Source organism: Burkholderia sp. Ac-20384 (assembly GCF_017104605.1).
Lineage (GTDB): Bacteria > Pseudomonadota > Gammaproteobacteria > Burkholderiales > Burkholderiaceae > Burkholderia > Burkholderia lata.
In genome coordinates, this window is record NZ_JAAGPE010000038.1 from 1 (window position 1) to 51,127 (window position 51,127).

50 protein-coding genes, 2 tRNA genes and 1 pseudogene are annotated in these 51,127 nt (G+C 66.6%); 27 read left to right on the forward strand and 26 right to left on the reverse strand.

Features of this window, described 5'->3' with window-relative positions; genetic code table 11:
• The first annotated feature begins 116 nt into the window (after nt 1-116).
• Nucleotides 117-551 carry a DUF1841 family protein gene (locus G3O00_RS10250; RefSeq protein ID WP_027786805.1) on the forward strand — a complete coding sequence of 145 codons (435 nt, stop codon included), beginning with the start codon at nt 117-119 and terminating at the stop codon, nt 549-551.
• Between the two features lie 99 nt (nt 552-650).
• Here G3O00_RS10250 and G3O00_RS10255 read toward each other — a convergent pair whose 3' ends face one another.
• Nucleotides 651-1,010, reverse strand: coding sequence for a cytochrome c (locus tag G3O00_RS10255; RefSeq protein WP_011352792.1), 360 nt, complete (start codon nt 1,008-1,010; stop codon nt 651-653).
• A gap of 40 nt (nt 1,011-1,050) precedes the next feature.
• Entirely contained in the window at nt 1,051-1,410 is a 360-nt protein-coding gene (locus G3O00_RS10260) for a c-type cytochrome (protein ID WP_011352793.1), read from the reverse strand.
• Nucleotides 1,411-1,655: 245 nt separating this feature from the next.
• Here G3O00_RS10260 and G3O00_RS10265 point away from each other — a divergent pair, with 245 nt between their 5' ends.
• From G3O00_RS10265 to G3O00_RS10285, 5 genes are all read left to right on the forward strand, one after another.
• Nucleotides 1,656-2,498, forward strand: a complete 843-nt coding sequence (locus G3O00_RS10265) for a MoxR family ATPase (protein WP_011352794.1) — start codon at nt 1,656-1,658, stop codon at nt 2,496-2,498.
• A 27-nt stretch (nt 2,499-2,525) separates the two neighbouring features.
• Nucleotides 2,526-3,701 (forward strand): VWA domain-containing protein, encoded by a 1,176-nt coding sequence (locus tag G3O00_RS10270; protein WP_174931745.1) that lies wholly within the window; start codon nt 2,526-2,528, stop codon nt 3,699-3,701.
• Nucleotides 3,702-3,755: 54 nt separating this feature from the next.
• Nucleotides 3,756-4,967 carry a benzoate/H(+) symporter BenE family transporter gene (locus G3O00_RS10275; protein WP_174942770.1) on the forward strand — a complete coding sequence of 404 codons (1,212 nt, stop codon included), beginning with the start codon at nt 3,756-3,758 and terminating at the stop codon, nt 4,965-4,967.
• A gap of 168 nt (nt 4,968-5,135) precedes the next feature.
• The gene (gene tal, locus G3O00_RS10280) at nt 5,136-6,089 is read left to right on the forward strand and encodes a transaldolase (RefSeq protein ID WP_174931743.1); all 954 of its coding nucleotides are present in this window, start codon (nt 5,136-5,138) and stop codon (nt 6,087-6,089) included.
• 243 nt (nt 6,090-6,332) lie between these two features.
• Nucleotides 6,333-6,788 (forward strand): VOC family protein, encoded by a 456-nt coding sequence (locus G3O00_RS10285; protein WP_011352798.1) that lies wholly within the window; start codon nt 6,333-6,335, stop codon nt 6,786-6,788.
• Between the two features lie 55 nt (nt 6,789-6,843).
• Here G3O00_RS10285 and G3O00_RS10290 read toward each other — a convergent pair whose 3' ends face one another.
• The 4 genes from G3O00_RS10290 to G3O00_RS10305 form a co-directional block, all read right to left on the reverse strand.
• Nucleotides 6,844-7,383, reverse strand: coding sequence for a hypothetical protein (locus tag G3O00_RS10290; protein ID WP_206142893.1), 540 nt, complete (start codon nt 7,381-7,383; stop codon nt 6,844-6,846).
• Between the two features lie 431 nt (nt 7,384-7,814).
• On the reverse strand, nt 7,815-9,365 hold the full coding sequence (locus G3O00_RS10295) for a sodium:solute symporter family protein (protein ID WP_206142894.1): 1,551 nt from the start codon (nt 9,363-9,365) through the stop codon (nt 7,815-7,817).
• Nucleotides 9,362-9,604 (reverse strand): DUF3311 domain-containing protein, encoded by a 243-nt coding sequence (locus G3O00_RS10300; protein ID WP_011352801.1) that lies wholly within the window; start codon nt 9,602-9,604, stop codon nt 9,362-9,364. The genes G3O00_RS10295 and G3O00_RS10300 overlap by 4 nt, the downstream gene beginning before the upstream one ends.
• Nucleotides 9,605-9,802: 198 nt before the next feature.
• On the reverse strand, nt 9,803-10,720 hold the full coding sequence (locus G3O00_RS10305; RefSeq protein WP_206142895.1) for a spermidine synthase: 918 nt from the start codon (nt 10,718-10,720) through the stop codon (nt 9,803-9,805).
• Nucleotides 10,721-10,891: 171 nt separating this feature from the next.
• On the opposite strand from G3O00_RS10305, the pseudogene G3O00_RS10310 reads away from it, so the two are divergent.
• Both G3O00_RS10310 and G3O00_RS10315 read left to right on the forward strand, forming a co-directional pair.
• Nucleotides 10,892-11,978: pseudogene (locus G3O00_RS10310) on the forward strand (porin).
• A 284-nt stretch (nt 11,979-12,262) separates the two neighbouring features.
• Nucleotides 12,263-12,517, forward strand: a complete 255-nt coding sequence (locus G3O00_RS10315) for a hypothetical protein (protein ID WP_174931740.1) — start codon at nt 12,263-12,265, stop codon at nt 12,515-12,517.
• 19 nt (nt 12,518-12,536) lie between these two features.
• Here the strand turns inward: G3O00_RS10315 and G3O00_RS10320 are convergent, their stop codons facing one another.
• The 4 genes from G3O00_RS10320 to G3O00_RS10335 all read right to left on the reverse strand — a co-directional run bounded on the left by G3O00_RS10320 (nt 12,537) and on the right by G3O00_RS10335 (nt 17,135).
• Nucleotides 12,537-13,013, reverse strand: a complete 477-nt coding sequence (locus G3O00_RS10320) for a DNA-deoxyinosine glycosylase (protein ID WP_206142896.1) — start codon at nt 13,011-13,013, stop codon at nt 12,537-12,539.
• On the reverse strand, nt 13,013-13,609 hold the full coding sequence (locus tag G3O00_RS10325; RefSeq protein ID WP_011352805.1) for a chorismate lyase: 597 nt from the start codon (nt 13,607-13,609) through the stop codon (nt 13,013-13,015). The genes G3O00_RS10320 and G3O00_RS10325 overlap by 1 nt, the downstream gene beginning before the upstream one ends.
• Before the next feature lie 8 nt (nt 13,610-13,617).
• Nucleotides 13,618-15,516 carry a molecular chaperone HtpG gene (gene htpG, locus G3O00_RS10330; RefSeq protein WP_174931737.1) on the reverse strand — a complete coding sequence of 633 codons (1,899 nt, stop codon included), beginning with the start codon at nt 15,514-15,516 and terminating at the stop codon, nt 13,618-13,620.
• Nucleotides 15,517-15,674: 158 nt separating this feature from the next.
• Nucleotides 15,675-17,135, reverse strand: a complete 1,461-nt coding sequence (locus tag G3O00_RS10335) for a PLP-dependent aminotransferase family protein (RefSeq protein WP_011352807.1) — start codon at nt 17,133-17,135, stop codon at nt 15,675-15,677.
• Between the two features lie 230 nt (nt 17,136-17,365).
• On the opposite strand from G3O00_RS10335, the gene G3O00_RS10340 reads away from it, so the two are divergent.
• The 7 genes from G3O00_RS10340 to G3O00_RS10370 all read left to right on the forward strand — a co-directional run bounded on the left by G3O00_RS10340 (nt 17,366) and on the right by G3O00_RS10370 (nt 25,716).
• Entirely contained in the window at nt 17,366-18,058 is a 693-nt protein-coding gene (locus G3O00_RS10340; RefSeq protein ID WP_174931735.1) for a VOC family protein, read from the forward strand.
• Between the two features lie 56 nt (nt 18,059-18,114).
• Nucleotides 18,115-19,023: a DMT family transporter gene (locus tag G3O00_RS10345; RefSeq protein ID WP_011352809.1), complete on the forward strand. Its 909-nt coding sequence runs from the start codon at nt 18,115-18,117 to the stop codon at nt 19,021-19,023.
• A gap of 152 nt (nt 19,024-19,175) precedes the next feature.
• Nucleotides 19,176-20,357, forward strand: coding sequence for a PLP-dependent aminotransferase family protein (locus G3O00_RS10350; protein ID WP_011352810.1), 1,182 nt, complete (start codon nt 19,176-19,178; stop codon nt 20,355-20,357).
• 42 nt (nt 20,358-20,399) lie between these two features.
• Nucleotides 20,400-20,858, forward strand: a complete 459-nt coding sequence (locus G3O00_RS10355; protein ID WP_011352811.1) for a RidA family protein — start codon at nt 20,400-20,402, stop codon at nt 20,856-20,858.
• 13 nt (nt 20,859-20,871) lie between these two features.
• Nucleotides 20,872-21,753: a PhzF family phenazine biosynthesis protein gene (locus G3O00_RS10360; protein WP_206142897.1), complete on the forward strand. Its 882-nt coding sequence runs from the start codon at nt 20,872-20,874 to the stop codon at nt 21,751-21,753.
• A gap of 218 nt (nt 21,754-21,971) precedes the next feature.
• Entirely contained in the window at nt 21,972-24,311 is a 2,340-nt protein-coding gene (locus tag G3O00_RS10365) for an EAL domain-containing protein (RefSeq protein WP_174931731.1), read from the forward strand.
• A gap of 196 nt (nt 24,312-24,507) precedes the next feature.
• Complete coding sequence (locus G3O00_RS10370) at nt 24,508-25,716, forward strand: chromate transporter (protein ID WP_174931730.1); 1,209 nt, start codon at nt 24,508-24,510, stop codon at nt 25,714-25,716.
• A 66-nt stretch (nt 25,717-25,782) separates the two neighbouring features.
• On the opposite strand, the gene G3O00_RS10375 is transcribed toward G3O00_RS10370, so the two are convergent.
• On the reverse strand, nt 25,783-26,229 hold the full coding sequence (locus tag G3O00_RS10375; RefSeq protein ID WP_206142898.1) for a multidrug/biocide efflux PACE transporter: 447 nt from the start codon (nt 26,227-26,229) through the stop codon (nt 25,783-25,785).
• 113 nt (nt 26,230-26,342) lie between these two features.
• Between G3O00_RS10375 and G3O00_RS10380 the strand changes: the two genes are divergently transcribed.
• A complete protein-coding gene (locus G3O00_RS10380) occupies nt 26,343-27,227 on the forward strand; it encodes a LysR family transcriptional regulator (RefSeq protein ID WP_011352816.1) in 885 nt (294 codons plus the stop codon).
• Between the two features lie 62 nt (nt 27,228-27,289).
• Here G3O00_RS10380 and G3O00_RS10385 read toward each other — a convergent pair whose 3' ends face one another.
• The 5 genes from G3O00_RS10385 to G3O00_RS10405 all read right to left on the reverse strand — a co-directional run bounded on the left by G3O00_RS10385 (nt 27,290) and on the right by G3O00_RS10405 (nt 35,278).
• Nucleotides 27,290-27,748, reverse strand: a complete 459-nt coding sequence (locus G3O00_RS10385; protein ID WP_011352817.1) for a CopD family protein — start codon at nt 27,746-27,748, stop codon at nt 27,290-27,292.
• 250 nt (nt 27,749-27,998) lie between these two features.
• Nucleotides 27,999-30,320 carry a DNA topoisomerase IV subunit A gene (gene parC, locus G3O00_RS10390; RefSeq protein WP_011352818.1) on the reverse strand — a complete coding sequence of 774 codons (2,322 nt, stop codon included), beginning with the start codon at nt 30,318-30,320 and terminating at the stop codon, nt 27,999-28,001.
• A gap of 69 nt (nt 30,321-30,389) precedes the next feature.
• Entirely contained in the window at nt 30,390-32,372 is a 1,983-nt protein-coding gene (locus G3O00_RS10395) for a DNA topoisomerase IV subunit B (protein ID WP_011352819.1), read from the reverse strand.
• Nucleotides 32,373-32,611: 239 nt separating this feature from the next.
• Entirely contained in the window at nt 32,612-34,597 is a 1,986-nt protein-coding gene (locus tag G3O00_RS10400) for an ATP-binding cassette domain-containing protein (protein WP_206142899.1), read from the reverse strand.
• Between the two features lie 276 nt (nt 34,598-34,873).
• Complete coding sequence (locus G3O00_RS10405) at nt 34,874-35,278, reverse strand: DUF4399 domain-containing protein (RefSeq protein WP_011352821.1); 405 nt, start codon at nt 35,276-35,278, stop codon at nt 34,874-34,876.
• A 199-nt stretch (nt 35,279-35,477) separates the two neighbouring features.
• Here G3O00_RS10405 and G3O00_RS10410 point away from each other — a divergent pair, with 199 nt between their 5' ends.
• From G3O00_RS10410 to G3O00_RS10425, 4 genes are all read left to right on the forward strand, one after another.
• On the forward strand, nt 35,478-35,660 hold the full coding sequence (locus tag G3O00_RS10410; RefSeq protein WP_011352822.1) for a rubredoxin: 183 nt from the start codon (nt 35,478-35,480) through the stop codon (nt 35,658-35,660).
• 156 nt (nt 35,661-35,816) lie between these two features.
• Nucleotides 35,817-35,891 (forward strand) — tRNA-Arg (locus tag G3O00_RS10415).
• 206 nt (nt 35,892-36,097) lie between these two features.
• A tRNA-Met gene (locus tag G3O00_RS10420) sits at nt 36,098-36,174 on the forward strand.
• 212 nt (nt 36,175-36,386) lie between these two features.
• Nucleotides 36,387-36,719, forward strand: coding sequence for a hypothetical protein (locus G3O00_RS10425; protein ID WP_206142900.1), 333 nt, complete (start codon nt 36,387-36,389; stop codon nt 36,717-36,719).
• Between the two features lie 62 nt (nt 36,720-36,781).
• On the opposite strand, the gene G3O00_RS10430 is transcribed toward G3O00_RS10425, so the two are convergent.
• On the reverse strand, nt 36,782-37,522 hold the full coding sequence (locus G3O00_RS10430; protein WP_206142901.1) for an SDR family NAD(P)-dependent oxidoreductase: 741 nt from the start codon (nt 37,520-37,522) through the stop codon (nt 36,782-36,784).
• Nucleotides 37,523-37,637: 115 nt separating this feature from the next.
• Between G3O00_RS10430 and G3O00_RS10435 the strand changes: the two genes are divergently transcribed.
• The gene (locus G3O00_RS10435; protein WP_206142902.1) at nt 37,638-38,252 is read left to right on the forward strand and encodes a TetR/AcrR family transcriptional regulator; all 615 of its coding nucleotides are present in this window, start codon (nt 37,638-37,640) and stop codon (nt 38,250-38,252) included.
• 29 nt (nt 38,253-38,281) lie between these two features.
• Here G3O00_RS10435 and eco read toward each other — a convergent pair whose 3' ends face one another.
• The gene (gene eco, locus G3O00_RS10440; protein ID WP_206142903.1) at nt 38,282-38,782 is read right to left on the reverse strand and encodes a serine protease inhibitor ecotin; all 501 of its coding nucleotides are present in this window, start codon (nt 38,780-38,782) and stop codon (nt 38,282-38,284) included.
• 144 nt (nt 38,783-38,926) lie between these two features.
• On the opposite strand from eco, the gene G3O00_RS10445 reads away from it, so the two are divergent.
• A complete protein-coding gene (locus tag G3O00_RS10445) occupies nt 38,927-39,244 on the forward strand; it encodes a hypothetical protein (protein WP_011352834.1) in 318 nt (105 codons plus the stop codon).
• Nucleotides 39,245-39,424: 180 nt separating this feature from the next.
• Here the strand turns inward: G3O00_RS10445 and G3O00_RS10450 are convergent, their stop codons facing one another.
• Nucleotides 39,425-39,826 carry a hypothetical protein gene (locus tag G3O00_RS10450; protein WP_206142904.1) on the reverse strand — a complete coding sequence of 134 codons (402 nt, stop codon included), beginning with the start codon at nt 39,824-39,826 and terminating at the stop codon, nt 39,425-39,427.
• A gap of 117 nt (nt 39,827-39,943) precedes the next feature.
• Here G3O00_RS10450 and G3O00_RS10455 point away from each other — a divergent pair, with 117 nt between their 5' ends.
• Together G3O00_RS10455 and G3O00_RS10460 are read left to right on the forward strand one after the other, a co-directional pair.
• Nucleotides 39,944-40,324: a DUF5594 family protein gene (locus tag G3O00_RS10455; RefSeq protein WP_011352836.1), complete on the forward strand. Its 381-nt coding sequence runs from the start codon at nt 39,944-39,946 to the stop codon at nt 40,322-40,324.
• A gap of 159 nt (nt 40,325-40,483) precedes the next feature.
• On the forward strand, nt 40,484-41,851 hold the full coding sequence (locus tag G3O00_RS10460; protein WP_206142905.1) for an MFS transporter: 1,368 nt from the start codon (nt 40,484-40,486) through the stop codon (nt 41,849-41,851).
• Nucleotides 41,852-41,882: 31 nt separating this feature from the next.
• Here the strand turns inward: G3O00_RS10460 and G3O00_RS10465 are convergent, their stop codons facing one another.
• The 3 genes from G3O00_RS10465 to G3O00_RS10475 all read right to left on the reverse strand — a co-directional run bounded on the left by G3O00_RS10465 (nt 41,883) and on the right by G3O00_RS10475 (nt 44,232).
• Entirely contained in the window at nt 41,883-42,479 is a 597-nt protein-coding gene (locus tag G3O00_RS10465) for an AAA family ATPase (RefSeq protein WP_206142906.1), read from the reverse strand.
• Nucleotides 42,472-43,893: an alpha,alpha-trehalose-phosphate synthase (UDP-forming) gene (gene otsA, locus G3O00_RS10470; RefSeq protein ID WP_206142907.1), complete on the reverse strand. Its 1,422-nt coding sequence runs from the start codon at nt 43,891-43,893 to the stop codon at nt 42,472-42,474. Before otsA ends, G3O00_RS10465 begins: the two co-directional genes overlap by 8 nt.
• A 141-nt stretch (nt 43,894-44,034) precedes the next feature.
• Complete coding sequence (locus G3O00_RS10475; RefSeq protein ID WP_041492923.1) at nt 44,035-44,232, reverse strand: hypothetical protein; 198 nt, start codon at nt 44,230-44,232, stop codon at nt 44,035-44,037.
• A gap of 288 nt (nt 44,233-44,520) precedes the next feature.
• On the opposite strand from G3O00_RS10475, the gene G3O00_RS10480 reads away from it, so the two are divergent.
• Nucleotides 44,521-45,072: a hypothetical protein gene (locus tag G3O00_RS10480; RefSeq protein WP_174931708.1), complete on the forward strand. Its 552-nt coding sequence runs from the start codon at nt 44,521-44,523 to the stop codon at nt 45,070-45,072.
• Nucleotides 45,069-45,563, forward strand: a complete 495-nt coding sequence (locus G3O00_RS10485; RefSeq protein WP_011352842.1) for a hypothetical protein — start codon at nt 45,069-45,071, stop codon at nt 45,561-45,563. Before G3O00_RS10480 ends, G3O00_RS10485 begins: the two co-directional genes overlap by 4 nt.
• 150 nt (nt 45,564-45,713) lie before the next feature.
• Here the strand turns inward: G3O00_RS10485 and G3O00_RS10490 are convergent, their stop codons facing one another.
• The 3 genes from G3O00_RS10490 to G3O00_RS10500 form a co-directional block, all read right to left on the reverse strand.
• A complete protein-coding gene (locus G3O00_RS10490) occupies nt 45,714-46,184 on the reverse strand; it encodes a hypothetical protein (protein ID WP_206142908.1) in 471 nt (156 codons plus the stop codon).
• Nucleotides 46,185-46,475: 291 nt separating this feature from the next.
• Nucleotides 46,476-47,813, reverse strand: coding sequence for a nitrate/sulfonate/bicarbonate ABC transporter ATP-binding protein (locus G3O00_RS10495; RefSeq protein ID WP_011352844.1), 1,338 nt, complete (start codon nt 47,811-47,813; stop codon nt 46,476-46,478).
• Between the two features lie 22 nt (nt 47,814-47,835).
• Complete coding sequence (locus G3O00_RS10500) at nt 47,836-49,593, reverse strand: ABC transporter permease subunit (RefSeq protein ID WP_011352845.1); 1,758 nt, start codon at nt 49,591-49,593, stop codon at nt 47,836-47,838.
• 509 nt (nt 49,594-50,102) lie between these two features.
• Between G3O00_RS10500 and G3O00_RS10505 the strand changes: the two genes are divergently transcribed.
• A complete protein-coding gene (locus tag G3O00_RS10505; protein ID WP_011352846.1) occupies nt 50,103-50,366 on the forward strand; it encodes a hypothetical protein in 264 nt (87 codons plus the stop codon).
• 42 nt (nt 50,367-50,408) lie between these two features.
• On the opposite strand, the gene G3O00_RS10510 is transcribed toward G3O00_RS10505, so the two are convergent.
• The coding region (locus G3O00_RS10510) for an ATP-binding protein (RefSeq protein WP_241025076.1) at nt 50,409-51,127 on the reverse strand (719 nt) is incomplete at its 5' end.

Below are 51,127 nucleotides of genomic sequence, written 5' to 3' on the forward strand. Positions count from 1 at the left end.
GCCATCGCCACGGGCACCGCGCGACCCGCTCCCGCCCGGCGCCAGCGCCGTCCGCCGACCCGGCGTACAATGCGCGACGCGGCATCACGCCGTCCGAATCACGACGTTTCCCCACCATGTTCAATCCAAGCCGCGACGAAGTGCGTCGCTTTTTCACCGAGACCTGGCGCAAGCAGCGCGCGGGCGAGATCCTGACGCCGCTGGAAGCGATGGCAGCCGACTGGATCGTCGAGCATCCCGAATACCACGACGAACTCGCCGACGCCGATGGCGCGACCGCGCGCGAGTACACGCCCGAGGAAGGCCGCACGAACCCGTTCCTGCACCTGTCGATGCATCTCGCGATCAGCGAGCAGCTGTCGATCGACCAGCCGCCCGGCATCCGCGCCGCGCATGACAAGCTCGCGGCCAAGCTCGACTCGACCCACGACGCGCAGCACGTGATCATGGAATGCCTCGGCGAGACGATCTGGGAAGCCCAGCGCACGAACACGCCGCCCGATACCGACGCATACCTGCAACGCATCCTGCGCCGCGCATCGCGCGACTGAGCGCCGCGGCACCGGCCCCCGGGCGCCTGAGCGCAGGCAAAAAAATACCCCGCCTCGGCGGGGTATTTTTGCTGCGAAGGCCCGTCGGGCCCGTCGCGCTTACTTCTTGAACACGAGATCGGTTTCTTTCAGCGACTCGATGTAGGCCGCGATGTCCTTCATGTCGCTGACCGACAGGCTCTGCACCTGCGCCTGCATGATCGCGTTGTTGCGACCGAGCAGCGGATTCGTCAGGCCCATCTGGTACTGGCGCATCGCCCACACGAGGTAGTCGGCATGCTGGCCGGCGAGGCGCGGATATTCGGCGTTGATCGGCTTGTTCATCTGCGCGCCGTGGCAGGCGGCGCAGTTGTGCGACTCGACCAGCTCCTTGCCCTTCGTGGTGTCCGCCGCGTGCGCGGTACCGATCGCGAGGCCGGCCGCCAGTGCAACCGCCGCCGTCTTGAATGCGTTGTTCATGAATGCTCCTGTCCCGCCGGTCAGATCGGCGGCGCGCGCTTTACTTGTAGGGATTGTCCTTCGTGTCGGCCTTCTGCACGGCGTAGTACGCCGCCAGATCCGCGATGTCCTGGTCCGTCAGCGAACCGGCGATCGCATTCATCGACGGGAAGTGACGATCCTTCTTGCGGTAGGCCTTCAGCGCGTTCTCGAGGTATTGCTGGTTCTGGCCGCCGAGGACAGGCACCCGGTAGACCTCCGGGTACGCCGCGCGGTAGTCCTGGATGCCGTGGCAACCGATGCACATGGCGGCCTTGCTCGCCCCGTCCTTCGGGTTGCCGACCACACCGGCCGCCTGCGCGCTGCCCGCGAGCGCCACGAGCGCTGCGACAACGACGTGTTTGCCGACGAATTTGTTCATAGCTCTTGTAACCTAGCTTGAGGGGAAACTGGCGCCAAAGCGGCAACGGCCCGCGCCGTTATGCTTATCAGGTCGCCACGCAGGCCAAAAAAAACGGCCAGATTGTACCGCGTCGGTGGGGAATGCGTCCACAAGGCGCCCCCGTTCGCCCCGCCACAGCCCTGCAACGATACGCGGGCGTGGCCCAACCGGACAGCCCTTCTGACTTATACTGGGTTTTTTCCCCGATTGAGAAGAGCGCCGCCATGCGTTTCGAAGGGTCCTCGCACTACGTCGCCACCGACGATCTGAAGCTCGCGGTCAATGCCGCACTGACGCTGCAACGCCCGCTGCTGATCAAGGGCGAGCCCGGCACCGGCAAGACCATGCTCGCCGAGGAAGTGGCGGCCGCGCTCGACATGCCGCTGCTGCAGTGGCACATCAAGTCGACCACGAAGGCGCAGCAGGGCCTGTACGAATACGACGCCGTGTCGCGGCTGCGCGATTCGCAGCTCGGTGACGAGCGCGTGAAGGACATCTCGAACTACATCGTCAAGGGCGTGCTGTGGCAGGCGTTCGATGCCGAGCACCCGAGCGTGCTGCTGATCGACGAGATCGACAAGGCCGACATCGAATTCCCGAACGACCTGCTGCGCGAGCTCGACCGGATGGAATTCCACGTGTACGAAACGCGGGAAACGGTCCGCGCGAAGCACCGCCCGCTCGTCATCATCACGTCGAACAACGAGAAGGAGCTGCCCGACGCGTTCCTGCGCCGCTGCTTCTTCCACTACATCCAGTTCCCCGACCCGGCGACGATGCAGAAGATCGTCGCGGTCCATTTCCCGGACATCCGCGAGGAGCTGCTGCGCGCGGCCCTCGAGAGTTTCTTCGAATTGCGCGGCGTGTCGGGCCTGAAGAAGAAGCCGTCGACGTCCGAGCTGCTCGACTGGCTGAAGCTGCTGCTGGCCGAGAACATTCCGGCCGACCAGTTGCGCGGCGTGGACGCGAAGCAGATCGTGCCGCCGCTCGCGGGCGCGCTGCTGAAGAACGAGCAGGACCTGAGCCTGCTCGAACGCCTCGTCTACATGAACCGGCACAACCGGTAATCCTCTCTCACCCGCGAAGGCCCGGCCATGCTGCTCAATTTCTTCTACGCGCTGCGCGCAGCCAAGCTGCCCGTCTCGGTGAAGGAATACCTGACGCTGCTCGAATCGCTGAAGGCCGGGCTGATCTCGCCGTCGATCGACGCGTTCTACTTCCTCGCGCGGATGACGCTCGTCAAGGACGAGCAGTACTTCGACAAGTTCGACCAGGCGTTCGGCGCGTATTTCCACGGCGTGTCCGCCCTGCCGTCCGAAGCATTCGACATTCCGCTCGACTGGCTCGAAAAGCGCCTCGAGCGCGAGCTGTCGCCTGAGGAGAAGGCGCAGATCGACGCGATGGGCGGGCTCGACAAGCTGATGGAGCGCCTGAAGGAACTGCTCGACGAGCAGAAGGAACGCCACGAAGGCGGCAACAAGTGGATCGGCACCGGCGGCACGTCGCCGTTCGGGCACGGCGGCTACAACCCGGAAGGCGTGCGCATCGGCGGCCCGTCGAACGGCAACCGCACCGCGGTGAAGGTGTGGGAAGCACGCGCGTATCGCGACTACGACGATTCCGTCGAGATCGGCACCCGCAACATCAAGGTCGCGCTGCGACGGCTGCGCCGCTTCGCGCGCGAAGGCGCCGCCGAGGAGCTCGACCTGCCCGGCACGATTCGCAGCACCGCCGCGAACGCGGGCTGGCTCGACCTGCGGATGGTGCCCGAGCGCCACAACAACGTGAAGGTGCTGATGCTGCTCGACGTCGGCGGCTCGATGGACGACCACATCAAGCGCACCGAAGAGCTGTTCTCGGCCGCGAAGGCCGAATTCAAGCACCTGGAATTCTTCTACTTCCACAACTGCGTGTACGACCACCTGTGGAAGAACAACCGCCGCCGCCACTCGGAACGCTCCGCGACGTGGGACGTGCTGCACAAGTTCACGCCCGACTACAAGCTGATCTTCGTCGGCGATGCAACGATGAGCCCGTACGAAGTGCTGCAGCCCGGCGGCTCGGTCGAATACAACAACCCGGAAGCCGGCGCCGTGTGGCTGCGCCGGCTCGCCGACCAGTTCCCCCATCATGCGTGGCTGAACCCGGAGCCCGAGCGGCTATGGGAATACCGGCAATCGGTCGCGGTGATCCGCGACCTGCTCGGCCATCGCATGTATCCGCTCACGCTCGCAGGCCTTGAAACCGCGATGCGCGCACTCAGCAAGTAACGACACCCACCCAGACACGAAGGCCGCGTCCGAACGGCCTCCCCCGGAGATAGCATGAACCCCTCGCCCACCGCGAGCGCCAGCCGCGCCGGCGGCCGCCGCTTTTTCGCCGATACCTCCGTGTCGGCACTCGTCGCCGGCTTCGTCGCGATGATGACGGGCTACACGAGCTCGCTCGTGCTGATGTTCCAGGCCGGCCGCGCCGCCCACCTCACCGATGCGCAGATCTCGTCGTGGATCTGGGCGCTGTCGATCGGCATGGCGCTGACGACGATCGGCCTGTCGCTGCGCTTTCGCGCGCCCGTCGTCGTCGCGTGGTCGACGCCCGGCGCCGCGCTGCTGATCGCATCGCTGCCCGGCGTGCCCTACCCCGAGGCGATCGGTGCATTCGTCGTCTGCGCGGTGCTGCTGACGGCCGTCGGCGTGAGCGGGTTGTTCGACACGCTGATGCGCAAGATTCCGGCCGGCATCGCCGCCGCCCTGCTCGCGGGCATCCTGTTCGAGATCGGCATCGAGATCTTCCGCGCCGCGCAGTTCCAGACGGCGCTCGTGCTCGCAATGTTCTTCACGTACCTGATCGTCAAGCGGCTCGCGCCGCGTTACGCGATCGTGACGACGCTGATCGTCGGCACGGCGGTCGCCGGCGGTCTCGGCCTGCTCGACTTCAGCGGCTTTCACGTCGCGTTCGCGAAGCCCGTGTTCACGATGCCGGCGTTCTCGATTGCGTCGATCGTCAGCATCGGCATTCCGCTATTCGTCGTCGCGATGGCGTCGCAGAACGTGCCGGGCATCGCGGTGCTGCGCGCGGACGGTTATCAGACCCCGTCGTCGCCGCTGATCGCGACCACCGGCCTCGCGTCGCTGCTGCTCGCGCCGTTCGGCTCGCACGGCGTCAACCTCGCGGCGATCACGGCCGCGATCTGCACGGGCCCGGAAGCGCACGAGGATCATGCGAAGCGCTATACGGCCGCCGTGTGGTGCGGCACGTTCTACCTGATCGCGGGGATCTTCGGCGCGACGATCGCCGCGCTGTTCGCGGCGCTGCCGAAGGCGCTCGTCGTGTCGGTCGCCGCGCTCGCGCTGTTCGGCTCGATCATGAGCGGCCTCGCGAACGCGATGCAGGACGTGAAGCAGCGTGAAGCCGCGCTCGTCACGTTCATGGTCACCGCGTCGGGCCTCACGCTGCTGTCGATCGGCTCGGCATTCTGGGGGCTCGTCGCGGGGATCGTCACGCAGGTGATCCTGAACGCGCGCCGCCCCGCGTGATGCGGCACGGCGCCCGCCGCTGCGGCCATCGGACACGCCGGAACGTGCCCGACACGAATCGGGCCTAGAATAGCGGATCGGAGGCGGTGCCCGGCGCCGCCTCGCTTCGCCGCCGCGTTCGCGCGGCCCGTGAGAACCCGGCGCCTTGCGCCCTTCTTCCGAATCGCCATGACTACCGCACTCGACCAGCTGAAGCAGTACACGACCGTCGTCGCCGACACGGGCGATTTCCAGCAGCTTGCACAATACCAGCCGCAGGACGCGACCACGAACCCGTCGCTGATCCTGAAGGCCGTCCAGAAGGATGCGTACAAGCCGATCCTCGAGAAAACCGTCCGCGATCATCGCAACGAAAGCACCGATTTCATCATCGACCGCCTGCTGATCGCATTCGGCACCGAGATCCTGAAGCTAATCCCGGGCCGCGTGTCGACCGAGGTCGACGCGCGCCTGTCGTTCGACACGCCGCGCTCGATCGACAAGGGCCGCGAACTCATCAAGCTCTACGAAGCAGCCGGCATTGGCCGCGAGCGCATCCTGATCAAGCTCGCATCGACGTGGGAAGGCATCCGCGCGGCCGAAGTGCTGCAGAAGGAAGGGATCAAGTGCAACATGACCCTGCTTTTCTCGCTCGTGCAGGCCGCCGCATGCGCGGAAGCCGGCGCGCAGCTGATCTCGCCGTTCGTCGGCCGCATCTACGACTGGTACAAGAAGCAGGCCGGCGCCGAGTGGAATGAAGAGAAGGACGGTGGCGCGAACGATCCGGGCGTGCAGTCGGTGCGCCGCATCTACACGTACTACAAGACGTTCGGCTACCACACCGAAGTGATGGGCGCGAGCTTCCGCACGACCAGCCAGATCACCGAACTCGCCGGCTGCGACCTGCTGACGATCAGTCCCGATTTGCTGCAGAAGCTGCAGGACAGCAACGACACCGTCACGCGCAAGCTGTCGCCGGACGCGCTGCAGGACAAGCCCGCCGCGCGCGTCGCGATCGACGAGGCCGCGTTCCGCTTCCAGCTGAACGACGACGCGATGGCGACCGAAAAGCTCGCCGAAGGCATCCGCGTATTCGCCGCCGATGCGGTGAAGCTCGAGAAGCTGATCGACTCGCTGCGCTAAGCCACGACACGCGTCAGCGGCTGTCAGCAACACTGGCAACAGCCGTCAGCACGCACGCCGCACACGGCCGCGAACGTCATGTTCGCGGCCGTTTTTATTTTTCATTCCATCGTCAAGCACGCGCACTACAATCCACGTCACGGGTGCGTCGGCCGCCTCCCGAGGCCCCCTTTCCCAGTCTGTCTTGCACGACGCCGAACCCGCGCAGATGCGCAGGCCGGCTCCCCACTACAGGAGACAACGATGCAAGTCCAACCGTACCTGACGTTCTACGGTCGCGCCGACGAAGCCCTTCAGTTCTACGAAAAGGCACTCGGTGCGAAGACGATGTTCAAGATGCATTTCAAGGACGCGCCGCCGAATCCCGACTACCCGATGACGCCGGAGATGGCCGACAAGGTGATGCACGCGAGCTTCACGATCGGCGACTCGATGATCATGTGCTCGGACGGCGACTGCAGCCAGCCCGGCGGCGGCATGCACGCCGGCTATTCGCTGTCGCTGAACCCGGCGACGGTCGAGGAAGGCCAGAAGCTGTTCAATGCGCTCGCGGACGGCGGCGAAGTGACGATGCCGTTCGGCAAGACGTTCTGGGCGCTCGGCTTCGGGATGGCGAAGGATCGTTTCGGCGTGCACTGGATGGTCAACGTCGAGGATCTGTCGCAGCGCGAGGATCTCGCGCAACGCGCGGGCCAGTAACGCCCGCGTCAACCGCCCGGACCGCCGCACAGCCGCGGCGATCCGGGCGGGACCGTTATTTGCGCAGCACCTCCGCCAGCGCCTGCTCGAGCGTGTCGTTCGAGCGGCACGCAACGCGCGCCCCCTTCTGCTTGCCGGCCGCGACCACGCCGGCCATGCCCGCGACGTCGATCGACACGGTCACGCCCTGCGTCGCTTCGTCGATGCGCGTGACGACCTTCAGCGTGTGCGTCACGTTCGACGTCTGCTTCAGTTCGGAACAATCCAGGAAGTTGCCCGCGTTCGGATAGTCGGCATACGCGGCGGCAACGAGCCCCGCGTCGCGATCGCTGACGCGCACCGCCAGCTTGTGATCCGCGTAGAACTGCGCAACCGCCGCCCACACTTCGTCATACTTGCGATTGCCGATCACGATGCGCGATGCGACGTCACCCTTTGCCGCGTCGGACGCTTCTGACGCGCCGGACGCATCGTCGGCCGCGTCATGTTTTTCCTGCGACGCATTGCGCGCCGCGTAGCGCTGCCCGGGGCCATACACCGAAATGCAGCCAGTGAGCGCCGCGCACAGCACGGCGGCCGACAAGATCATTTTCATCGCGGCCCGCCGTCAACGGTAGTACATGTTCGCGCAGCCGGCGAGCAGGATCGGTGCGACCAGCGCCCACATCAACAGGATTCTCATCGCGCGCCTCACCGGTAGTACGCATTGACACAGCCGGCCAGCGCCACGCAGCACATGCCCATTACCCAAACCCAAATCTTCGTCATTGCATCCCTCATATAATCGGATCGTGTGGAGATCGAATCACCCGGTATGGCCGGGCGGGACGCATTATTGGCAAGCGGGCCGCCGACCATCCAATCGGTCTTGCACCGATTTTCACCACGGCGCGGCCACCCTAGAATCGCTTGGAGATCGGCGCAAACGGGCGCACGGCCACACGCGGTATTCGCGGCGCACCATGCAAAACGCCCGCGATCTGCATCGCGGGCGTCGTGTCGAAACTGCAACAGAAGGCGGGGAAATCAGCCCTCGACGACGTCGAGATAATCCTCCGGCCGCGTGCGATCCTCCGCATGCGCCATGCCCATCACGCGCACCAGCACGCTCACCACCACCGCCACCACCAGGTTCACGATCAGCGACCACACGGCTGCATAGCCGGGGATCGCGAGGCCGAACAGGTGGATCGTGAAGATCGACCCGGCCAGCTTCAGCGAGATCGCCATCCACGTGCCGCACACGATACCGGCCGCCCAGCCGACCAGCAGGCCGCGATGGTCGAGCACGCGCGTGTACAGGCCAAGCACGATCGCCGGCAGCGTCTGGATGATCCAGATCCCGCCGAGCAGCTGCAGCTGGATCGCGTAGGTCAGCGGCAGCCCGAGGATGAACGCGACGGCGCCGACCTTCACGATCAGCGACACGAGCTTCGCGACGTGCGTTTCCTGCTCGTGCGACATGTTGCGGTTCACGAACTCGCGGTGAATGTTGCGCGTGTACAGGTTCGCGGCCGCGATCGACATGATGGCCGCCGGCACCAGCGCGCCGATGCCGATCGCCGCGAACGCGACGCCGACGAACCACGACGGGAAATACTCGAGGAACAGTGCGGGCACCGCGAAGTTCGGGCCGAACGCCTTGAAGTACGGCGCGTACTGCGGCATGTCCTTCACGCCCGATGCGAGCGCCATGTAGCCGAGCAGCGCGAGCAGGCCGAGCACGAACGAATACGCGGGCAGCATCGCCATGTTGCGGCGGATCGAGTTGCCGGACGACGACGACAGGATCGCCGTCACCGAGTGCGGATACAGGAACAGCGCGAGCGCCGAGCCGATCGCGAGCGTCGCGTACGCGCTGTAGCCGTTCAGGCTCATCGCGTCGGGCGCCTTCAGCAGCAGCTTCGCGGGCGGCACGCTCGCGAAGATGTGCCCGAAGCCGCCGAGCTTCGCCGGGATCACGATGACCGCCGCGGCGATCGTGATGTAGATCAGGATGTCCTTGACGATCGCGATCATCGCGGGTGCGCGCAGGCCCGACGTGTACGTGTACGCGGCGAGGATCGCGAACGCGATGATCAGCGGCAGGTCGCCGACGAAGCCGGTCGTGTCGAAGCCGAGTGCGCCGATCACCACTTCGATGCCGACGAGCTGCAGCGCGATGTACGGCATCGTCGCGAGAATGCCCGTCACCGCGATCGCGAGCGCGAGCATCCGGCTGCCGTAGCGCGCGTTGACGAAGTCGGCGGCCGTCACGTAGCCGTGCCGCTTCGCGATGCTCCACAGCTTCGGGAACACGACGAACGCGAACGGATAGATCAGGATCGTGTACGGCAGCGCGAAGAAGCCCATCGCGCCGGCGCCGAACACGAGCGCGGGCACCGCGACGAACGTGTAGGCCGTGTAGAGGTCGCCGCCGAGCAGGAACCACGTGACGATCGTGCCGAAGCGGCGGCCGCCGAGGCCCCATTCGTCGAGATGGGCGAGATCGCCGCGCCGCCAGTTCGCGGCCAGGAAACCGATGATCGTGACGCCGATGAACAGCAGGACGAAGACGAAAGTTGCGCCGAGATTCATCGCGCACCTCCCTGCGGGCCGCTCGCCTTCCACGCGTTCTTGGTCTTGAAGTACACGAACGCGGTGATCACCGCGCTGATGAAGACCCAAAGGAGCTGGTACCAGTAGAAAAACGGAAAACCCAACCATTGCGGTTCGATCTTGCTGTACGACGGTACCCAGACCATCGCAATCAGCGGCAGTACCAGCAGCCAGAGCCAGCGCTTGGCAGCCCGGTTGGCGTCGGCATCGTGAGCCATGACGTCTCCTCTTCTTTCCCGGTTATCGATCTTGTTGAGCGGGTACGGCGCCGAGAGGAGCGCAAAACGGGTAGGCTGCGGCTCCCCTGGCTTCGCGCCAGTATAGGAGCCGCGAGCACGCGGTCAAGCGGGGGCGAACCCGAGGTGATCCGCCCCTTGTCGCGTGGTTGCACCGGCATGCCGCCGGTGCATGAAGCGTCAGATCGCGAACGAGGCGTCGCTCGCGCCGGTCGTTTCTTTCAAAGCTTTCACCCACTTGCGTGCGGGCAGCTTCAGCGTGTCCTCGATCAGCTTCGCACGTTCGTCGAGCTGCGCGAACGACACGTCGAGCGCGGGGCCCGAGAACGCGATCGCGATCCGGTTGCCGTCATGCACTTCCGGCAGCGCGATCACGCGGTGATCGAACGCCGCGTTCAGGTGCTTCATGTTGCGCACGAAGCTCGGATGATCGCCGAACAGGTTGATCGTCGCGATGCCCGCGTCGGCGAGGCAGCCGCGCACCGCGCGGTAGAACGAGACGCTGTCGAGCACGGGGCCGCGCGCGGTCGCGTCGTACAGGTCGATCTGGATCGCGCCCGTGGTGCCGCGGTTGGCCGGATCGTTGACGAAATCCCACGCGTCGGCTTCGTGCACGGCGAGGCGTGCATCGTCGGGCGGCAGCGCGAACATCGTGCGCGCGGCGACGATCACGGCCGGGTTCAGCTCGACGGCCTCGACCTTCGCGTGCGGCAGGAAGCGGTGCGAGAACTTGGTCAGCGCGCCGGTGCCGAGCCCGAGCTGGACGACCCGCTCGGGCGTTTCGAGGAACAGCAGCCACGCCATCATCTGCTGGGCGTATTCGAGCTCGATATGCAGCGGCTTGGAGATCCGCATCGCACCCTGCACCCATTCGGTGCCGAAGTGCAGGAAGCGCACGCCGCCCTCTTCCGAGAACGTGACGGGCGCGAAGCGCGGCTTGCGCGGGGCTTCGAGCACGGGCACGTCGTCGTGTTCGTCGATCTCCGGGCGGCGCTTCACGCGCGGCGGCTGGAGTTTTTCGGAGCCGTTGTAGGCGGACGGCTTGCTGCGCTTGGACGCGCGCGCCTCGGCGGACGCGCGCTTGATCAGTCGGGTCATGTGTGAATCTCGCTGGGTGAAGCTGGTTTTAGCGGACGAGAGGATAGCATTCCCGACGGGGGCCGCCGCCGGACGGCGCGTCGTTCCCGCGCAATCTCGCCGAAAGGTGACCTGAATAGAATCTGTCCCGAAAATCAACAACCACGCTGTCAAAACACCCTCGGGACTCTAATGAAATTCAGCAAAGCCGTTGTTCTTTCACCGCTGGCCATTCTCGCGTGTACCGCGCACGCGCAAAGCAGCGTCACGCTTTACGGGACGATCGACGAAGGCCTCGATTACTTCAGCAATTACGGCGGTCACTCGCTCTATGCCCTTGCGACCAATTACCAGCAACTGGGTACGCGTTGGGGTATCAAGGGAAAGGAAGATCTGGGCGGGGGCGTCAGCGCGATCTTCCAGCTCGAAAACGGCTTTAGCGTGAACAATGGCAGCGCGCAGCCGAACGGTCAGATGTTCGGCCGTCAGGCGTACGTCGGAGTCGACTCGAACCGTATCGGGGCGCTCACGCTCGGCAGGCAGTACGACTCTGTCGTCGACTATCTCTCCCCACTGTCTGCAGCGGGAAGCTGGGGCGGCTCGCTGTTCGCGCATCCTTTCGACGCTGACAACATCAACGATACGTTCCGAATCGACAACTCGGTGAAGTACACGATATGCCAGCGTGCAGTTTGGCGGCCTCTATGGATTCAGCAACCAGGCAGGAGCATTCGCGAACAATCGTGCATGGAGCATCGGTGCGCGATACCGGAACGGTCCGTTGGCGGTTGCGGCGGCCTTCATGAACCTCGATGGCGCGCACACCAATACGACCGGCGCCGTCATCGAGTCGCCGTACGCTGCGGCCCGGCAGCGGATTGCCGGCGCAGGTGCGAGCTACGCGATCGGATCCGCCGTGCTCGGTCTCCTCTACACGCACACGGATATCGTCGACCGGTTCACGTTCCCGGCCAGCACGGTGAAGTTCGACAACGTCGAGGTCAACGCGAAATACGACGTGTCGGCAGCCTGGTATCTGGCCGCGATGTATCTTTATACGTTCGAGGGCGTCACCTATTCGGGCGGGCGCAATTCACCGCACCGCAACCAGGTCGGGCTGATGGCGGACTACCGGCTTTCGAAACGAACCGATCTCTACGTACAGGGTGTCTACGCAAAGGCTTCGGGTAATGAAGCCTGGGGGGCCGTCGGTACCTACGCCGAATCGACGTCGAACAATCAGACCGTCGCGCGTGTCGGTATTCGTACTTCGTTCTGACTTCGCCCTATATGCCAACACCCATGCCCCGCGGCCCGACCGGTTCGCGGGGCATGGCCATCGGCAGGCATGCCGCCCCGCTCGGCACGCCACGTTGCGCCGGGCTCGGCTTCGTGTTTCCGCATGCGCATCCCACGCAATCAGCGCCCGATGCGCTCATCCCCCCTCATTCCTCTGCACTCCGGAATACGTCGACATTTCGCTCGTCAGGATGTACGGTAGTTCCCGTGAACGTCCTGTCAGCGCCGGCGCGCCGCATATACGCGCCACGTTTCGGAGATCCCATGACCTCGACCGACAAGAAAATCTGGTTTCCGGCGAAACGCTACGGCTGGGGATGGGGGTTGCCGGTCGCGTGGCAAGGCTGGGTCGTCATGCTGCTCTTCGTGATCGGGATCGTGGTGGTCGCGACGCATCTCTCGCCCGCCCAATCACCGCTGGCGTTCGCGGCATGCATCGTGGCGCTGGTGGCTGCGCTCACGGTCGTGTGCTGGCTGAAAGGCGAAAAGCCGAAGTGGCGCTGGGGCAAGGACGAATAAGCGACGATCCGTCCAATCGTCAGGCACGAATCCCGTGCCACTGCGCAAGCTTCTGCTCGAACGTCAGCATCGCATTCGCCGGGCTCGACGAAGGCAGCACGAGCGTGTCGTACCCCGCCGCGCCAATCACCTCCGCAAACCGCCCTGCCGTCTTGCCGTTGAAGCACACGCGCTTCAGCAACGGCGCATGCTCGCGCAACGCATCGAAATCGTTCGGCTTCGCATGCCGGATCGCCGAATCGAGGCTGCCTTCGCGATGGCACGCAGCCAGCACGTCCCAGATACCGATCCCGTGCGACAGCACACGCTCGAGCCGCGCGTCATACGCGAGCTCGTGCAGCCCGTGCTCGCCGAGCACCGTGCCGAGCAGCCGCCAGAACTGGTTGCGCGGATGCGCGTAGTACTGCGCGGCATCGAGCGACGCCTCGCCCGGAAAGCTGCCGAGGATCATCGTGTGCGTATTCGCCGCGACGACCGGCGGGAAACCCCGCAACATCACGCGCCTCCGCCCGGCCCGCCCGAGCGCGGCCCGTCGCCGTGCGCGTCGAGATGGCGCCACAGCGCCGGCAGCATGCACTCGGTGACCATCAACGGCTTGCCGTGGCGCTGGAACACCGAGCGCCGCGCGGCGAACGAATGCGGCGCTCGCGCCCCGCCAAGCGCATGGGTCGCCAGCGCATACAGCGGATGGCCGGCGATCACGCGCCGGCTGACGAGCGCCGAACGCTCGACCTGCGGATCGCTGTACAGCAGCTCCGCCAGCGGCCGCGTGCGCAACCGCCGCATGGCCTGCCACACGCCCTTGCTGGCCGCGAGCGGCGCGATGCTGTGCGCGGCGACGTACGGCGTGCCGTCGACCGACAGGATCACCTCGCGCACCCACATCGGCGCGCGCGGTGCACTGGCGACGGCGTCCGGCTCGTCGAACCACGGACAGTCGACGGCCTCGCGCGTCACGCGCACGTTCACGCGGCCGAGCCGCGCGAGGTGCGCGGTGAGCGATCCGCCGCGCGTCAGCCAGTCGCGCTGGTCGAGCGTGCAGCCAGGCCGCGGCGTCTCGCGCCAGCCGGCCTGACCGCCGTCGAATCGCATGCGTGTGTTCACGCGGCGCGCGACAGCAGCAGCGCGTTGGTTCGCTTCACGAAGCTCGCCGGATCGTCGAGCATGCCGCCTTCGGCCAGCAGCGCCTGATCGAACAGCAGATGGCACCAGTCGCCGAAATCGGCGCTGTCGGCCTTCAACTGCTTCACGAGCGCGTGCTCCGGATTGATCTCGAGGATCGGCTGCATCGCCGGCGCGTTCTGGCCGGCCGCCTTCAGCATGCGCTGCAGGTAGCCGCTCATGTCGTTGTCGTCCGCGACGAGGCACGACGGCGAATCGGTCAGGCGGAACGTGACACGCACTTCCTTCACCTTGTCGCCGAGCGCTTCCTTCATCTTCTCGACGACCGGCTTGATCGCCTCGCCCGCCTGCTCCTGCGCCTTCTTCTCTTCGTCGTTCAGCTCGCCGAGATCGAGGTCGCCGCGCGCCACGCTCGCGAGCGGCTTGCCGTCGAATTCCTGCAGGAACGACAGCATCCATTCGTCGACGCGATCGGTCAGCAGCAGCACCTCGACGCCCTTCTTGCGGAACACTTCGAGATGCGGGCTGTTCTTCGCGGCCTGCCATGCGTCGGCGGTCACGTAGTAGATCTTGCTCTGCTCGGGCTTCATGCGCGACACGTAGTCGGCGAGCGACACGTCCTGCGCGTCGGTGTCGCCGTGCGTCGACGCGAAGCGCAGCAGCTTCGCGATGCGCTCGCGGTTCGCGTGATCCTCGCCGAGGCCTTCCTTCAGCACCTGGCCGAACGCGCTCCAGAACGTCTTGTACTTCTCCTTGCCGGCATCCTCTTCCGCATTCGCGAGCTCTTCGAGCATCGACAGCGCGCGCTTGGTCACGCCTTCGCGGATCGCCTTCACGTCGCGGCTTTCCTGCAGGATTTCGCGCGACACGTTCAGCGGCAGGTCGGCCGAATCGACGACGCCCTTCACGAAACGCAGGTACTGCGGCAGCAGCTGCTCGGCGTCATCCATGATGAACACGCGCTTCACGTACAGCTTCAGGCCGCCGCGATAGTCGCGGTTCCACATGTCGAACGGCGCGTGCGACGGCACGAACAGCAGTTGCGTGTACTCGCTGCGGCCCTCGACGCGGTTATGCGTCCACGTGAGCGGATCCTGGTGATCGTGCGCGATGTGCTGGTAGAACTGCGTGTACTGCTCGTCGGTGACGTCGCTCTTCGAACGCGTCCACAGCGCGCTCGCCTGGTTGACGGTCTCGTCCTCGTCCTTCAGGACCATCTCGCCCTTTTCCTGATCCCATTCTTCCTTCTGCATCAGGATCGGCAGCGCGATGTGGTCGGAATACTTCTGGATGATCGACTGCAGGCGATGCGACGACAGCAGCTCGTCCTCGCCTTCGCGCAGGTGCAGCGTGATCGTCGTGCCGCGTTGCGCGCGCTCGATCGCGTCGATCGTGAAATCGCCCTCGCCCGCGCTTTCCCAGCGTACGGCTTCGCTCGCCGGCAGGCCCGCGCGACGCGTTTCAACCGTGATCTTGTCGGCGACGATGAAGCCCGAGTAGAAACCGACGCCGAACTGGCCGATCAGCGCCGCATCCTTCTGCTGGTCGCCGGACAGCTTCGTGAAGAATTCCTTGGTGCCCGAGCGCGCGATCGTGCCGAGGTTCGCGATCGCTTCGTCGCGGCTCATGCCGATGCCGTTGTCGTCGATCGTGATCGTGCGCGCGGCCTTGTCGTAGCCGATGCGAATGCGCACGTTCGGATCGTTCTCGTACAGCGCGTTGTCCGCGAGCCCTTCGAAACGCAGCTTGTCGGCCGCGTCGGACGCGTTCGACACCAGTTCGCGCAGGAAGATTTCCTTGTTGCTGTAGAGCGAATGGATCATCAGGTGGAGGAGTTGCTTGACCTCTGCCTGAAAGCTCATCGTTTCGTGTGCCATGGATGCTGTTTCCTCTTACTTGAACTTGAATGGTGTGGCGCGAGCGCCCGGCGCGCGATGCCGGCCGGCCCGTGAAAGGCGACCGCCTGACGCTGGCGGTTTGCGCGCGTATCTGGGGATGGCACGCCCGATTTCAAGGGCGGGCGTGCCGCGCCGCGTCACGACGCGCGGCGCACGGCCGAATCGATATAGCGCGACAGCAGCCCCGGCAGCGCCGGATCGCCGCAGTTCGCGACGTTGAAGCGCATCCACGTGGACGGCGATTGCTGCGGCGAGAACAGGCTGCCCGGCGTCAGCAAAAAGCCGGCCTCGTGCGCAACTGCCGCGAGCGCGTCCGAATCGACACCCGTGTCGGCCCACAGGAACATCCCGGCCGCCGGCATCGTGAACAGGCCGAGCCCCGTGCGCTCGAGCATCCGCGCGGTCTTGTCGCGCACGCCGTCGAGCCGCGCGCGCAGCCGCTCGACGTGGCGCCGGTAATGCCCTTCGGTCAGGATCTTGTAAAGCACGCGCTCGTTGAGTTCGGGCGTCGTCATCCCGACCAGCATCTTCTGGTCGGTGACCGCCTTCGCGATCTCCGGCGCGCATGCAACATAGCCGACCCGCAGGTTCGCCGCGAGCGTCTTCGAATAGCTGCCGAGGTAGATCACGCGCTTCAGCTGATCGAGGCTCGCGAGGCGCGTGGCCGGATAGCTCGGCGGGCACAGGTCGCCGTATACGTCGTCCTCGACGACGAGGAAGTCGTACGCCTCCGCGAGCTTCAGGATCCGGAACGCCTGCGCGGCCGACAGCGACGTGCCGGTCGGGTTCTGCAGCACCGAATTGATCACGAGCATCTTCGGCCGCCACATCTGCACGAGCGTCTCGAGCGCGTCGAGATCGGGGCCGTCCGGCGTGTACGGCATCCCGACGAGCTGCGCGCCCTGCGCCGCGAAGCGGCCGAACATCTGGAACCAGGCCGGATCGCCGACGATCACCGCATCGCCGGGCTTCACGTAGATCCGCGAGATCAGGTCGATCGCCTGCGTGATTCCGGACACCAGCACGATCTGTTCGGGCTTCGCGCCGATTTCCACTTCGGCAAGGCGCGTCTGCAGTTGCTGGCGCAGCGGCAGGAAGCCCTGCGCGGTGCCGAAGCCGAGCATCTGCGCGCCGGACTGGCGCCCGAGCGCGCGCAGCGCACCGGTGATCAGTTCGCCGTCGAGCCAGCGGCCCGGCAGATAGCCGAGGCCCGGCCCCTTTTCCGGGCTGACGGTGTGCAGCATGTTGCGCAGCAGCCAGACGACGTCGATCGTGTTGTGCACCGGCGCAGCCTCGGCCACGCGTGCGACGCTGTCAGCCGGCTGCGGGCCGGCGGCCGTGCGCTCGCGCACGTAGAAGCCCGAGCCGCGCCGCGAGTCGAGGTAGCCCTGCGCGACGAGGCGCTCGTACGCCTCGACGACGGTGAAGCGCGACACGCTCTTGTCGAGCGCGAGCTTGCGGATCGACGGCATGCGCATGCCGGGCCGGAACACGCGTTCGTCGATGCGCCGTCGCGCCCACTGGACAAGCTGGTCGACGAGCGTGAGCGTGGCCGTGTCGTGCGGCACGGGAATCTGGGCGAGTGGGACGGTGGACATGGGCTGGAGCTCCAACTGTACCGAAGGCTATCGCGCCGATTGTACCGTTACTGTGCCGGTAGCGACGATTACAGTTGATCGCAATGGCGACCGTGCGGCCGCCGCTCCGGCCCCGCCGCATCGGGCATCGCGCCCACCGGCCTGCATCGCGGCCGGTACGCCGGCCGGTCCGGCCACCGCCCGGCGCATCGCCTGCCCACCATGACACTTTCGCTTCCCGACCGACGTTCATGCCAGCCCGCTCCCTGACCCTCGACCATCTCGTGATCGCCGCGCGCACGCTCGACGAAGGCGTACGCCATGTCGCCGACGCACTCGGCATCGAACCGGTCGGCGGCGGCCGCCACCCGCTGATGCGGACCCACAATGCACTGTTCGGCGCGTGGGGCGGGCTCTACCTCGAAGTGATCGCGATCGACCCCGATGCGCCGGCGCCGAACGACGGCGCGGAGCCGCCGCGCGCACGGCTGTTCGGGCTCGACGACCCGGCCATGCACACGCGGCTCGCGCAAGGCCCGTTTCTCGCGCACTGGGTCGCGCGGGTCGACCGTCCACGCCAGCTCGCGCTGTGGCAGAGCCAGTACCCGGCGCGCATCCCGCCGGTCGTCGCGATGCGGCGTGGCGACCTGAGCTGGGGCCTCACGGTGCCGGACGACGGCACGTTCCCCGCGTGGCAAGGCATGGGCGACGGCCTCCTGCCGTCGCTGATCCAGTGGGACAGCGCGCGCCACCCGGCCGAATCGCTGCCGGCCGACGGCGTCGCGCTGAAGGCACTCAAGGGTGCCCACCCGCGTGCGGACGCGATCCGCGAGCAGCTCGACTGGCTCGGCGCCGCCCACCTGCTCGACCTCGAAGCCGCCGACGGCCCGCCCGCGCTGGTCGCCGAATTCGACACGCCGCAGGGCGCGCGCACGCTGCGCTGAACCCCCTGCCGCCCCCTGAACGACACCAATACCGGCAACACGGAGACACCCCTCACATGAATTCGCGCGAAACCCGGGGCATGCTGCTCGGCCTCATCGGCGTGATGATCTTCAGCCTGACGCTGCCGATGACGCGCATCGTCGTCTCCGAACTCCATCCGCTGCTCAACGGGCTCGGCCGCGCGCTGGCCGCCGCGGTACCGGCCGGCCTGCTGCTGTGGTGGCGCCGCGAGCCGCTGCCGACCCGCGCGCAACTGAAAAGCCTCGCGATCACGTCGCTCGGCGTGATCATCGCGTACCCGGTGTTCTCCGCGTGGGCGATGAAATCGGTCCCGGCGTCGCACGGCGCGGTGGTCAACGGCCTGCAGCCGCTGTTCGTCGCGCTGTACGCGGCATGGCTGTCGCACGAACGGCCGTCGAAGGCGTTCTGGGCCAGCGCGGTGGCCGGCAGCGCGCTCGTGATCGCGTTCGCGCTGCGCGACGGCGGCGGCACCGTACAGGCCGGCGACGCGCTGATGCTCGTCGCGGTCGGCATCGGCGCGCTCGGTTATGCGGAAGGCGCGCGCCTCGCGCGCCAGATCGGCGGCTGGCAGGTGATCTGCTGGGCGCTCGTCGTGTCCGCGCCGTTCCTCGTGCTGCCGGTCGGCTGGCTCGCATGGATGCAGCATGCCGCACATCCGGGCCCGCTCGCCCTGCGCACGTGGCTCGCATTCGGCTACGTGACCCTCTTTTCGCAATTCATCGGCTTTTTCGCGTGGTATGCGGGGCTCGCGATGGGCGGCATCGCGCGCGTCGGCCAGGTGCAATTGCTGCAGATTTTCTTCACGATCGCCTTTTCCGCGCTGCTGTTCGGCGAAACGGTGACGCCGTCGACGTGGCTGTTCGCGGCCGCGGTGATCGCCACCGTGATGCTCGGACGCCGCTCGGCGGTCACCACCGCCGCGCGACCGGCTCGCGCCGGCTGAACAGCTGCGCCATAATGGACGTTTTGCCTGATCGGTTTTGCCCACCCGGCCGCGAAGGCTCGATCGCGCTCGTGCCTGCCCACCCGGCAGCGTCGAAGCGATTTGCCCGAACGACCTTTCTTGACTGACCACGATATCCGAACGAGGAGACTATGAATCCGAGCGACCTGCATCCGCCGCACTGGCAGCTTTCCGAACGCGCACGCAAGCTGACGAGCTCTGCAATCCGCGAAATCCTGAAGGTCACGGAACGCCCCGAGGTCATCTCGTTCGCCGGCGGCCTGCCCGCCCCTGCCACGTTCCCGGCCGAGCGCATGCGCGCCGCCGCCGATCGCGTGCTGCGCGACGCGCCGGCCGCCGCGCTCCAGTACAGCGCGACCGAAGGCTACCTGCCGCTGCGCGAATGGATCGCCGAGCGCTACAGCGTGCGCGTATCGCAGGTGCTGATCACGACCGGCTCGCAGCAGGCGCTCGACCTGCTCGGCAAGGCGCTCGTCGATCCGGGCAGCCCGATCCTCGTCGAAACCCCGACCTACCTCGGCGCGCTGCAGTCGTTCTCGCTGTACGAGCCGCGCTACGTGCAGGTACCGACCGACGAGCAGGGCCTGCTGCCGGACGGCCTCACGCCCGAACTCACGCAAGGCGCGCGCCTGCTGTACGCGCAGCCGAACTTCCAGAACCCGACCGGCCGCCGCCTGCCCGTCGAGCGCCGCCGCGCGCTCGCCGCGTTCGCGCAATCGAGCCCGTTCCCGGTGCTGGAAGACGATCCGTACGGCGCGCTGAACTACCGCGGCGAGCCGCTGCCGACGATGCTGTCGATGGCGCCCGATCACATCGTGCACCTCGGCACGTTCTCGAAGGTGCTCGCACCGGGCCTGCGGATCGGCTACATCATTGCCCCCGAAGAACTCCACTTCAAGCTCGTGCAGGCCAAGCAGGCCACCGACCTGCACACGCCGACGCTCACGCAGCGCATCGCGCACGAAGTGATCAAGGACGGCTTCCTCGACGAGCACATCCCGACGATCCGCGAGCTGTACAGCGCGCAATGCGACGCGATGCTCGCCGCGCTCGAGCGCCACATGCCGGAAGGCATCACGTGGAACCGCCCGGAAGGCGGGATGTTCATCTGGGTGAACCTGCCCGCGCAGATCGACAGCATGAAGCTGCTCGCCACGGCCGTCGACAACCACGTCGCCTTCGTGCCGGGCGCGCCGTTCTTCGCGGACAACGCGCAACAGAACACGCTGCGCCTGTCGTTCGTGACGGTGCCGCCCGAGAAGATCGAGGAAGGCGTCGCGCGCCTCGGCAAGCTGCTGCGCGAACGTCTTTGATCCCCTTTTTCCTGTCACGACTCTCTACGAGGAATCGAATACATGGCTAACGTCTACGACAAACTCAAGTCGCTCGGCATCGAGCTCCCGACCGCCGGCGCACCGGCCGCCGCCTACGTGATGAGCGCGCAAACCGGCAACACGGTCTTCCTGTCGGGCCACATCGCGAAGAAGGACGGCAAGGTCTGGGCCGGCAAGCTCGGCGCGGATCTGCAGACGGAAGACGGCAAGGCCGCCGCCCGCTCGATCGCGATCGACCTGCTCGCGACGCTGCACGCGCACACCGGCGACCTGAACAAGGTCACGCGCATCGTCAAGCTGATGAGCCTCGTCAACTCGACGCTCGACTTCACCGAACAGCACGTCGTGACGAACGGCGCGTCGGAACTGATCGCGGAAGTGTTCGGCGACGCAGGCAAGCACGCGCGCTCGGCATTCGGCGTGGCACAGATCCCGCTCGGCGCGTGCGTCGAGATCGAGCTGATCGCCGAAGTTGCGTAACGGACGCACCGCGATGTCCGGTCATCGGGTCCGCTTCAAGCAGGTCGACGTGTTCACGGCGGTGCCGTTCAAGGGCAACGCGCTCGCCGTGGTGTTCGACGCCGATTCGCTTGGCGACGACGACATGCTCGCGATCGCCCGCTGGACGAACCTGTCGGAAACGACGTTCGTCTGCACGCCGACCGATCCGGAAGCCGACTACCGCGTCCGGATCTTCACGACGGAGGGCGAACTGCCGTTCGCCGGCCACCCGACGCTGGGCACCGCGCATGCGTTCCTGGAAAACGGCGCGCAGCCGCGCACGCCGGGCCGGCTGATCCAGCAGTGCGGGGTCGGCCGGGTCGCGCTTCGCGAGCAGGCCGACGGCTGGGCGTTCGCCGCGCCGCCGGCACGCGTCACGCCGCTCGACCGTTCGGACTACGCGGCGCTGGCTGCCGCGTTGCGCAGCGATGCGATCGACCTGGACGCCGAGCCGTGCGCAGTCGACAACGGTGCGCCGTGGCTGGTCGTGCGGCTGAAGTCGGCCGATGCCTGCATCGACCTGACACCCGATCCGGCTTTGCTGGCGGCGCTCGCGCGCCGCTACGGCACGGACGGCGTCGCGGTCTACGCGCCGCACGCCGAAGGCGGCCCCGCGACGTTCGAAATCCGCTGCCTGATGACGGGCGGCAACTTCGGCTTCGGCGAGGATCCCGTCACCGGCAGCGCAAACGCCGCGCTCGCCGGGCTGCTGACGCGGCAGGAACGCCGCCCCGGCCAGTCGTATACGGCCCGCCAGGGTACGGCGATCGGCCGCGACGGCCGTATCTTCGTCAGCTATGACGAAGACGGCACCACATGGATCGGCGGCCATGTCGTCACGGTCGTCGACGGCACCTTCCTGTCACCTGCCTGACATTTCGCGATGTGCGATGGCGCCGGCCCGTCCGGCGCCCCCTACGATTCGCCCAACTATCGCAAAAACGTTCCAGCCAGTAATATCGGGCCTAATCCGTTGTTTCGGAGGTCTGTCCATGGTTGCGTGTCCCGCGAACGAACAGACGTCGGGACAACCCCAACCCTAGATAGCCATCCAGACGGATGGCGCACGCGAGCAGGACGCCGCCCTCTTCGATGAGCTCCGCCCGGTCCAACCACACGCCGCCGACCCGGCCGCTACGCGCGCCGCGCAAATCGCGCCGGCGTGCGCTATTTGCGATCCCGCTGCTCGGGATGCTGGCGCTTGCGCTGCTGTGGGCCGTGATCATCGCGCGTCTGTCGGTGGAAAAGGACAGCGCGTACAAGGAAGCCGCCGCTTCCGCCGCGATCCTGTCCTCCGCGCTCGAGCAGCATACGGTCAAGGCGATCCACCAGGTCGACCAGATCACCCGCTTCGTCAAGTTCGAATTCGAGAAGTCGCCCGCGCGCTTCAATCTCGCCAGCGCCGTCGAGAAAGGCGTCGTGCCGAGCGACACGCTGATCCAGGTATCGCTCGTCAACGCGAAGGGCATCCTGTTCGCGAACACGGCCGAGCTGCATCCGCAGCCGATCAACCTGTCCGACCGCGAGCACTTCAAGGTCCACCTCGCGCACAACGACGACCGCCTGTTCATCAGCAAGCCCGTCCTCGGCCGCGTGTCGAGCCACTGGACGCTGCAGATGACGCGGCGCCTGAACAACCCGGACGGCAGCTTCGCGGGCATCGTCGTCGTGTCGGAAGACCCGAGCTACTTCACGAACGACTTCTACAACAACGCGGCGATCGGCAAGGAAGGCGTGATCGCGGTCGTGTCCGATACGGGCGCCGTGCTCGCGCGGCGCACGGGCTCGGTCAGCAACGCGCCCGGCGCGTTTTCCGCGTCGGGCGTCTACCCGATCGCCGAGCGCGTGACGGGCACGATCATCGACCCGATCGACGGCGTGACGCGCATCGTGTCGTACCGCCACCTCGACGGCTACCCGCTCGCGGTGATGGTCGGGCTGTCGCAAACCGAGGAATTCGCGGACTACTACCACACGCGCAACGTCTACCTGCTGATGACGAGCTTCATCACGCTCGCGATGCTCGCGTTCTTCGGCGTCGCTACGGGCCTGATCGGCAAGCTGCTCGGCCGTGAGCGCGAAATGACGCAGCTCGCCGAATACGACCTGCTCACCGGCCTCGCGAACCGCTATGCGACGCTGCGCGGGCTGCGCAACGACGTGTCGATGCCGGCGAGCCTGTCGCGGCTCGGGCTGCTGTTCATCGATCTCGACAACTTCAAGACCGTCAACGACACGCTCGGCCACAACGCCGGCGACATCGTGCTGCAGATGACCGCGTCGCGCCTGTCCGATGCGGTCGGCGACGAAGGCTCGCTTGCGCGCATCGGCGGCGACGAATTCGTCGTGGTGATGAAGGGCGACGACGTCGAGCGGCGCGCGGTGCGGCTCGCGGAAGCGATCATCCGGATGTTCGGCGAACCGTTCGACGTGCGCGGAAGCTCGTTCGTGCTGCATGCGAGCATCGGCATCGCGCTGCACTCGGTGGCGAACGAAAGCGAGATCGACCTGCTGAAGAAAGCCGATCTCGCGATGTACAGCGCGAAGGACGCCGGCAAGAACTGCTACCAGTTCTATGCGCCGCACCTGTCGCACCGCGCCGACCACCTGATGCGCTGGGAGCAGCAACTGCGCGTCGCGCTCGCCGAGGGGCAGCTGTTCCTCGCGTACCAGCCGAAGATCGACCTCACGCACCGCCACATCACCGGCTTCGAGGCGCTCGCGCGCTGGGATCACCCCGAGCACGGGATCATCTCCGCGAACGAATTCATTTCGATTGCCGAATCAACGGGCCTGATCGTGCCGATCGGCGACTTCGTGATCCGCACCGCGTGCGAGCAGATCGCGCGCTGGCGCGACGAGGGCCACGACACGCTGACGCTCGCGGTCAACATCTCGCCGGTGCAGTTCTGGCGCGGCGACCTGATCGAGACGATCTCGAGCACGCTGCTGGAAACCGGCATCGACGCGAACCGGCTCGAAATCGAGATCACCGAAACCGCGATGATGGAATATCCGGAGCTCGTGTCCGAGAAGATCGTCGCGCTGAAGAAGCTCGGCATCCGGATCGCACTCGACGATTTCGGCACCGGCTATTCGTCGCTGTCGTACCTGCACCGCTTCTCCGTCGACACGCTGAAGGTCGACCGCTCGTTCGTGCAGGCCATCCCGAACGATCGCAGCGTATGCGTGATGGTGTCGTCGATCGTGCATCTCGCGCGTTCGCTCGGCCTGACCGTCGTCGTCGAAGGCACGGAAACCGAGGAGCAGATCACGTGGCTGGCCGCGCTCGGCGAGATCGAGGCGCAAGGCTTCCTGTTCTCGCGACCGGTGCCGGCCGACGCGATTCCCGCGCTGATCGCACGCTTCGGCGTGCGCGGCGACGCGCCGCACGTGATCGCGCACCGCGCGACCGGCAGCACCGGCGCGTAAGCGCATCGCGGCCGTGGCGCGCGTTGCGCGCGCCGTCATTGTTTCGTTTTCCGATCCGATCGTTTAGTTCATGAACTAGCGTTTTCGCGCATGGCAGTGTCACGGTGCGCGGCGGACAATCGGGAGGGCCAACGTGTCGGCGGGCCGCCGGCATGGCCATACGCGAGAGATCGGGCCCCGCGCTCATACCACCAACATGACCACCGTAGAAATCGAAGCGACCGCTGATGTCGAACAGGCACAGGCGTCCCTGTGGGACCTGTTCAAGGTCGTCGCCAGCATTTCGGCGGTCTCGTGGGGCGGGCTGTCGATGATGGCGCAGCTCGAACGCCACTACGTCGAACGGCTCCGGCGCATCGAGCCCAACGTCTTCGGCGACCTCGTCGCGCTGGCCTGGCTGGTGCCGGGCCCCGTCGGCTGCAACGTGGCGGTGCAGGTCGGCCAGATATTGCACGGCCGCGTCGGCGCGTGGATCGCCGGCATCGCGAGTGTGCTGCCGTTCTCCATCCTGATGACGCTGTTCGCGATCTTCTATCGCACGCCGCTCGTGCGCTCGCTGGCCGCGCCGATGCTGATCAATCACTTCGGGATGGTGCTCGCCGCGCTGATCGGCGTCACCTGGGTCAAGCAGCTGCGCTCGCTCGCGCAAACACGACGCGAGCAGTTGATCGCCGCGTTGTCGACGATTCTGCTCGGTTTTGCGCATAATCCGGCCGCCTTCGTCGGGATTCTGTTTGCGGCATTCGCGGCAGGCTGGCTGACGGGACCGCCGCAACGCGACGCGGTCGATTTCACGCTGTCGACCCGCGACCGCAACCTGCTCGTGCTGCTCGGCATATTCGTCACGCTGTTCGCGGTACCGCTGCCCGGCGACTACCAGGCAACGCTGCTGTGGCCGCGCCTCGCCGGCGCCGGCATGACGCTGTTCGGCGGCGGCTTTTCCGCGCTGCCCGTGCTCAAGACGCTGTTCGTCACGCCCGCAACGGGCATCTCCGATCACGACTTCACGCTTGCGTTCGCGCTGTCGCCCGTCGCGCCGGGGCCGCTGCTGAACGTCGTACCGTTTCTCGGCTACCTGACCGACGGCTGGGTCGGCGCGCTGCTCGCGACGGCCGCGCTGTTCATTCCGTCGGGGTGCCTCGTCGTGTTTGCGCAGAACCATCTGTCCCGGCTCAAGCGCCATTCGCGCTTCGAGCACGGGATGCGCCTGCTGCGTGCCGCGACGACGGGTTTTCTCGTCGTCGCCGTCGTGAGGATCCTGTACCGCGAACCCGTCGATCCCGTTTACTGGCTGACGGGCGCCTTCGCGACGCTGTGCTTTGCGCGCTTCAAGGTGCCCGTCTATGCCGTGTACGGCACGGTCGCGGTTGCGTGCGGCGTGTGGCTGCTGGCCGCCGCGCGCTGAGGGGCGACCGCCGCCGCCCCGCCGGGTTCTACCGGCATTCGTCCCGCTCGCCCGTCCAGCCCGTCCTCAACCTGCCTGCACCGCGACCCGGCGTGCCATCCAGCGGGCGCGCAGCGCGTCGTAGGCGAGGTTGAAGCAGAACGTGTAAGGCAGGAAGAACAGCACGATGCCGAGGTCGAGCAGCAGCGCCTCGACGAGGCTCACGTTCAGCCACCACGCGGCTACCGGCACCACCATCGCGACGAGGCCGAGCTCGAACATGACCGCATGCGCGATCCGCATGCCGAGCGCGCGCTTCAACCCGGCCCGCCGCTCGAAGCGGTCGAACAGCGTGTTGAACGCCATATTCCACGCCATCGCAATCAGCGACACCATCACCGTCAGCACGCCGACGTGCGACACCGGCATGTCGAGCAGCCACGCACCGATCGGCGCACACAGCGCGATCGCGACCAGTTCGAACGTCAGTGCATGCAGCAGCCGTTCCGTCACCGTTTTATTGACCTGTTTCATGATTCCCTCCGATTCGTCTACTTCGTTCATGGCGGCCATTTTGATCGGCGTAACCGTATGAATCCAGTTTGATATCATCGGCTTTACCGATACATCGCCACCAGGAGCGCCGCATGCGCCACGCCCCCGAAGCCCTGCTCGCCTTCGCCGAAGCCGCACTGCTCGGTTCGTTCACGGCCGCCGCGCGCAAGCTCGGCAAGCGCCAGTCGACCGTGTCGGAGGCGATCGCGAACCTCGAGATCGATCTCGGCGTACAGTTGTTCGACCGCTCGACGCGCACGCCGACGCTGACCGACGCCGGGCGCGCGCTGCTGCCGCAGGTGCAGCGCGCACTCGAGGCCGGCGCGGCGATCGACCGCACGGCCGCGCGGCTCGCGCGCGGCGAGGAAGCGCGGCTGACGCTCGTCGTGTCCGATACGTACCAGTCGAAGCGCTACGAGGAAACGTTGATGGCGCTCGAACGGCGCTTTCCGGCGCTCGAGCTCGAATGCCAGATCGCCGAGCACGAAGACGTGCTCGACCTGATCCAGCAGGGGCGCGCGCAGCTCGGGCTGATGGCCGCGCGCGCGGCCTACCCGGCCGATATCGGCGCGGCGACGATTGCGGAGGAGTCGGAAATCGGGCTGTTCGTCGGCCGCACGCACGCGCTCGCCGAGTACGGCGACGCCGACGTGCCGCACGCCGCGTTGCGCGACGTGCGCGAACTGCGCCTCAATACCTATGTGAAAACGGAAGGCCGCGGCGCCGACGACCGGATCGTCGTCGGCACGCAGCACTGGCTGGCACCGAGCTACCTGATGCTGCTGGAGATGGCCGTGCTGGGGTTCGGCTGGGCCGAACTGCCGCGCTGGATGGTCGACCACTTCGCGCGCGATCGCCTGTGCGAGCTGCGCGCACGCGGCTGGCCGCGCCGCGTGCGGGTCGATGCGGTCTGGTCGCGCAACCGGCCGCTCGGCCCGGTCGGCTCATGGCTGCTCGATGCGATGCTGGCCGCGTAACGGCGTTTGCCGGCGTTTGCCGGCGTACCGGCGGCTGCCGCGGGCCAAGCGGCTCCGGTCGATCAGAAGCCGCGCGACAGCACCGCCGCGCCGATCGTGACGACGCCGAGCACGAGGTTCACGAGGACGAGCAGGCGCACCGTATTCACCGCGCGCGCACCGTCCGGCCACTTCTGCGCCTGCACCGCACGGCGGATGCGCGGGAACAGCGCGAACCGGATATGCCCGAAGATCAGCATCATCACGACGCCGAGCCCGGCCATCGCGTGCAGCGACCACGTCGCGTGTGCACCGCCGAATTCCATGAGCAGGAAGCCGCCGGACAGCAGGATCACGATCACGGAACCCGACACCCAGTTGAAGAAGCGGCCGAACACGCCTTCGATCAGCGGCAACCGAAGCTGCGGCGACAGGTCGGACAGCGCCGGACGCAGGCAGAAGTTGGCGAAGACCATCCCGCCCACCCACACGGCGACGGCCAGCAGATGAAGAAACAGCGCGACGGAGACAGCATGGGACATGACGGCAATCCTGTGAGGAGTTGGGTGCGGCGAACGGCCGCGTCGCACGCGGCATCGAGCGACGTTCGACCGGATTGTCGCTGCTCGGTTCAGACCCCAGGCGCGATTTCACACTATTTTGCAAGTTCCGCGTGACAGCGCCACGCTTGCTTACCCGAATCCCCCCTCCAAAAGAAAAGGCCGCACGTCCGCCGAAGCGGAGGTGCGGCCTTCGATCGCGGCCGAGCCGGACGATCTAACGGGCGCGGCGTCAGCCGAGCAGCGGACGCAGTTCGCTGACGACCTTGAGCTTCGTGTCCGGCGCGCGGCCCTTGCGTGCGCGCTTGCCGACGTGCGGCGCCAGCCCCGCATACGACAGCGTCTCGTCCATCGCCTTGCCGCCGCGACCGGTGCCGATCAGCACGACGCCGGCCGGATCGATCGCGAGCGCCTGAACGAGCGTTTCCTTGTCGTCGAGCGCCATCAGGATCACGCCGCGCCCGCCACCGGACAACGTCTTCATCTCGTCCATCCCGAACACGAGCAGGCGGCCGCCGCTCGACAGGCACGCGACCTGCGTGGCGTTCGGCAGCACGGGCATCGGCGCGAGCGGCACCGCGCCCGCATCGATCGTCATGAACGCCTTGCCGGCCTTCACGCGGCTCACCATGTCGCCGACCTTCGCGAGGAAGCCGAAGCCGTTGCTCGACGCGAGCAGCAGTTGCTGGTCAGCCGGCGCCGCGAAGTAGTGCATCAGGTGCGAGCCCGATTCGAGCTCGATCAGCGACGTGACGGGCACGCCGTCACCGCGCCCGCCCGGCAGCACCGACACGTCCACCGAGTACACGCGGCCGCTGCTGCCCCACGCGATCAGGCGGTCCGGCGTGCGGCACTGGAACGCCGCATACAGATGGTCGCCGGCCTTGAACGAGAAGCTTGCCGGGTCGAGTCCGTGGCCCTTCAGCGCACGCACCCAGCCCTTCTGCGACACGACCACCGTCACCGGCTCGTCGACCACCTTCGCCTCGAACGTCGCGCGCTTTTCCTGCTGGATCAGCGTGCGGCGATCGTCGCCGTACTGCTTCGCATCGGCCTCGATCTCCTTGATCATCAGCCGCTTCATCGCGCTTTCGTTCGCGAGCAGTTCCTCGAGCTTCGCCTTCTCGTCGCGCAGCGCTTCGAGTTCCTTCTCGATCTTGATCTTCTCGAGCCGCGCGAGCTGGCGCAGCCGGATTTCGAGGATGTCTTCCGCCTGCCGTTCGCTGAGACCGAACGCGCTCATCAAAGCGGACTTCGGCTCGTCCGACTCGCGGATGATGCGGATCACCTCGTCGATGTTCAGGAAGACGATCATCCGCCCTTCGAGGATGTGGATGCGGTCGTCGACCTTCGCGAGACGATGGCGGCACCGGCGCGTCATCGTCAGCTGGCGGAACTTCACCCACTCGTCGAGGATCGTGAGCAGGCCCTTCTGGCCCGGCCGGCCGTCGGCGCCGATCATCACGAGGTTCAGCGTCGCGTTCGATTCGAGGCTCGTGTACGCGAGCAGCGTGTTCACGAATTCCGTCTGGTCGATCGTGCGCGACTTCGGCTCGAACACGAGCCGCACCGCCGCTTCCTTGCCCGACTCGTCGCGCACCGCGTCGAGCAGGTCGAGCATCGCCTTCTTCGTGTTGAGCTGCTCGGGCGTCAGCGTCTTCTTGCCGAGCTTGAGCTTCGGGTTGGTCAGTTCCTCGATTTCCTCGAGCACCTTCTGGCCCGACGTGTTCGGCGGCAGCTCGGTGACGACGAGCTGCCACTGGCCGCGTGCGAGATCCTCGATCTTCCAGCGCGCGCGCACCTTCAGGCTGCCGCGGCCGGTTTCATAGGCCGCCGCGATTTCGGTGTCGCTCGAGATGATCTGGCCGCCGCCCGGAAAATCCGGGCCGGGAATCAGGTTCATCAGCTCCGCGTGCGAAAGCTTCGGATTGCGGATCAGCGTGACGGCCGCCGCCGCGACTTCACGCAGGTTGTGCGACGGGATTTCGGTCGCAAGACCGACCGCGATGCCCGACGCGCCGTTCAGCAGCACGAACGGCATGCGGCTCGGCAGCGTCTTCGGCTCCTCGAACGAGCCGTCGTAGTTCGGCATGAAGTCGACCGTGCCCTGGTCGATCTCGTCGAGCAGCAGCTTCGCGATCGGCGTGAGGCGTGCTTCGGTGTATCGCATCGCCGCCGCGCCGTCGCCGTCGCGCGAGCCGAAGTTGCCCTGCCCGTCGATCAGCGGGTAGCGCAGCGAGAAATCCTGCGCGAGACGCACCAGTGCGTCGTACGCCGACTGGTCGCCGTGCGGGTGGTATTTACCGAGCACGTCGCCGACCACGCGTGCCGATTTCACCGGCTTCGCGTCCGGGCCGAGGCCCATTTCGTTCATCGCGAACAGGATCCGGCGCTGCACCGGCTTCTGGCCGTCGCACACGTCGGGCAGCGCGCGGCTCTTCACGACGCTGACCGCGTAGCTGAGGTACGCCTGCTCCGCGTAGTTGCCGAGCGTCAGCGCTTCGGCGTCCGGTGCATCGGAGCTGGCGAAGAGATCGGAAGTGTTGTCGTCCATCTGAATTCCGTATTCGTAAGTGGCGTGAGGCCGGGCCGGGCGTCAGGCCCGGCCGCGCAGGTGTTCGGCTTAGATGTCCGCTTCGACGTCGTTGCCCTTTTCCTCGAGCCAGCCGCGCCGCGCGGCTGCTTCGCCCTTGCCCATCAGCATCGTCATCCGTGCGACGGTCGCCTCGTAGTCGAGCTCGCCGAGCTTCACCGGCATCAGACGGCGCGTGTCGGGGTTCATCGTCGTATCCCACAGCTGCTCGGCGCTCATTTCGCCGAGACCCTTGAAGCGGCTGATGCTCCATTGCGTCTCGCGCACGCCGTCCTTGCGCAGCTTGTCGAGGATCGCCTCGAGTTCGCCGTCGTCGAGCGCATAGAGCTTCTGCGCGGCCTTCTTGCCGCGCGCGGGCGCGTCGACGCGGAACAACGGCGGGCGGGCAACGCACACATGGCCGCGCTCGATCAGTTGCGGGAAATGCTTGAAGAACAGCGTGAGCAGCAGCACCTGGATGTGCGAGCCGTCGACGTCCGCGTCCGACAGGATGCAGATCTTGCCGTAGCGCAGGTTCGACAGGTCGACGCTTTCATCGGGGCTGTGCGGATCGACGCCGATCGCGACCGAGATGTCGTGCACCTCGTTGTTCGCGAACAGGCGGTCGCGCTCGGTTTCCCACGTGTTCAGCACCTTGCCGCGCAGCGGCAGGATCGCCTGGTATTCCTTGTCGCGGCCCATCTTCGCGGAGCCGCCTGCCGAATCGCCCTCGACGAGGAACAGTTCGTTGCGCGCGATATCTTCCGTCTCGCAGTCGGTCAGCTTGCCGGGCAGCACCGCGACGCCCGAGCTCTTGCGCTTCTCGACCTTCTGGCCCGCACGCGTACGCGCCTGCGCCTGCTTGATCACGAGTTCGGCGAGCTTCTTGCCGTGCTCGACGTGCTGGTTCAGCCACAGTTCGAGCGCCGGACGCGAGAACGACGACACGAGCTTCACCGCGTCGCGGCTGTTCAGGCGTTCCTTGATCTGCCCCTGGAACTGCGGATCGAGCACCTTCGCGGACAGCACGAACGACACGCGCGCGAACACGTCTTCCGCGAGCAGCTTCACGCCCTTCGGCTGCAGGTTGTGCAGTTCGACGAAGCTTTTCACCGCCTGGTAGAGACCGTCGCGCAGGCCGGATTCGTGCGTGCCGCCGGCCGGCGTCGGGATCAGGTTCACGTACGACTCGCGCACGAGCGAACCTTCCTCGCTCCATGCGACGACCCACGACGCGCCCTCGCCTTCGGCGAAGGTGTCGTCGCCCGAACGCGAATCGGCGAAGCGCTCGCCTTCGAACAGCGGGATCAGCAGCTCGCTGCCGTTCATTTCGTCGAGCAGGTAGCCGCGCAGGCCGTCTTCATATTTCCACGTCTGGCGCTCGCCCGACTTCTCGTTGACGAGCACGACCTCGACGCCCGGCAGCAGCACGGCCTTCGAGCGCAAGAGGCGCTGCAGTTCACCGAGCGGCAGGTTCGGCGAATCGAAGTACTTCGGATTCGGCCACACCTGCACGCGCGTGCCGGATTTCTTCTCGCCGCGGCCCGCGCCCTGTGTCGCGAGCGGTTTCACGACATCGCCTTCGGCGAAGCCGAGCTCCGCGATCTTGCCGTCGCGCCAGACCGTCACGTCGAGGCGCGTGGCCAGCGCGTTCGTCACCGACACGCCGACGCCGTGCAGGCCGCCCGAGAACGTGTAGGCGCCGCCCGCGGCCTTGTCGAACTTGCCGCCCGCGTGCAGGCGCGTGAATACGATCTCGACGACCGGCACCCCCTCTTCCGGGTGCATGCCGAACGGGATGCCGCGGCCGTCGTCCTCGACCGAGACCGACTGGTCGGCGTGCAGCGTGACCGTGATCTGCTTGCCGTAGCCGCCGAGCGCCTCGTCGGACGCGTTGTCGATGACTTCCTGGATGATGTGCAGCGGATTCTCGGTACGGGTGTACATGCCGGGCCGCTGCTTGACCGGCTCGAGACCCTTGAGCACCTTGATCGATGCTTCGCTATAGGCCGCGCTGGGTTTCTTCGTTGACATAGGCGCTGAATTTCGTCATTCATCGGGACGTTGTCCACACCTCGTGTGGATAACGTCGTGGACAAAACGTTGAGTTCCGTAAAAAAGCGAATCGAAACAACGGTGTGCTTGGACTGCTCCGAAAGCGGGCGCGCGGCGTGCGCTGCGCTGCCCGGGACGCGCGGTATTTTACTGGTTCCGCGTGGCACGCCAATCGCGGAATCGCGCGCGGCCGCCGGCCGCGCGACGTGTCATGCGTTTTACGCAGGCTTGCGCTTCGCCTCGAGCGTTTCCCACCGTTCGAGCGCGGCGAGCAATTCGTCGTCGATCGCCGCGAACCGCTCGGTCAGGCGCGTGCCTTCCTGCGGATCCTTCGCGAAAATCGAACCGTCTTCGAGACTGGCGTTGATCGTCTTCTGCTCCTCTTCGAGCGCGGCGATCTTCTCCGGCAGCGAATCGAGCTCGCGCTGCTCGTTGAACGACAGCTTCACCGTGCGTTGCGTGTTACGGCCCGCGGCACTTTTCGCCGGCTCTTCCTTGACGGGTGCGGCTTCCTTGACCGCGCGCTTCGCGGCTTCCTGCTGTGCGAGCTGATCCGCGCGCGCGCTCTGGATCTGCCAGTCGCTGAAGCCGCCGACATATTCGCGCCACTTGCCGTCGCCCTCGGCCGCGATCACCGACGTCACGACGTTGTCGAGGAACGCGCGATCGTGGCTGACGAGCAGCACCGTGCCGTCGTAGTCGGCCAGCAGTTCCTCGAGCAGCTCGAGCGTCTGGATGTCGAGGTCGTTGGTCGGTTCGTCGAGCACCAGCACGTTGGCCGGACGCGCGAACAGGCGCGCGAGCAGCAACCGGTTGCGCTCGCCGCCCGACAGCGACTTCACCGGCGAACGCGCGCGTTCCGGCGCGAACAGGAAATCGCCGAGATAGCTCATCACGTGCTTGCGCACGCCGCCGATCTCGACCCATTCGCTGCCGGGACTGATCGTATCCGCGAGGCTCTTTTCCTGGTCGAGCTGCGCACGCATCTGGTCGAAATACGCGACCTGCAGGTTGGTGCCGATGCGCACCGTGCCTTCGTCGGGCTTCAGTTCGCCGAGAATCAGCTTGAGCAGCGTCGTCTTGCCGGCGCCGTTCGGGCCGATGAAGCCGATCTTGTCGCCGCGCATCACCGTCGTCGAAAAACGATCGACGACCGCCCGGCCGCCGTAGCGCTTCGTCACGTCGGTCAGCTCCGCGACGATCTTGCCGGACTTCTCGCCCTGCGCGACATCCAGCTTCACGTTGCCCAGCGTGTTGCGGCGCTCCGCGCGATCGTTGCGCATCTGCACGAGCCGCGCGATGCGGCCGACGCTGCGCGTGCGACGCGCTTCGACGCCCTTGCGGATCCACACTTCTTCCTGCGCGAGCAGCTTGTCGAACTTCTCGTTTTCCACGCGCTCGATTTCGAGCTGCTGCTCCTTGCGCGTCTGGTATGCGGAGAAATTGCCCGGGTACGACAGCAGCCGGCCGCGATCGAGGTCGACGATGCGCGTCGCGACGCGGTCGAGGAACGCGCGATCGTGCGTGATGAACAGCAGGCCCGCGCGCTGCGCGACGAGCAGCTCTTCCAGCCAGCGGATGCCGTCGAAGTCGAGGTGGTTGGTCGGTTCGTCGAGCAGCAGCACGTCGGGCTGCAGCACCAGCGCGCGTGCCAGCGCGACGCGCTTCTGCATCCCGCCCGACAACGCATCGACGGGTGCATCGACGTCCGCCAGGCCGATCTGCGCGAGCGTCATCGACACGCGCGTGCGCCAGCTCCATGCGTCGTGCGCGTCGAGCGACGACTGCAGCACGTTCATCCGTGCGAGCAGTGCATCGTGCTCGGCGCCTTCGGGGATATCCGCGAGGCGGTGCGCGATCGCATCGTATTCTTCGAGCAGTTCGCGCGTGTGTGCGAGCCCCGATGCCACGGCATCGAACACCGTCGCGCCCGGCTCGAATTCGGGCTCCTGCGGCACATAGACGGTCACGAGTTCCTGCTGGCGCGTGACCAGCCCGTCGTCGGGCTTCGCGAGCCCGGCGACGATCTTCAGCAGCGACGACTTGCCCGCGCCGTTGCGGCCGATCAGGCCGACGCGCTCGCCGGCTTCCAGCGAGAAATCCGCGTGATCGAGCAACGCGACGTGACCGAACGCGAGCTGCGCGCCGGAAATGGAATAGAGCGACATGGGGAGACGGCGAAGAGAGAAATCGGAAGCGCCCATTGTACCGGTCGCGGGCGGCGTCACCGGTATGGCCGGATGGATAAGGCAGGCAAACGGGTTGGGAGACGGGTTGAACCGTGCTTTTGGCGGCAGGCAGGCGGCGTCCATCGAAGCGATTCGACGCGATGCGATGGCACACCGGGTGCGGCCGGCTTCCGTTAGCGAACACCGGCCGTGAATTCTGGGCAACAGGGCCCACGCCGACCGGATGCCTGCGGCCGGCCGATCGACCACTCCGCGCCGGACGCCTCGAGCGCCCGTACGCGGCACATACGCTTACTTCACGTTGACGTTGATCGTCGAGCTCATTTCGGGGCCGTACGAGCGGTGCGCGCCGTCGCCGAACTGCAGCGTCAGCGTGTGCGGGCCGGGCGGCAGCTTGATTTCGGTTCCGGTCTGGGCCTTGCCGAAGTGCAGCGAACGCTCGCTCGCGGGGATCACGTCGCCCTTCGGAATCGGCCGGCCGTCGATCAGCAGGTGATGATGGCCGGTATTCGGCGTCATGTCGCCGGCGGGCCGAAGCTCCATCCCTTCGAGCCCGAACTTCACGAGCACCGGGTTCGACACCGTCGCGCCATCGCTCGGCGCTTCGAAATACACGCGCGCCTCGGCCCGCGCCATCGTCGACACGGCCATCGCCGCCACACATACCGCACCTGCGATCCACTTTCTGTTCAGCATCGCATTCTCCTTATGATTGGACAGCCTCGGAAGCATACACCGCGCGCACGGCAGTCGTGTTTCAGCTGCGTTGTTCGCGATGCGTACGTTTAAAACGACGTTGCGGAGCCGTTCGGCGAAATTCCGGTACCATTGCGCCTTTCGTCCGCCGGCCAGGCCGCGGACGGCATCACCGGATTTCCATTTTCCCGAGCGCTACATGAGCGAAGTAACCGAATACCAGAGCTGGGTCTGCCTGATTTGCGGGTGGGTCTACAACGAAGCGGAAGGGCTGCCCGACGAAGGCCTCGCGCCCGGCACCCGTTTCGCCGATATCCCCGCGGACTGGCGCTGCCCGCTGTGCGATGTGGGCAAGGAAGACTTTGTTGTCGTCGATTTCTGATTCGCCGACTCCCTGATTTCTGATCGCGGCTGATTGCGCGATCGCGCGCGTCGGCGTGCATTCCGCCCCGCCGACGCGCCGCGCGTTTGTTATACTCTGCGCGCTGTCCACACCGCCGTCCGGTTCGCGTTTTTTGCGTTTCACCCGGACATGGCTCTCCCCGTAGTTCAATGGATAGAACAAGCGCCTCCTAAGCGCTAGATACAGGTTCGATTCCTGTCGGGGGGACCAGCCATCCTCATGGCCTCAACCACTTTCCCACGATCAAGTACCGCAGCGACGGCGACGAAAAGCGCCTGACGTAGAAGCTGATCGCGAAGCACAAGCATTCAACGCACACGCCAAATCAAAGCGTCTCACTCGGCAAACCGAGGGTTCCGTTCAAGTCGCGATCAAAGATCGTTGACTCTCGACATCAGCCCTAGTACACTTCGCGCCGCGGGGTGGAGCAGTCTGGCAGCTCGTCGGGCTCATAACCCGAAGGTCGTAGGTTCAAATCCTACCCCCGCAACCAATATCGAAGCCCGCTCTGCGAAAGCAAGCGGGCTTCTTGCTTTCCGGATGCACGGCTGCGTGTGCACTGACTGGCTGCACCGCACACGAATTGCAGAACATCCAGCCGCCAGCATCGCCTGCGACACACGATCGCATCCCACTCAATCGCCACGGCCCTGCGCCGGAGATTGCGTAGAATTCCGAACCTTCTCCAGCATCCGGACTCCCGCAATGATTCGAGCGATCGTGGCACTCGCCGCGCTTTCAGCGACGACCGGCACGGCTACCGCCGCCGACACCGTCACCGCGCCCGCAACGCAGCGCTATGTCAGCCCCGGCATCGCCAACATCACGAACGCAGCGGCACCGCACGCGGAAAACCCCTCCCCCGACTCACGCTGCCGTGAACTGGCCGCCGGCATCGATGCCGTCACGCACGCCCCCGACCGCGGCCAGAAGGTCGTGCGCGGGATGGGCCCGGACGGCAAGCCGCGCAACGAACTGCGCGCTTACGACAAGCGCGCCGATCTCGAAACCGAGCATCACCAGCTCGGCTGCCGATAACGAACGCAACACCGCCCGGTCGAAAACCCACGCCGGGCGTCGGCATTCACTCAATCACGCAATCACGCGTTCGCGCCACCATCGATCGTCAACCCCGTCCCGTTGATCGACCGCCCTTCCGGCCCGACCACGAACGCGACGAGCGCCGCCACGTCGTCGGCCTTGCCGTACTGCGGGATCGCCATCCGTGAGCGCTGCGCATCGGCATGCTCACCGCCGGCCGGGTTCATGTCGGTATCCGTCGACCCCGGATGCACGATATTGACCGTGATGCCGCGCGAACCGAGATCGCGCGCGAGCCCCTGCGTCCAGCCGATCAGTGCGGCCTTGCTCGCCGCATAGAGGCTCATCCCCGCATCGGGTACGCGCGTCGCGAGGCAGCTGCCGGTCGACACGATGCGCCCGCCCTCCCCGAGATGTCGCGCCGCCGCCTGCGACGCGACGATCACCGCGCGCACGTTCACATTCAGCGTTGCGTCGATATCGTCGAGCGTGAGGTCGTCCAGCGCGCCGGCCCTGAAGATCCCCGCGTTGTTGACGAGAATGTCGAGGCCGCCGAACGCCTCCGCAGCACGATCGACCGCGTCGCGCACGGCCACCGGATCGGCGCTGTCGGCCTGGATCGCGACGGCGCGGCGGCCCTGCGCCTCGATGCCGGCGACGACGGCCTGCGCCCGCCCGGCCGATTTCTCGTAGGTAATCGCGACGTCCGCGCCATCGGCCGCCAGCCGTTTCGCGATCGCCGCACCGATGCCGCGGCTGCCGCCCGTGATGAGTGCACGCTTGCCCTGAAGTCGGTTCATGTCGGTTCCTTTCCTCATTTATGTAACGACCGACACAGAATGTGGCAAGTTGCGCGACACAGTCAATTGATTTAATTTATCGATCGATACAGATATCTGCGAAGGAGCGGATGCAATGGCTGAACGGGGCCGACCGAGAAGCTTCGACAAGGAAGCGGCGCTGGAGCGTGCGATGGAGGTGTTCTGGCGCCTCGGCTACGAAGGCGCATCGATGACCGACCTGACGGCCGCGATGGGCATCGCGTCGCCGAGCCTGTATGCGGCGTTCGGCAGCAAGGAAGCGTTGTTCCGGCAGGCGCTCGACCACTACGGCGCTACGGAAGGACGGGAAATCTGGGGGGGTGTCGAACAGGCCGGCAGCGCGCACGACGCCGTGCGGAACTACCTGATGGATACCGCACGCGTGTTCACGCGGCGGTCGAAGCCGGCAGGTTGCCTGATCGTGCTGTCGGCGCTGCACCCGGCCGAGCGCTCCGATACGGTCCGGCAAACGCTGATCGCGATGCGCGAGCGCACGGTCGAGAACCTGCGCGAGCGCCTCAGGCAAGGTGTCGCGACCGGCGAGATCGCGGCGCAAGCGAACCTCGACGCGATCGCGCGGTACTACGTGACGGTCCAGCAGGGAATGTCGATCCAGGCGCGCGACGGTGCGAGCCGTCGCGATCTGGAGGGCGTCGCACAAGCCGCGCTGGCTGCGTGGCCAGCGCTCGTCGGTACAGGCGGCGCGTAGCGGCAGGACGCTACCGCCGCCCCGTTACGTCACTGCTTCGCCGCGTGCTGCACGTCCTTCGACGCATGCCACACGCGATAGCGCACGTCAAAGCCGTCCGGCACATAGACGACGAGCGGCAGGCGGCTGTTGTAGCGCAGCAGCTGGCCGTCGCCGCGCACCTGCACGAACCGTTGCTGCGGCGCCTGTCCCGGGCATGCCATCAGCGTCGATGCCGGCCCCTTCACGTCGGTGAGCTGGTAGTACGTATAGCCCCAGCCCTTCACGTCCTCGGCGGTCAGCTCGCCGCCGAACCACTGCTGGTTGCAGTCGGTCTGCAGCGTCTTGCCGATCATCAGCTCGACGCGCGCATCGCCTTCGTTCTCGAGCGCGGGCAGCGCGATCACGACGCGCTGCTGGCCGGCCGCTGCCTGCGGAAACATCTTGATCGACTCGGCCGTCACGGCAGGCGCCGAGGCAGGGCCGGCCACGCAAGCGGCGGCAGTCGTCACGCAGAAGGCAGCCAGTGCGGCCCGGATCGCGAATTTCATCGATGTACTCCTGAAAAACAAAATGAGCCCCGGATGCTAACACTTTCGTCGCAAGACCTTACGGCGCTGTAATTTGACGACACAATTGCAAACAGCTGGCAATCCCCTTGCGCGGTACTTATAGGGGAACCAACGGAGAACATCATGCTGAAGCTCATTGCTGCCGCCGGCGTCGCCACCCTGCTGGCCGGCTGCGTCGTCGCCCCGGACGCCGGATACGGCTACGGGCAGCCCTACTATTCCGCTCCGGGCTATGCGTACAGCCCGTCGCCCGTGTACGGCACGGTCAATATCTGGGGCGGCGGCGGTGGCGGCGGACGCGACTGGGATCGCGGCCGGCGCGACTACCATCGCTGGGACGGCGATCGTGGCAACCGCGGCAACGGCTGGGGGCACGGCGGCGGACACCGCGGTGGCGACTGGAACGGTGGCGGCGGTGGCGGCGGCGGCCATCGCCACTGACGCGCATTTGCAACCGTTTGTATCCGCGCACGGCCCGCCGACGGCCGACGCGTCACGCAGTTGAACGGACGGTCCCGCAAAAGACAAAGGCCCTCGCACGAAGCGAGGGCCTTTTGTCGTCCGGTGCGGCGAAGCGAACGGCGGCGGCGCCGACCGCTCACGCTTCGCGCGTCCGCCGGCTTACCAGCCGGCCGGCTGCGCGTAACCGCCCGACACGGGCGCGCCGCACACATACGCGCGCTGGTAGCGGTCGTAGCAATAGTTCGGGCCGTCGTCCTGGTACTGCGCCTGCTGGTAGGTCGGATAGGCAGGCTGCTGGTACGCGGGCGCCTGGTAGTACGTCGGCGGCTGATAGGCCGGTGCCTGGTACGCGGGCGCCTGATACGCGACGGGCGGATTCATCGCGGACGTCACGATCGCGCCCAGCACCGCGCCGCCGATCAACGCGCCAATCACGGCGCCACCGTCGCGGCCATGCGCGGACGCCGAACCTGCCACGGCAAGCGAACCGGCGAGGACACACACTGCGGCAATTTTTTTCATGATGGACTCCCACGCGAAGTGGTACTGGATGCGATGCATTGTGGCGGCTTGCGGCCGTAATAGATGCAGCAAGTGGTAACGCGCGATTACCGGCATCACGCCCATCGAAATGCGCCGTCGCCGTGCTACGATTTTCGGCATACAGGAGACGCCGTCATGCAGCCCGAAACCGCCCGCCGTTTCGATACCGAATTTGCCCCGCGCATCGCACAGGCAATCGCCGCCTTCTTCGCCGATCACGTGCTGACCGACGTCGTCCCGTATGGCGGTCACGGGCACCCGACGCGCGTGCAGATCCGCAGCGCGCCGCACGAGCACGTCAGCGGCTTCGACCATCCGCTGAACCTCGAGCTGACCTGGGACACTGACGAAATCGAGCGGCTGATGGAACCGGACGGCCGGCAACGCTTCGAGCACTACCTGGCCGCACTGCCGAAAAAGCTGGGCGCGTGGCAGGGCGCGCGCGACATCGATCTCCTGTCGCGCACGCAGGCCGACCCGCTCGTGCGGCTCGGCGGCCTCGACTTCGAAGGCTGAGTGCCGGCGTCGCGCCATGCGGCCCGGTGATACACTCGACCGGCCCCGCTCCGGTGCTGCTGCGCCGGCCGGGTCGCTCATCGCCGCCTCCACCCCTCCGCATGGTTGCGCACGCAACCGGCAACCGGGCGCGCGGACAACCACGCATCTGCTCCCGCCATGAACGCCGATACCGGCCTGCCGCTTCCGCAACGCTACTGGGCGATCGTCTGCGTCGCACTGGGCATCACGCTCGCCGTGCTCGACGGTGCCATCGCGAACGTCGCGCTGCCGACGATCGCGCGCGACCTGCACGCATCCGATGCCGCATCGATCTGGATCGTCAACGCGTACCAGCTCGCGGTCACGATCACGCTGTTGCCGCTCGCGTCGCTCGGCGAGCGCATCGGCTATCGCCGCATCTACATCGCGGGGCTCGCGCTGTTCACCGCGGCGTCGCTCGGCTGCGCGCTCGCCGGCTCGCTGCCGATGCTCGCGGTGATGCGCGTGATCCAGGGCTTCGGCGCGGCCGGCATCATGAGCGTCAACGCGGCGCTCGTGCGGATGATCTACCCGTCGTCGATGCTCGGGCGCGGGCTGTCGATCAATGCGATGGTGGTGGCGCTGTCGTCGGCGATCGGGCCGACGGTCGCGTCCGCGATCCTGTCGTTCGCCTCGTGGCCGTGGCTGTTCGCGGTCAACGTGCCGATCGGTATCGCCGCGGTATTCGGCAGCCTGCGTGCGCTGCCGTCCAACCCGTTGCACGATGCACCGTACGATTTCCCGAGCGCGCTGATGAACGCGTGCGTGTTCGGCCTGCTGATCACGGCCGTGGACGGGCTCGGCCACGGCGAAGGCCATGCGTACGTCGCGGCCGAGCTGGCCGTCGCGTTCGTCGTCGGCTACTTCTTCGTGAAACGGCAGCTGTCGCAGCCGGCGCCGCTGCTGCCGGTCGACCTGATGCGCATCCCGATGTTCGCGCTGTCGATCTATACGTCGATGGCGTCGTTCACGTCGCAGATGCTCGCGTTCGTCGCGCTGCCGTTCTGGCTGCAGAACTCGCTCGGCTTCTCGCAGGTCGAGACGGGCCTGTACATGACGCCGTGGCCACTCGTGATCGTGTTCGCCGCGCCGCTCGCGGGCGTGCTGTCGGATCGCTATTCGGCCGGCATCCTCGGCGGGATCGGGCTCGCGCTGTTCGCGGCCGGGCTGCTGTCGCTCGCGACGATCGGCGCGCACCCGGGCACCGTCGATATCGTGTGGCGGATGGCGCTGTGCGGTGCGGGCTTCGGGTTGTTCCAGTCGCCGAACAACCGCGCGATGCTGTCGTCGGCGCCGCGCGAACGCAGCGGCGGCGCGGGCGGCATGCTGAGCACCGCGCGCCTGACCGGGCAGACGCTCGGCGCCGCGCTCGTCGCATTGATTTTCGGGCTCGTGCCCGATCGCGGGCCGACGATTGCGCTCTATGTCGCCGCGGCATTCGCGGCGGTGGCCGCGGTCGTCAGCATGCTGCGCATCACGTCGCCACGGCCGGACACGGCGACCTGACACCACCGCTCGCCGCCCTCGAACCCGCGCGTCATTCGGCGTCGAGCGCGTCCATCACGAAGCGCACGCGCGCCTGCACGCTCTCGCGCGGCAATTCGATCAGCCGGTAGCCATACGACGTGTAGCACGCGACCATCGCGTCGTAGGTGCGCACGGCTTCCGAAAAATCCTGCCGGCGCTCGGTGTCCTGCGCATAGATATCCGGCCACGGCGGCGCGATGAACACGCGCCGGTGATAGCGGAAACGGCGGGCGGCGGCGTCCGCATGCGCGGGCACCGCGAGCCCCGTCAGCCGAAGATAGCCGACCACGTCCGGCACGCCGCGATCGAAGAACACGGGCCCGCGCGCGTCGCGTGCGAGATCGTACGAGCGCATCTCCCAGCTCAGCATCAGCTCGGCGAACGCGGCCGGATCGCGCCATGGCAACGCGTGGCCGTCGATCGCCATCTGGTCGCGAATCACGCCGCGACCGGCTTCCTGCGAGCGCGCGAAACCGGCGCCTTCGAGCGCGTCGAGCAACGTGCTCTTGCCCGAACCCGGACCACCGGTCACGACGAAGAAGCGGCGGGAGGCTTCTTCGGTCGCGTCGTCATCGGCAACGCCGGGCCCTTCCACGACCTCACGCATGCGCAACCCGCCGGCCCGCGCGCCGCGTGACCGACGCGGCAGCGGCGACACTGCGCAAATCAGCGACGAACGTATCGCGCCAGACCGACAGGTCGTTCACGCGCAACCGCGCGAGGTTTTCCTCGTGGCGCGCCTGCCGCTCCGCGAGCGGCATCGACAGCGCGCGCTCGAGCGCCTCGGCCATCTGCGACAGGTCGTACGGATTGACGAGGAGCGCACCGGTCAGCTCCGCCGCCGCGCCCGCGAACTCCGACAGCACGAGCACGCCCGGATCGACCGGATCCTGCGACGCGACGTACTCCTTCGCGACGAGATTCATCCCGTCGCGCAGCGGCGTCACGTAGCCGACCTGTGACATCCGGAAGAACGCCATCAGCAGGTTGCGCTCGTACTTGCGGTTCAGGTACTGGATCGGCGTCCAGTCGAGCTGCGAGAAGCGGCCGTTGATGCGGCCGGCCTCGCCTTCGAGCGTTTCGCGAATGTCCTGATAGGTCTTCACGTCGGAACGCGTCGGCGGCGCGATCTGCAGGAGCGACACGCGCCCCTGCCAGCCCGGCGCGTTCGCGAGCATCCGCTCGAACGACTGGAAGCGCTCGACGAGCCCCTTCGAGTAGTCGAGGCGGTCAACGCTCATCACCAGCTTGCGGCCGTCGAGTGCCTCGCGCAGCATCTTCACCGGCTTGCGCGCGCTGTACTGGACGGCCGCCTGCGCGATCGCGTCGGGATGCACACCGATCGGATAGGCAGCGACCTTCACGACGCGGCCATGCGCGTGCAGCATTCCGTCGTCGCTCGCCGCGCCGATCCCGCGCCGTTCGATGTAGTCGGTGAACGCCTGCTTGTCGGTCTCGGTCTGGAAGCCCGCGACGTCGTACGCGCACATGAACTTCACGAGTTCCTCGTGCGGCGGCACGAGACGCAGCATGTCGGGCGACGGAAACGGAATGTGCAGGAAGAAGCCGATCGGGTTCTTCACGCCGAGCTCGCGCAGGTAATGCGCGAACGGCAACAGGTGATAGTCGTGTACCCAGATCAGGTCGTCGGGGCGCAGCAAGGCGGCAAGCTGCTTGGCGAGCATCGCGTTCACGCGCAGATAGCCCGCGTACTCCTGGCGGTCGAACCGCGCGAGATCGCCGCGGTAATGGAACACCGGCCACAGTGTCGCGTTCGAGAAACCGCGGTAGTACTGATCGTAGTCGCGCCGGGTCAGCCCGACCGTCGCATAGGTGACGTTGCCGTCCCGCTGGATCGCGGGTTCGGTGTCGGGTGCGCCGACAATCTCGCCATTCCAGCCGAACCAGACGCCGCCCGTTTCCTTCAGCGCATCCATCACGCCGACCGCCAGGCCACCCGCGCTCGGGCGCGTGTCCTCGCCGGCGGCGACACGGTTCGATACCACGATCAATCTGCTCATGCGGCTTCCCCTCCCCGATTCGATTGGCTGGCGCGCGGCGCGCGCCAAGGCGGACACGGCTGCCCGAAGGCGGCCGTGCGGCGATTCAGACGTGAGCAATGCAGGTGTGAAAAACAGCGGCGGAATGCGGCGGCAACAACATCAGGCGTCCTGCTCCTGGCCGAGATCCCGCTGATAGTCGAGCCCTTCCGGGCGAGCACCGCCCTGGTTGTGATCGCCGTCGGACGGCGGCTCGCCGGGCGCGCCGGCAGGCGGTGCCGGTGGCGCGTCGGTCTGCGGACGCGAGCGGTCGGCCCCAGCTTCGGGCGGCCGAGGCGAAAACCGTTTCGAACGGCGCATGGCTGGGTGTCTCATGTGCGGCGCGGCCCGAGGCCGTCGTAGAAACCTTCCATAACTCAAAAGTCTAGGTCGCTTCCTTGCACGTCACGGTAACAATTGCCTTCAATTTGTAACGTTTCGACCCCTCTGGATTCATCTGTTCGACAATGGCGCCGCGCGCACGCGCGCAGCCTGCCGTCCGGCGATTTGTCAAAGCTTTGCAGTTTTCCTATGACAATTGCGAAACAATGACGCGGCATGACGGCGTGCATGCGACGCCGCTCACCCAGACAGGACTTGCACTCAGGGATGAACATTCGTTTCGAATCGCCGCGCCGGGCCACGCCGGCGCGCGTCGTGCTGGCCGCGATCGCCACGGCCGCACTGCTGTCCGGCTGCAACTCGCTGTACAGCGAGGGCGCGACAGCCGGCGCCGGTATCGCGGGCGCCGCGATCGCCTCCAAGGTCACCAACAACGCCGCCGTCGCGACGGGCATCGGCCTCGGCGCCGTCGCCGGCGCGCGCGCAGGCGTCCAGTACACGCAGCGCGTCGCACACCGTTACACACAGGAACAGATCGCGAAGGCCGCCGGCCCGCTCGAAGTCGGCGGCGTCGCGCCGTGGTCGACGCACCACTCGTTCCCGATCGAGGACGACGAGCAGGGTCGCGTGACGGTCAGCCGGATGATCAGTGTCGGCCCGCTCGACTGCAAGGAAATCGTGTTCGCGGTCGACACGCCCGCGAAAGCCGACAAGGCCGCGCAATCGGCGTTCTACGTCGCCACGATCTGCCGCGACGGCCCCGTGTGGAAATGGGCGTCGGCCGAACCGGCAACCGAACGCTGGGGCGCGCTGCAATGAGCGTCGCGCTTCGTATCGCGGCCATCGGCGCGCTGTGCGCGGCAACGGCCACGCTGTCGGGCTGCGGGTCGGTCGGCGCGGCGAGCGGCGCACTCGCTGGCGCGGCGACGGGCCTCGTCACCGCGAACCCGGCGGTCGGCGTCGGCGTCGGGATTGCCGTGCAGGCCGCGACCGACGAAGCCGTCAACCGCACGATGAAGCAGCTCCATCAGAACCAGCAGGACGCGATCGCGAAGGTGGTCGGCAGCCTGGCCGTCGGCGAAGTGAAGCCGTGGAAGGTGAAGAACACGCTGCCGCTGGAAAACGGCGAAGGCGAGGTGCGCGTCGCACGCGCTTATTCGACTCCGCTCGCGCTGTGCAAGGAATTCACGTTCTCGGTGAAGGATGGCGACAAGGCCGACTGGTATTTCGCGAATGCCTGCCAGCAAGGCACGCACTGGAAGTGGGCGTCGGCGGAACCGGCGGTCGACCGGTGGGGGAATCTGCAATAAGGACGCAGTGGGCTCCATGCATGCAGCCCGCCCTGCCGCCCTGGACCACGACGATCTGTCGTCGTGACATACGCGCGTGATGTCGCACGCCCTCCCCTTGATCCCGGCGGGCAGCACATCGTCCTCCGGACTCCGGAAAATCGACCCGGCTCAGCGGACGGCTTTCCCGATCAGATCGCTCAGGTAGCGTTCCAGCACGCTGAACCTGACGATCGACGCGTTCCGCCTCGTCGGATGCGGACTCGCCGCGGCCCTGACCTCGACTGGCAAATCATCCCTCAGCCACATCTCCGGAATCTGCAGCCTGGCATACGTTCCGCCCGCGATGTCCTCCAGAACCATGTGACCGCGCCACGGATACTCGCCGAACAACCCTGCCCGCGCGCCGACGAACATGAGAGCACGCTCCCCGACTTCCAGCGGCACGTTGCCCCAGGTCGGCGGACCGCCGACGAACTCGATCTCTGCTCCGAGATGGTCCTGCGTGATGCCCTTTCCGGCGGAATAGATGTGTTCGACCTTCGCATGAAAGACCTGCGGCCGTGGAGAATCGACAACGGATACGCGCACCAGATCGTACTGTTTCGCCGCGATGGCATACGGCCCCTTCTTCTCGCTCATGGGTGCCCTTTGGATCGCTGACGAGGGTCGAAGGCATCGAATCGCTGATGCAATCGATGGAATGCGTTGCACCAGCCTTCGGCTCCTTGCCGTCAACGTATCAGCGCATCAGCGATGCGCGTCGCAGGCAAACGTCCTGGTCGTGACAGACCCAGCGCCTTCTGCCCTGCCAATGAACCCGGCGCCCGTTGCCGGTGCCAGGGACAAGCCGCATTCGCATTGACTCGAAGCGGCCGAACGAAACCGCGAAACCGGCATTCAGGCGACAGGCGCCCGAATGCCTCGCCGACTTCAGGACTCGACGTCCTCGAGACTGAAAATCTCGGTCTGGTCGTTGTACGAAAAGATCTCGCCGTAACGGCCCCAGTCGATCACCGCGTCGAGCGTCTCCTCGGCCGCGCCGTCCGACAGGAAATCCTCCAGCTCCTGCTCGAAGCGCACGCGCGGCGCACGATGGCCCGGACGCTCGTTCAGCACCTTCTTGATCCGCGCGGCGAGCGGCACGTGCTTCAGCAGGTGATCCGCGAACATCAGCTTGCGCTCCTGCGTGCCGAATTCCGCGAACACGCGCCCCGGCGGCGTCAGGAACACGTCGCCTTCCCGCACGTCCGCGAAGCCGAGGTACTGCAGCACTTCGGCGATCGGGAACAGGTCGTCGACCTCGAGGTGCAACGTGCGTGCGATTTCCGGCATGTCCGCGCGACCGTGGTACGGCGCCATCGCGAGCGTTTCGATCAGGCCGGCCATCAGGTTGGTCGACACCTGCGGCAGCCAGCTGCCGAGCTCGAGCCCCTTCTTCGTCGCCTCGCCGGTCTGGCGGGCGGTCATCTTCGCGTAGATGTCGTCGACGAGCTTGCGGAACGCCGGGTCGAGACGGTTACGCGGATGCTTGAACGGCACCTTGATCTCGGCGATCACGCGGCCCGGATTCGACGACAGCACGAGGATCCGGTCGCACATGAACACGGCTTCCTCAATGTTGTGCGTGACGATCAGCACCGACTTGATCGGCATGCGGCCTTGCGTCCACAGGTCGAGCAGGTCGGTACGCAGCGTTTCGGCGGTCAGCACGTCGAGCGCGGAGAACGGCTCGTCCATCAGCAGGATCGTCGGATCGACAACGAGCGCACGCGCAAAGCCCACGCGCTGGCGCATGCCGCCCGACAACTCGCGCGGGTACGCGTTCTCGAAGCCGTCGAGACCGATCAGGTCGATCGCGGCGAGCGCACGCTCGCGCCGCTCGCGTGCGCCGACGCCAAGCGCCTCGAGGCCGGCTTCCACGTTCTGCAGCACGGTGAGCCACGGGAACAGCGCGAAGGTCTGGAACACCATCGCGACACCCTCGGCCGGGCCACGCAGCGGCTGGCCGAGATAGGTCACTTCGCCACCGGTCGGCTCGATCAGCCCGGCGATGATGCGCAGCAGAGTCGACTTGCCCGAGCCGGAACGGCCAAGCAGCCCGACGATCTCGCCTTCGCGCAGCGACAGGTTCGCATCGTCGAGCACGAGCAGTTCGCCCTGCGTCTTGTTGAAGCCGCGACAGACGTGATCGACGCGCAGGATTTCCTCACCGAGGCGCGGCGGCTGGTTCGTCTGGACGGGGGCGTTTACAGCATTCGGATTGTGCATCGCGTTTCGCTCTCAATCGGTCTCAGTCGAGCCGCAGCTTCGCTTCGGCGAAGGCATACAGCGGACGCCACAGCAGGCGGTTGAACAGGGTAACGAACAGGGACATCACGGCGATGCCCAGGATGATCTTCGGAAAATCGCCGGCGGCGGTGGTCTGCGCGATATAGGCACCGAGGCCGTGCGCCTCGATCTTGGTATTGCCCCACTGCACGGCTTCCGACACGATGCTCGCGTTCCACGCGCCGCCCGATGCGGTGATCGCACCGGTCACGTAGTAAGGGAAGATGCCGGGCAGGATCGCCTGCCGCCACCACTGCCAGCCACGGATGCGGAAGTTCGTCGCCGCTTCGCGATAGTCGTTCGGGTAGGACGTCGCGCCGGCAATCACGTTGAACAGGATATACCACTGCGTACCGAGCACGATCAGCGGCGACAGCCAGATATCGGCGTTCAGGTGGAAGCGCGCGATCACGATCACGAACGCCGGGAACAGCAGGTTGGCCGGGAACGCCGCGAGGAACTGCGCAAGCGGTTGAAGCTTCTCGGCGAGCCGCGGGCGCAGCCCGATCCACACGCCGACCGGCACCCAGATCACGGACGCGATCGCGATCAGCACGGCCACGCGCAGCAGCGTGATGAGCCCGAGCACGAGCACGTGGCCGACCTCGGCCAGCGTCACGCCGGTCGACACGAAGCTGACCACGCGCCACACGACATAGGCCGTACCGATCAGCACGAGAATCGCCCACGCAATGTCGACCGTGCGCGACGCCTTCTTCTCGACACGCGGCAGCGAGAAACGCATCGCGCCCGACAGCGGCAGGCGCAGCGGAATCCGCGCGGCCTTCGCGAAGAACCAGCCCGCCGGCACCAGCAGTTGATGAATCAGGCGTGTGCGGCGCACGAGGTCCAGCAGCCACGACTCCGGCGCGTTGCCCGAGCTGGTGTTCTCCATCCGGAACTTGTCGGCCCACGCGACGAGCGGGCGGAACAGGAACTGGTCGTACGCGAGGATCACGACCGACATCGTGAGGATCACCCAGCCGATCGCGCCGAGGTTCTTGTCCGAGATCGCCTGCGCGAGATACGCGCCGACGCCCGGCAGCGTGATCGTCTGGTTGCCGACCGTGATGGCCTCCGACGCGACGACGAAGAACCAGCCGCCCGACATCGACATCATCATGTTCCAGATCAGGCCCGGCATCGAGAACGGCACTTCGAGCTTCCAGAAGCGCTGCCAGGACGTCAGGTGGAAACCGCGCGACACTTCGTCCAGGTCGCGCGGCACCGTGCGCAGCGACTGGTAGAAGCTGAACGTCATGTTCCACGCCTGGCTCGTGAAGATCGCGAAGATCGCCGCGAGCTCGGCGCCGAGCACGCGGCTCGGGAACAGCGCGAGGAAAAACGTGACCGTGAACGAGATGAAGCCTAGCACCGGCACCGACTGCAGGATGTCGAGGATCGGGATCAGCACCATGCCGGCACGCCGGCTTTTCGCGGCGAGCGTGCCGTAGACCAGCGTGAACACGAGCGACGCGACCATCGCGGCGAGCATCCGCAGCGTGGTGCGCAACGCGTATTCGGGCAGGTTCGACGGGTCGAGCGAGATCTTCTGCGTCTGCAGGGTGCCGATCGGCGCCATCGTTTCGTGGAAACCGACGACCGCCATCGCGATCAGGCAGATGATCAGCGGAAACGCGATGAAATCCCACCGGTTCGGCAGGACGCGCCACGCGGACGCGTTGGCGGTCCGGTTCGGATTGAAGAATCCGACGTCCATCAGGCGCCCTCCCCGGTAAGGCCGAACGAAGCCGGCAGTCGATGTTGATTCATGGCAAAGCGCACGGGTGCGGTAATTCGATTGACTGACGATCGCGCGCGAGCGCGGGGCGCCGTGCGTGCATGCGCTGCCGCGCCCCGGACGAGTCGGCCCGCGACGGCACGACACTACACCAACCTGTATTTCAGGTACAACCGTCCGGGAACGGCGCAGGCGTCGCACGGATCGTGCCTGGCGCGTGGGTGGATGGCGGGTGCGCGGGTCGAGCAGCCCGGCCGCAGTCTTTCGGCCGGCATGCAGGCCCGAATTATGCCGTGATCCGGGCCGCCCGGGAACCCGCCAGCCGCACGCGCATGCAAACCATGTCGGGCGTCACCAGCCGGATACGACTATGCGGGTATGATCAGGGCTGGCCCTTGGGGTCTGTTGCGGACGGTCCGACGGCAACGCATGCGCGTGCCCGATGTCAACAGGCCCTGGGGATCGATCGACGAGCGGGAGGAAAGGGAATGGCAGGAAACTTGGTGATCGTCTGCCGCGATCAGGATGCCGACGCGTTCTACGAACTGATGCAGGAGTACGGGTCGTTCCAGACGCGGCTGTCGTCGACGGCGTGGTACCTGAACATGAACGTCGTGCCTGAATCGCTGCAGGAGGAAATCCTGGAGCGCCTCGGCCGGTATACGACCGTCTACATCTTCGAGGCCACCACCGTGACCTACAACACCATCGACAGCAACGCGGCCGAGACGCTCGGCACGCTGTTCGAATGATGCCACGCGGCGCCAGCCCGGCCGGGTTGGCGCCGCAGCCGCTTATGCGGCCTGTGCGTGGGGTTCGTCCTTCGGCACGACCTCGAACGGGAACGTCATCGCGACGCGCAGGCCACCTTCGGGGCGGTTGCCGATGTCGCACGCCCCGCCCAGCCTGAGTACGAGCCGCTCGACGATCGCGAGCCCGAGCCCGCTGTGGCCGTTCCCGCCGCGCGCGGGGTCGAGCCGCACGAACGGCCGCGTGGCCGCCGCGAGGTCGCGCGGCGCGATCCCGCCGCCACTGTCGCTGACCGACAGCACGTAGCCGGTCGGCGTGCGCGCCGTCTCGACGAGCACGGGCGGCGCACCGTACGCATGCGCGTTGTCGAGCAGGTTCGACAGGATCCGGTCGAGCGTCGCCGTCGGCAGCCGGAAACCCGGATCGGCGTCGAGCCGCGTCTGGACCGTCGGCGCGTTCGGCGCGACCGCGCGATAGCTGCGCGCGATCCGCTCGCACGCCTGATCGACCGGCACCGGCTCGCTGCGATCGGACCCGCCGTGCGCAAACACCAGGAATTGATCGACGATGTGCGACATCGAATCGACATCGCGCACGACGCCGTCGCGCAACCGGACGTCGTCCATCATCTCCGCCCGCAGCCGCATCCGCGCAAGCGGCGTGCGCAAATCGTGCGCCACGCCCGCGAGCATCACCGCGCGGTCGCTCTCGGCCTGCGACACCTGCTCCACCATCTGGTTGAAGCCATGCGTGAGCTGGCGCA

What these genes read in the sequence shown, in the direction of transcription:
- G3O00_RS10360 (WP_206142897.1), top strand. Translation starts at nt 20,872, where the DNA reads ATGTCCGGTCATCGGGTCCGCTTCAAGCAGGTCGACGTGTTCACGGCG.
- G3O00_RS10350 (WP_011352810.1), top strand. Translation starts at nt 19,176, where the DNA reads ATGAATCCGAGCGACCTGCATCCGCCGCACTGGCAGCTTTCCGAACGC.
- G3O00_RS10460 (WP_206142905.1), top strand. Translation starts at nt 40,484, where the DNA reads ATGAACGCCGATACCGGCCTGCCGCTTCCGCAACGCTACTGGGCGATC.
- G3O00_RS10305 (WP_206142895.1), bottom strand. Translation starts at nt 10,720, where the DNA reads ATGACCCGACTGATCAAGCGCGCGTCCGCCGAGGCGCGCGCGTCCAAG.
- G3O00_RS10490 (WP_206142908.1), bottom strand. Translation starts at nt 46,184, where the DNA reads ATGAGCGAGAAGAAGGGGCCGTATGCCATCGCGGCGAAACAGTACGAT.
- G3O00_RS10400 (WP_206142899.1), bottom strand. Translation starts at nt 34,597, where the DNA reads ATGGGCGCTTCCGATTTCTCTCTTCGCCGTCTCCCCATGTCGCTCTAT.
- G3O00_RS10435 (WP_206142902.1), top strand. Translation starts at nt 37,638, where the DNA reads ATGGCTGAACGGGGCCGACCGAGAAGCTTCGACAAGGAAGCGGCGCTG.
- G3O00_RS10265 (WP_011352794.1), top strand. Translation starts at nt 1,656, where the DNA reads ATGCGTTTCGAAGGGTCCTCGCACTACGTCGCCACCGACGATCTGAAG.
- parC (WP_011352818.1), bottom strand. Translation starts at nt 30,320, where the DNA reads ATGGACGACAACACTTCCGATCTCTTCGCCAGCTCCGATGCACCGGAC.
- G3O00_RS10500 (WP_011352845.1), bottom strand. Translation starts at nt 49,593, where the DNA reads ATGGACGTCGGATTCTTCAATCCGAACCGGACCGCCAACGCGTCCGCG.
- G3O00_RS10395 (WP_011352819.1), bottom strand. Translation starts at nt 32,372, where the DNA reads ATGTCAACGAAGAAACCCAGCGCGGCCTATAGCGAAGCATCGATCAAG.
- G3O00_RS10365 (WP_174931731.1), top strand. Translation starts at nt 21,972, where the DNA reads ATGAGCTCCGCCCGGTCCAACCACACGCCGCCGACCCGGCCGCTACGC.
- G3O00_RS10275 (WP_174942770.1), top strand. Translation starts at nt 3,756, where the DNA reads ATGAACCCCTCGCCCACCGCGAGCGCCAGCCGCGCCGGCGGCCGCCGC.
- otsA (WP_206142907.1), bottom strand. Translation starts at nt 43,893, where the DNA reads ATGAGCAGATTGATCGTGGTATCGAACCGTGTCGCCGCCGGCGAGGAC.
- G3O00_RS10455 (WP_011352836.1), top strand. Translation starts at nt 39,944, where the DNA reads ATGCAGCCCGAAACCGCCCGCCGTTTCGATACCGAATTTGCCCCGCGC.
- G3O00_RS10335 (WP_011352807.1), bottom strand. Translation starts at nt 17,135, where the DNA reads ATGTCCACCGTCCCACTCGCCCAGATTCCCGTGCCGCACGACACGGCC.
- G3O00_RS10345 (WP_011352809.1), top strand. Translation starts at nt 18,115, where the DNA reads ATGAATTCGCGCGAAACCCGGGGCATGCTGCTCGGCCTCATCGGCGTG.
- G3O00_RS10290 (WP_206142893.1), bottom strand. Translation starts at nt 7,383, where the DNA reads ATGAAAATGATCTTGTCGGCCGCCGTGCTGTGCGCGGCGCTCACTGGC.
- G3O00_RS10385 (WP_011352817.1), bottom strand. Translation starts at nt 27,748, where the DNA reads ATGTCCCATGCTGTCTCCGTCGCGCTGTTTCTTCATCTGCTGGCCGTC.
- G3O00_RS10380 (WP_011352816.1), top strand. Translation starts at nt 26,343, where the DNA reads ATGCGCCACGCCCCCGAAGCCCTGCTCGCCTTCGCCGAAGCCGCACTG.
- G3O00_RS10295 (WP_206142894.1), bottom strand. Translation starts at nt 9,365, where the DNA reads ATGAATCTCGGCGCAACTTTCGTCTTCGTCCTGCTGTTCATCGGCGTC.
- G3O00_RS10315 (WP_174931740.1), top strand. Translation starts at nt 12,263, where the DNA reads ATGACCTCGACCGACAAGAAAATCTGGTTTCCGGCGAAACGCTACGGC.
- G3O00_RS10375 (WP_206142898.1), bottom strand. Translation starts at nt 26,229, where the DNA reads ATGAAACAGGTCAATAAAACGGTGACGGAACGGCTGCTGCATGCACTG.
- G3O00_RS10450 (WP_206142904.1), bottom strand. Translation starts at nt 39,826, where the DNA reads ATGCATCGCATCCAGTACCACTTCGCGTGGGAGTCCATCATGAAAAAA.
- G3O00_RS10340 (WP_174931735.1), top strand. Translation starts at nt 17,366, where the DNA reads ATGCCAGCCCGCTCCCTGACCCTCGACCATCTCGTGATCGCCGCGCGC.
- G3O00_RS10250 (WP_027786805.1), top strand. Translation starts at nt 117, where the DNA reads ATGTTCAATCCAAGCCGCGACGAAGTGCGTCGCTTTTTCACCGAGACC.
- G3O00_RS10285 (WP_011352798.1), top strand. Translation starts at nt 6,333, where the DNA reads ATGCAAGTCCAACCGTACCTGACGTTCTACGGTCGCGCCGACGAAGCC.
- G3O00_RS10485 (WP_011352842.1), top strand. Translation starts at nt 45,069, where the DNA reads ATGAGCGTCGCGCTTCGTATCGCGGCCATCGGCGCGCTGTGCGCGGCA.
- G3O00_RS10270 (WP_174931745.1), top strand. Translation starts at nt 2,526, where the DNA reads ATGCTGCTCAATTTCTTCTACGCGCTGCGCGCAGCCAAGCTGCCCGTC.
- eco (WP_206142903.1), bottom strand. Translation starts at nt 38,782, where the DNA reads ATGAAATTCGCGATCCGGGCCGCACTGGCTGCCTTCTGCGTGACGACT.
- G3O00_RS10405 (WP_011352821.1), bottom strand. Translation starts at nt 35,278, where the DNA reads ATGCTGAACAGAAAGTGGATCGCAGGTGCGGTATGTGTGGCGGCGATG.
- htpG (WP_174931737.1), bottom strand. Translation starts at nt 15,516, where the DNA reads ATGGCACACGAAACGATGAGCTTTCAGGCAGAGGTCAAGCAACTCCTC.
- tal (WP_174931743.1), top strand. Translation starts at nt 5,136, where the DNA reads ATGACTACCGCACTCGACCAGCTGAAGCAGTACACGACCGTCGTCGCC.
- G3O00_RS10475 (WP_041492923.1), bottom strand. Translation starts at nt 44,232, where the DNA reads ATGCGCCGTTCGAAACGGTTTTCGCCTCGGCCGCCCGAAGCTGGGGCC.
- G3O00_RS10355 (WP_011352811.1), top strand. Translation starts at nt 20,400, where the DNA reads ATGGCTAACGTCTACGACAAACTCAAGTCGCTCGGCATCGAGCTCCCG.
- G3O00_RS10300 (WP_011352801.1), bottom strand. Translation starts at nt 9,604, where the DNA reads ATGGCTCACGATGCCGACGCCAACCGGGCTGCCAAGCGCTGGCTCTGG.
- G3O00_RS10445 (WP_011352834.1), top strand. Translation starts at nt 38,927, where the DNA reads ATGCTGAAGCTCATTGCTGCCGCCGGCGTCGCCACCCTGCTGGCCGGC.
- G3O00_RS10320 (WP_206142896.1), bottom strand. Translation starts at nt 13,013, where the DNA reads ATGTTGCGGGGTTTCCCGCCGGTCGTCGCGGCGAATACGCACACGATG.
- G3O00_RS10410 (WP_011352822.1), top strand. Translation starts at nt 35,478, where the DNA reads ATGAGCGAAGTAACCGAATACCAGAGCTGGGTCTGCCTGATTTGCGGG.
- G3O00_RS10465 (WP_206142906.1), bottom strand. Translation starts at nt 42,479, where the DNA reads ATGCGTGAGGTCGTGGAAGGGCCCGGCGTTGCCGATGACGACGCGACC.
- G3O00_RS10480 (WP_174931708.1), top strand. Translation starts at nt 44,521, where the DNA reads ATGAACATTCGTTTCGAATCGCCGCGCCGGGCCACGCCGGCGCGCGTC.
- G3O00_RS10370 (WP_174931730.1), top strand. Translation starts at nt 24,508, where the DNA reads ATGACCACCGTAGAAATCGAAGCGACCGCTGATGTCGAACAGGCACAG.
- G3O00_RS10505 (WP_011352846.1), top strand. Translation starts at nt 50,103, where the DNA reads ATGGCAGGAAACTTGGTGATCGTCTGCCGCGATCAGGATGCCGACGCG.
- G3O00_RS10425 (WP_206142900.1), top strand. Translation starts at nt 36,387, where the DNA reads ATGATTCGAGCGATCGTGGCACTCGCCGCGCTTTCAGCGACGACCGGC.
- G3O00_RS10255 (WP_011352792.1), bottom strand. Translation starts at nt 1,010, where the DNA reads ATGAACAACGCATTCAAGACGGCGGCGGTTGCACTGGCGGCCGGCCTC.
- G3O00_RS10260 (WP_011352793.1), bottom strand. Translation starts at nt 1,410, where the DNA reads ATGAACAAATTCGTCGGCAAACACGTCGTTGTCGCAGCGCTCGTGGCG.
- G3O00_RS10430 (WP_206142901.1), bottom strand. Translation starts at nt 37,522, where the DNA reads ATGAACCGACTTCAGGGCAAGCGTGCACTCATCACGGGCGGCAGCCGC.
- G3O00_RS10325 (WP_011352805.1), bottom strand. Translation starts at nt 13,609, where the DNA reads ATGCGATTCGACGGCGGTCAGGCCGGCTGGCGCGAGACGCCGCGGCCT.
- G3O00_RS10495 (WP_011352844.1), bottom strand. Translation starts at nt 47,813, where the DNA reads ATGCACAATCCGAATGCTGTAAACGCCCCCGTCCAGACGAACCAGCCG.